This is a genomic window from Enterococcus sp. AZ191, from assembly GCF_051713845.1.
GTDB classification, from domain to species: domain Bacteria; phylum Bacillota; class Bacilli; order Lactobacillales; family Enterococcaceae; genus Enterococcus_B; species Enterococcus_B durans.
Map to the genome: position 1 here is coordinate 660001 of NZ_JBIOQS010000001.1, position 57671 is coordinate 717671.

General features: G+C 37.2%; 52 protein-coding genes, 1 other RNA gene and 1 other annotated feature (1 of these 54 running past the window's edge). Of the genes, 38 read left to right on the plus strand and 15 right to left on the minus strand.

All coding sequences use genetic code 11. The features are described 5' to 3' along the window. The 4 genes from IGI47_RS03200 to IGI47_RS03215 form a co-directional block, all read left to right on the plus strand. A protein-coding gene (locus tag IGI47_RS03200) for a metallophosphoesterase (RefSeq protein ID WP_311930216.1) crosses the window boundary here: on the plus strand, positions 1 to 267 show its 3' portion. The gene continues 954 nt to the left of window position 1, outside the view; only the last 267 of its 1221 coding nucleotides appear in the window; its start codon lies beyond the left edge, outside the window; it ends in the stop codon at positions 265 to 267. After that, positions 264 to 2978, plus strand: a complete 2715-nt coding sequence (locus IGI47_RS03205) for an ATP-binding protein (RefSeq protein WP_438783307.1) — start codon at positions 264 to 266, stop codon at positions 2976 to 2978. The genes IGI47_RS03200 and IGI47_RS03205 overlap by 4 nt, the downstream gene beginning before the upstream one ends. Beyond that, on the plus strand, positions 2962 to 3906 hold the full coding sequence (locus IGI47_RS03210; RefSeq protein WP_438783308.1) for a 3'-5' exoribonuclease YhaM family protein: 945 nt from the start codon (positions 2962 to 2964) through the stop codon (positions 3904 to 3906). Before IGI47_RS03205 ends, IGI47_RS03210 begins: the two co-directional genes overlap by 17 nt. A 179-nt stretch (positions 3907 to 4085) precedes the next feature. After that, entirely contained in the window at positions 4086 to 4310 is a 225-nt protein-coding gene (locus IGI47_RS03215; protein ID WP_438783309.1) for a hypothetical protein, read from the plus strand. Between the two features lie 174 nt (positions 4311 to 4484). Here the strand turns inward: IGI47_RS03215 and IGI47_RS03220 are convergent, their stop codons facing one another. The 3 genes from IGI47_RS03220 to IGI47_RS03230 all read right to left on the minus strand — a co-directional run bounded on the left by IGI47_RS03220 (position 4485) and on the right by IGI47_RS03230 (position 6442). Then, a complete protein-coding gene (locus tag IGI47_RS03220) occupies positions 4485 to 5501 on the minus strand; it encodes a peptidylprolyl isomerase (protein ID WP_311930220.1) in 1017 nt (338 codons plus the stop codon). A 175-nt stretch (positions 5502 to 5676) separates the two neighbouring features. Continuing rightward, positions 5677 to 6015 carry a YtxH domain-containing protein gene (locus IGI47_RS03225; protein ID WP_311930221.1) on the minus strand — a complete coding sequence of 113 codons (339 nt, stop codon included), beginning with the start codon at positions 6013 to 6015 and terminating at the stop codon, positions 5677 to 5679. Beyond that, a complete protein-coding gene (locus IGI47_RS03230; RefSeq protein WP_311930222.1) occupies positions 6008 to 6442 on the minus strand; it encodes an HIT family protein in 435 nt (144 codons plus the stop codon). The genes IGI47_RS03225 and IGI47_RS03230 overlap by 8 nt, the downstream gene beginning before the upstream one ends. 136 nt (positions 6443 to 6578) lie before the next feature. Here IGI47_RS03230 and IGI47_RS03235 point away from each other — a divergent pair, with 136 nt between their 5' ends. The 4 genes from IGI47_RS03235 to trmB all read left to right on the plus strand — a co-directional run bounded on the left by IGI47_RS03235 (position 6579) and on the right by trmB (position 10441). After that, on the plus strand, positions 6579 to 7316 hold the full coding sequence (locus IGI47_RS03235; RefSeq protein WP_311930223.1) for an ABC transporter ATP-binding protein: 738 nt from the start codon (positions 6579 to 6581) through the stop codon (positions 7314 to 7316). After that, on the plus strand, positions 7309 to 8517 hold the full coding sequence (locus IGI47_RS03240; RefSeq protein WP_438783310.1) for an ABC transporter permease: 1209 nt from the start codon (positions 7309 to 7311) through the stop codon (positions 8515 to 8517). Before IGI47_RS03235 ends, IGI47_RS03240 begins: the two co-directional genes overlap by 8 nt. Before the next feature lie 353 nt (positions 8518 to 8870). Continuing rightward, the gene (locus IGI47_RS03245; protein ID WP_311930225.1) at positions 8871 to 9653 is read left to right on the plus strand and encodes a phosphotransferase family protein; all 783 of its coding nucleotides are present in this window, start codon (positions 8871 to 8873) and stop codon (positions 9651 to 9653) included. A gap of 137 nt (positions 9654 to 9790) precedes the next feature. Next, positions 9791 to 10441, plus strand: a complete 651-nt coding sequence (gene trmB / locus IGI47_RS03250; protein WP_438783311.1) for a tRNA (guanosine(46)-N7)-methyltransferase TrmB — start codon at positions 9791 to 9793, stop codon at positions 10439 to 10441. Between the two features lie 399 nt (positions 10442 to 10840). On the opposite strand, the gene ade is transcribed toward trmB, so the two are convergent. Then, a complete protein-coding gene (ade, locus tag IGI47_RS03255; protein ID WP_438783313.1) occupies positions 10841 to 12580 on the minus strand; it encodes an adenine deaminase in 1740 nt (579 codons plus the stop codon). 130 nt (positions 12581 to 12710) lie between these two features. Between ade and comGA the strand changes: the two genes are divergently transcribed. From comGA to IGI47_RS03300, 9 genes are all read left to right on the plus strand, one after another. After that, positions 12711 to 13640, plus strand: coding sequence for a competence type IV pilus ATPase ComGA (gene comGA, locus IGI47_RS03260; RefSeq protein ID WP_438783314.1), 930 nt, complete (start codon positions 12711 to 12713; stop codon positions 13638 to 13640). Beyond that, positions 13597 to 14646, plus strand: a complete 1050-nt coding sequence (gene comGB / locus IGI47_RS03265) for a competence type IV pilus assembly protein ComGB (protein ID WP_438783315.1) — start codon at positions 13597 to 13599, stop codon at positions 14644 to 14646. Before comGA ends, comGB begins: the two co-directional genes overlap by 44 nt. Further along, positions 14643 to 14939, plus strand: coding sequence for a competence type IV pilus major pilin ComGC (comGC, locus tag IGI47_RS03270; RefSeq protein WP_438783316.1), 297 nt, complete (start codon positions 14643 to 14645; stop codon positions 14937 to 14939). The genes comGB and comGC overlap by 4 nt, the downstream gene beginning before the upstream one ends. Next, positions 14914 to 15375 carry a competence type IV pilus minor pilin ComGD gene (gene comGD / locus IGI47_RS03275; protein WP_438783317.1) on the plus strand — a complete coding sequence of 154 codons (462 nt, stop codon included), beginning with the start codon at positions 14914 to 14916 and terminating at the stop codon, positions 15373 to 15375. The genes comGC and comGD overlap by 26 nt, the downstream gene beginning before the upstream one ends. Before the next feature lie 28 nt (positions 15376 to 15403). Continuing rightward, positions 15404 to 15670: a hypothetical protein gene (locus tag IGI47_RS03280; protein WP_192918935.1), complete on the plus strand. Its 267-nt coding sequence runs from the start codon at positions 15404 to 15406 to the stop codon at positions 15668 to 15670. Then, positions 15651 to 16088 (plus strand): competence type IV pilus minor pilin ComGF, encoded by a 438-nt coding sequence (comGF, locus tag IGI47_RS03285; RefSeq protein ID WP_311930229.1) that lies wholly within the window; start codon positions 15651 to 15653, stop codon positions 16086 to 16088. Before IGI47_RS03280 ends, comGF begins: the two co-directional genes overlap by 20 nt. Then, on the plus strand, positions 16048 to 16410 hold the full coding sequence (gene comGG / locus IGI47_RS03290) for a competence type IV pilus minor pilin ComGG (protein ID WP_438783318.1): 363 nt from the start codon (positions 16048 to 16050) through the stop codon (positions 16408 to 16410). The genes comGF and comGG overlap by 41 nt, the downstream gene beginning before the upstream one ends. Positions 16411 to 16575: 165 nt before the next feature. Continuing rightward, positions 16576 to 17583: a class I SAM-dependent methyltransferase gene (locus IGI47_RS03295; protein WP_438783320.1), complete on the plus strand. Its 1008-nt coding sequence runs from the start codon at positions 16576 to 16578 to the stop codon at positions 17581 to 17583. Positions 17584 to 17607: 24 nt separating this feature from the next. Then, a complete protein-coding gene (locus IGI47_RS03300) occupies positions 17608 to 18792 on the plus strand; it encodes an acetate/propionate family kinase (protein ID WP_438783321.1) in 1185 nt (394 codons plus the stop codon). A 349-nt stretch (positions 18793 to 19141) separates the two neighbouring features. On the opposite strand, the gene IGI47_RS03305 is transcribed toward IGI47_RS03300, so the two are convergent. The 4 genes from IGI47_RS03305 to IGI47_RS03320 all read right to left on the minus strand — a co-directional run bounded on the left by IGI47_RS03305 (position 19142) and on the right by IGI47_RS03320 (position 21629). Next, entirely contained in the window at positions 19142 to 19615 is a 474-nt protein-coding gene (locus IGI47_RS03305; protein ID WP_311930233.1) for a universal stress protein, read from the minus strand. A 68-nt stretch (positions 19616 to 19683) separates the two neighbouring features. Further along, positions 19684 to 19971 carry a hypothetical protein gene (locus tag IGI47_RS03310; RefSeq protein ID WP_438783322.1) on the minus strand — a complete coding sequence of 96 codons (288 nt, stop codon included), beginning with the start codon at positions 19969 to 19971 and terminating at the stop codon, positions 19684 to 19686. 107 nt (positions 19972 to 20078) lie between these two features. Continuing rightward, positions 20079 to 20273, minus strand: a non-coding RNA gene (gene ssrS, locus IGI47_RS03315) — 6S RNA. Positions 20274 to 20339: 66 nt separating this feature from the next. Beyond that, on the minus strand, positions 20340 to 21629 hold the full coding sequence (locus tag IGI47_RS03320) for a replication-associated recombination protein A (protein ID WP_438783323.1): 1290 nt from the start codon (positions 21627 to 21629) through the stop codon (positions 20340 to 20342). A 318-nt stretch (positions 21630 to 21947) separates the two neighbouring features. On the opposite strand from IGI47_RS03320, the gene IGI47_RS03325 reads away from it, so the two are divergent. The 7 genes from IGI47_RS03325 (at position 21948) to dtd (ending at position 28315) form a co-directional block, all read left to right on the plus strand. Further along, on the plus strand, positions 21948 to 22457 hold the full coding sequence (locus IGI47_RS03325) for a DinB family protein (RefSeq protein ID WP_438783324.1): 510 nt from the start codon (positions 21948 to 21950) through the stop codon (positions 22455 to 22457). A 181-nt stretch (positions 22458 to 22638) separates the two neighbouring features. After that, the gene (locus IGI47_RS03330; protein WP_438783325.1) at positions 22639 to 23274 is read left to right on the plus strand and encodes a DNA-3-methyladenine glycosylase; all 636 of its coding nucleotides are present in this window, start codon (positions 22639 to 22641) and stop codon (positions 23272 to 23274) included. A gap of 1 nt (position 23275) precedes the next feature. Next, complete coding sequence (locus IGI47_RS03335; protein WP_438783326.1) at positions 23276 to 23764, plus strand: DUF3013 family protein; 489 nt, start codon at positions 23276 to 23278, stop codon at positions 23762 to 23764. A 12-nt stretch (positions 23765 to 23776) separates the two neighbouring features. Next, positions 23777 to 24724: a 50S ribosomal protein L11 methyltransferase gene (gene prmA, locus IGI47_RS03340; protein ID WP_438783327.1), complete on the plus strand. Its 948-nt coding sequence runs from the start codon at positions 23777 to 23779 to the stop codon at positions 24722 to 24724. Next, positions 24725 to 25477, plus strand: coding sequence for a 16S rRNA (uracil(1498)-N(3))-methyltransferase (locus tag IGI47_RS03345; protein ID WP_438783328.1), 753 nt, complete (start codon positions 24725 to 24727; stop codon positions 25475 to 25477). 166 nt (positions 25478 to 25643) lie between these two features. Next, positions 25644 to 27857, plus strand: coding sequence for a RelA/SpoT family protein (locus tag IGI47_RS03350; RefSeq protein ID WP_311930241.1), 2214 nt, complete (start codon positions 25644 to 25646; stop codon positions 27855 to 27857). Positions 27858 to 27868: 11 nt separating this feature from the next. Beyond that, positions 27869 to 28315: a D-aminoacyl-tRNA deacylase gene (gene dtd / locus IGI47_RS03355; RefSeq protein WP_438783329.1), complete on the plus strand. Its 447-nt coding sequence runs from the start codon at positions 27869 to 27871 to the stop codon at positions 28313 to 28315. A 420-nt stretch (positions 28316 to 28735) separates the two neighbouring features. Here the strand turns inward: dtd and IGI47_RS03360 are convergent, their stop codons facing one another. Continuing rightward, entirely contained in the window at positions 28736 to 29686 is a 951-nt protein-coding gene (locus IGI47_RS03360; RefSeq protein ID WP_438783330.1) for an aldo/keto reductase, read from the minus strand. 192 nt (positions 29687 to 29878) lie between these two features. Further along, positions 29879 to 30087 (plus strand) — a binding site (T-box leader). Between the two features lie 56 nt (positions 30088 to 30143). Here IGI47_RS03360 and hisS point away from each other — a divergent pair. From hisS to IGI47_RS03380, 4 genes are all read left to right on the plus strand, one after another. Next, a complete protein-coding gene (gene hisS, locus IGI47_RS03365) occupies positions 30144 to 31436 on the plus strand; it encodes a histidine--tRNA ligase (RefSeq protein WP_311930244.1) in 1293 nt (430 codons plus the stop codon). A 14-nt stretch (positions 31437 to 31450) separates the two neighbouring features. Further along, the gene (gene aspS / locus IGI47_RS03370; protein ID WP_137238940.1) at positions 31451 to 33217 is read left to right on the plus strand and encodes an aspartate--tRNA ligase; all 1767 of its coding nucleotides are present in this window, start codon (positions 31451 to 31453) and stop codon (positions 33215 to 33217) included. 399 nt (positions 33218 to 33616) lie between these two features. Beyond that, entirely contained in the window at positions 33617 to 34492 is an 876-nt protein-coding gene (locus IGI47_RS03375) for a YitT family protein (protein ID WP_005877306.1), read from the plus strand. 247 nt (positions 34493 to 34739) lie between these two features. Continuing rightward, entirely contained in the window at positions 34740 to 36674 is a 1935-nt protein-coding gene (locus IGI47_RS03380) for an acyltransferase family protein (protein ID WP_438783331.1), read from the plus strand. A gap of 293 nt (positions 36675 to 36967) precedes the next feature. Here the strand turns inward: IGI47_RS03380 and IGI47_RS03385 are convergent, their stop codons facing one another. Together IGI47_RS03385 and IGI47_RS03390 are read right to left on the minus strand one after the other, a co-directional pair. Further along, positions 36968 to 37255 (minus strand): GIY-YIG nuclease family protein, encoded by a 288-nt coding sequence (locus IGI47_RS03385; RefSeq protein ID WP_311930247.1) that lies wholly within the window; start codon positions 37253 to 37255, stop codon positions 36968 to 36970. Further along, on the minus strand, positions 37245 to 37979 hold the full coding sequence (locus tag IGI47_RS03390) for a tRNA1(Val) (adenine(37)-N6)-methyltransferase (RefSeq protein WP_311930248.1): 735 nt from the start codon (positions 37977 to 37979) through the stop codon (positions 37245 to 37247). Before IGI47_RS03390 ends, IGI47_RS03385 begins: the two co-directional genes overlap by 11 nt. A gap of 128 nt (positions 37980 to 38107) precedes the next feature. On the opposite strand from IGI47_RS03390, the gene IGI47_RS03395 reads away from it, so the two are divergent. From IGI47_RS03395 to IGI47_RS03410, 4 genes are all read left to right on the plus strand, one after another. Next, entirely contained in the window at positions 38108 to 38734 is a 627-nt protein-coding gene (locus tag IGI47_RS03395; protein WP_438783332.1) for a lysophospholipid acyltransferase family protein, read from the plus strand. Positions 38735 to 39146: 412 nt separating this feature from the next. Then, positions 39147 to 40268: an exonuclease SbcCD subunit D gene (locus tag IGI47_RS03400; protein ID WP_311930249.1), complete on the plus strand. Its 1122-nt coding sequence runs from the start codon at positions 39147 to 39149 to the stop codon at positions 40266 to 40268. 6 nt (positions 40269 to 40274) lie between these two features. Beyond that, positions 40275 to 43406, plus strand: coding sequence for an AAA family ATPase (locus IGI47_RS03405; protein ID WP_438783333.1), 3132 nt, complete (start codon positions 40275 to 40277; stop codon positions 43404 to 43406). A gap of 17 nt (positions 43407 to 43423) precedes the next feature. Beyond that, positions 43424 to 46618 (plus strand): DEAD/DEAH box helicase, encoded by a 3195-nt coding sequence (locus IGI47_RS03410; protein WP_311930251.1) that lies wholly within the window; start codon positions 43424 to 43426, stop codon positions 46616 to 46618. Positions 46619 to 46796: 178 nt separating this feature from the next. Here IGI47_RS03410 and IGI47_RS03415 read toward each other — a convergent pair whose 3' ends face one another. Further along, positions 46797 to 47504: an HAD family hydrolase gene (locus IGI47_RS03415; RefSeq protein ID WP_438783334.1), complete on the minus strand. Its 708-nt coding sequence runs from the start codon at positions 47502 to 47504 to the stop codon at positions 46797 to 46799. A 764-nt stretch (positions 47505 to 48268) separates the two neighbouring features. On the opposite strand from IGI47_RS03415, the gene spxA reads away from it, so the two are divergent. The 6 genes from spxA to IGI47_RS03445 all read left to right on the plus strand — a co-directional run bounded on the left by spxA (position 48269) and on the right by IGI47_RS03445 (position 53838). Beyond that, on the plus strand, positions 48269 to 48667 hold the full coding sequence (gene spxA / locus IGI47_RS03420) for a transcriptional regulator SpxA (protein ID WP_005877288.1): 399 nt from the start codon (positions 48269 to 48271) through the stop codon (positions 48665 to 48667). A gap of 263 nt (positions 48668 to 48930) precedes the next feature. After that, positions 48931 to 49581, plus strand: coding sequence for an adaptor protein MecA (locus IGI47_RS03425; protein WP_438783335.1), 651 nt, complete (start codon positions 48931 to 48933; stop codon positions 49579 to 49581). A gap of 246 nt (positions 49582 to 49827) precedes the next feature. After that, entirely contained in the window at positions 49828 to 50841 is a 1014-nt protein-coding gene (locus tag IGI47_RS03430; RefSeq protein ID WP_438783336.1) for a competence protein CoiA, read from the plus strand. A 95-nt stretch (positions 50842 to 50936) separates the two neighbouring features. Further along, positions 50937 to 52748 (plus strand): oligoendopeptidase F, encoded by a 1812-nt coding sequence (gene pepF / locus IGI47_RS03435; protein WP_311930254.1) that lies wholly within the window; start codon positions 50937 to 50939, stop codon positions 52746 to 52748. Between the two features lie 459 nt (positions 52749 to 53207). Beyond that, a complete protein-coding gene (locus tag IGI47_RS03440; RefSeq protein ID WP_081134918.1) occupies positions 53208 to 53402 on the plus strand; it encodes a hypothetical protein in 195 nt (64 codons plus the stop codon). Further along, positions 53371 to 53838, plus strand: a complete 468-nt coding sequence (locus IGI47_RS03445) for a DUF4809 family protein (protein WP_438783337.1) — start codon at positions 53371 to 53373, stop codon at positions 53836 to 53838. The genes IGI47_RS03440 and IGI47_RS03445 overlap by 32 nt, the downstream gene beginning before the upstream one ends. A gap of 108 nt (positions 53839 to 53946) precedes the next feature. On the opposite strand, the gene IGI47_RS03450 is transcribed toward IGI47_RS03445, so the two are convergent. From IGI47_RS03450 to IGI47_RS03460, 3 genes are read right to left on the minus strand one after another with little or no spacing between them, the layout of a single operon-like run. After that, positions 53947 to 55134: a galactokinase gene (locus IGI47_RS03450; protein WP_311930256.1), complete on the minus strand. Its 1188-nt coding sequence runs from the start codon at positions 55132 to 55134 to the stop codon at positions 53947 to 53949. Between the two features lie 2 nt (positions 55135 to 55136). After that, on the minus strand, positions 55137 to 56171 hold the full coding sequence (locus IGI47_RS03455; protein WP_438783338.1) for an aldose epimerase family protein: 1035 nt from the start codon (positions 56169 to 56171) through the stop codon (positions 55137 to 55139). A gap of 15 nt (positions 56172 to 56186) precedes the next feature. Further along, positions 56187 to 57632, minus strand: coding sequence for a glycoside-pentoside-hexuronide (GPH):cation symporter (locus IGI47_RS03460; RefSeq protein ID WP_311930258.1), 1446 nt, complete (start codon positions 57630 to 57632; stop codon positions 56187 to 56189). Between the last annotated feature and the right edge of the window lie 39 nt (positions 57633 to 57671).

Here is a 57671-nt window from a genome sequence, read left to right on the forward strand (position 1 = left end):
CTGATAAATATCTATGTATGGCGTATTACTATTGTGAATGAAGAATTGCCGAATCGAGTTTCTTTATCGGTGTCAGAAGATTTATTGGAACAACTATTTGAGACATATCATTCACCTGAGATTTTTCAACAAATCTTAAATGAAATGTACAGTCATTCAGAAGCTCTTCGATTAATCCATGATATACCAAACTATCAGGAGCAAACATTAAATAGAGCAAAAGAATTACTCGATCGAGATTTTGTGTTCGAGGAGGATAAAGAATGAGAATCTTAAGAATAGAAATTGCTGCTTTTGGCAAGTGGCGACAAAAAAGCTTTGACTTTACTTCTGGGAATCAGTTGATTTATGGGGAGAATGAGGCTGGTAAATCAACAATCTATCAATTTATTCAAGCTATTTTATTTGGCTTTCCTTCAAAGGGAAAGAAGAAAAAGGATTACACTCCTAAAGATGGCTCCGCTTATGGAGGAAAGCTTTGGCTTGAACATCCTGTTTATGGAGAGATCATGGTTGAGCGCTACAAGCAACAAAACCGAGGCAAAGCTAAGGTACGTTTTAATGAGCAGGTAGGCAGTGATGAATTATTACAAAAACTGATCACGCCTTTAACAAAGGAACTCTTTCAACAGGTTTTTACTTTCCAACAAGAACAGTTGACCGAGCTGGAATACCTGAGAGAAAAGGAATTACATGATGCTTTGATTTCTTTAGGTATTACTGGTAGCTCGCAAGTTTTCCAAAAAAGACAGGATTATTTTCAAGAAGCCCAGCAGCTATTTAAAAAGAAGGGGCAAAAATTGCTCATTAATCAGAAATTGAATGAATGGAAGTTGTTACAAGAAAAAGTTCAACAAAAACAAAATCAAGAAGCTTATTTCAGTCAGTTAGTGCAACAAGAACAAAATTATAGTCAAGAACAAACAGTATTACAAGAAAAACTTCAAAAAATAAATGAAAAAATCAGTCAGATCAAACAGCAAGAACTTAATTATCCTTTATATGAAGAATGGCAAACTTTAAAAAGCAAGTCATTATCAGAAGTTCCAGAAGAAAAATTATTGATAGACCTCGAGGATTTTTCTAAACGGTATCAACAGATGACGGAGCGCCTAGATGAATTAGAAACGACTCTCGAAAAACATAGTGGCATGGATCAGCAATCTGCTCGCTATTATTTTTATTTAGAAAATGAAGAAACATTAAAAGAAATACTAAAGCAGCAAAATCAAGTGGAACAATCTCTCAAAGAGTGGGAAAGACTTCAAATAGAAGAAAGAGAGACAGAATCTGAACTGAAAATTTTAGAGCAACGTTGGCATTGGTTGAGGCAGCAAGGACCAAAAGAATTCTTGTATACTGAAGAATGGCAGCAACTGTTAACGGAGCACCGATCATTAAGTGAAAAAATGAATCAATTGTCTATCCGCTCTGAGATCGTAGAAGAACAGCAACTAGCACTTGAAACGGAAATAAATAAAATAGAAGAAGAGCATCCAGAATTGATAAATAGCCAACCGGTAAGTAGTCAGTCGAAGATGAACCTACAGTTAATTGTCATTTCGGCGATATTTATAATGATTGCGTTTTTTATTCCCATGCCTTGGAAGCTCATACCGTTCTTATTTGTAGTAGGGAACGTGGCTTATTATTTGTACAAACAAAGAGAAACAGGACAAAAGAGCAATCTAGCTGAAGTTAAAGGAATGTGGCAAGAAAAACTGGGGCAATTAGACAGTGTACTTGCTCAAATAGAAGAACTTAACCAGAAGAATAAAAAATACTTCACTGAACAGCAAGTATTCGAAAAAAAAATAGGAGAGTTTTCTTCTAGGAATCACTTGGCACAGATGAATACATTTGAAGTGATGAGAACTTATGGGCAGGAAGTATCCGATTACCGAAGGTTACTGGAGCTATTTGAACAAAAACAGGTACGTGTAAAGGAAATCAAACAAAAGCTATTGCTAGTCGAAAGTAAATTGGAGATCGTGAAGGAATGGCTACCAATACATGATCGGCAGTTGACTGAAAAAATGGGATTACTTGCTCAGTTTGTCGAAGCGATGGAACAGTTGAAATTTGCGAGAAGTTATCAACAAAATACATTATTGAAGCAAGAAATCAATCAGCTAAAAAAGAAACAGAAAATATTGTTGGCTGAGTATAACGGACAATTACAAAAAGCTGGACTTATGTATCCATCAGAAGTACCTGTGTATCTGCAAAAGGCAAAACAAACAAAAACTCATCTTAAGCGATTGACTGAATTAACGGAAATGCTAACGTCGCTTTTTCCAAAGAGCAAGACAAGAGAACAATTGAGCCAAGAATTGCATACGTATCAGCAAGAACAGTACCGCTACCAATTAGAGGAAAAAGAAATCATCGAAAAACGCCAACGCTTGAAAATACAGGTAGAGGAACTTCAAAGAGATGGGACGTTAGACGAGTTATACCAAGAAGCTAGTTTAATAAAATCACAATTGGAACAGTTATTCGAAGAGTGGGGCGGCTTAGCGATTGCAGCGACATTTTTAGGTGATCTTTCAACCGAAATGAGTGAACGGCAACTCCCTCAACTATTAAAAATTGCAGGTGATTATTTAGGGATATTGACTAAAGACCATTATTACGAAATTTTATTACAAAATGACACATTGACATTAACAGATGGTAGTACGGAGTATCCAATTTATGAGCTATCAACGGGCACGAAAGATCAGCTGATCATGGCTATGCGATTTGCTTATCTATCATTAGAAGCTAAGCGTTCTATTTGTCCGATCATCATAGATGATGGTTGGTTGCATTACGATCATCAGCGGAAGTACCAATTGGCAAAACTTTTAGCCGAATTTGGGGAAAAGTATCAGGTAATTTGTTTTTCTTCTGACCAAGAAATGGTAAGCTATTACCAAGAGCTAAAACAAGCTGTAAATATACTAGAAGGAGCAAATAATGAAAAAAATTCGTGAATTAGTTATTGATGAACAGTTTGAACTGTTTGTTCTAATAAAAAATGCTGATGTTAGAATCGCAAAAAACGGGAAAAAATTTATCGCATTTACTTTTCAAGATACATCGGGAACAATTGACGGAAAATATTGGGATGCCTCTGAAGATGAAATAAAGAAATTTACTGCTGGGACAGTGGTGTTCCTTAATGGTAAAAGAGAAGTTTATCAAGGAAACCCTCAGGTGAAAATTTTACACATACGTTTAACGAAAATCGATGAACCAAGTGAACCAAGTCTTTATATGGAACGAGCACCAATGAAAAAAGAAGCAATGGAAGAAGAAATCAATCAATTATTGTTTGAAATCACAAATGCTCACTGGAATCGAATTGTTCGTCATTTACTCAACAAGTACCAAAAACAATTTTTTGAGTTTCCGGCAGCTAAACGAAACCACCATGCATTCGCTAGTGGGCTAGCTTATCATACACTGACCATGCTTCACTTAGGCAAATCCATTGCAGATGAGTATCCGGAATTGAATCGGGCACTATTATATGCAGGAATCATTTTGCATGATCTTGGAAAAGTTATTGAACTATCAGGGCCAATGAGTACAGAATATACGTTGGCTGGTAACCTTGTAGGCCATTTGGTATTAGTGGACGAGGAAATTACAAAGGCCTGTGTGGCATTGAAAATCAATGAGGCGGATGAAGATATTTTAGTTTTGCGACATATGGTGTTGGCTCATCATGGGTTATTAGAATATGGATCGCCAGTAAGGCCTCGGATAATGGAGGCAGAAGTTCTACATCAAATTGATAACATCGATGCTTCAATGCAAATGATGCTGACTTCTATACGACAAACAGAGCCAGGTAAATACACAGATCGTATTTTTGGGATGGACAATCGTAGTTTTTATGTACCTAAAGATATATAAATAGAAAGTACGTAGTCAACTTTGCAGGAATAAAGAGGCCACCAAGAGTTAGATTTTTGATTTAACTCTTGGTGGTCCTTTTAGCATGATATGTACTTTTATTTCGTCTTAAACATTTTTTTATTGTAAAACAAATATGTGTATGATTATACTTATTTAGAGAATCATTCAGTTGGGGCGTGGGACGATTGGAACAAGTTATTCAAAGTTTTGATGATCGGAAAAAGCTATTGTTGATTTGGTTACTAGGATTATTGTTTGCCCTTTGTCTGCTATACATGGCGTATAAAATCAGAAATCATTCAAAAATCGGACTGATTGCATTGACAACGATAGGGATATTTCTAGGAATCGTAATGACTTTTTCACTCATTATTACTGTAATGTTAGGAATCAATTGGTAAAAAGAGGTCGAGACAAAAATCGTTTAGGTTTGAGAAATTGGAGAAAAAAACGAACAATACGTTTTTTGTATTGTTCGTTTTTTTGAAATTTCCAAAAAGCTTGACTTTTGAACGCCGTTTACTCGAGAGTTTGTAGCAAACCTGATGTTTAGATTTGTTCCACATTCCCTTTGTTTATTTGCTTGATGATTCTGTAGTGCTTTCTTCAGTATCTGAAGCTTTTGTTGATTCAGTTTCTTTTGTTTCAGAAGATTTAGTTGATTCTTTTTCTGAATCGGAAGTGCTCTTGCTACCTGACTCTGTAGTAAATGCACTTAGGACATTTTTGAAGGAATCATCTTTCACTTTAACATTCGCTGCTTTTAATTCTTCTGAAATGACTTTTGTTTGGAAATCTTGGTCATTCAGTTTTGTATCAGTAGCGATTTGTTTTACTTCATCTTTGTACTTGTCCATATCATTGCCTTTATTTTGGTTTTTCACCATTTTTACTACATAGTAATCAGTTGAGTAAGTACTTGCATTTGTAGCAGTGATGACATCAGATACTTCGCCATCTTTCAGTTTAAATGCAGCTTCTTGTACTTCTGTAGGAACAGTCTTGCTTTGAGAATCAAACTTGACTTTTCCACCGTCTTCTTTTGTTGTTGTGTCAGTTGATTTTTCTTTTGCTAATTTTGTAAAATCATCACCATTGTCAGCTGATTTTTTCACATCTTTCGCATCATCTTCACTACCTAATTTAATGATTTGAGCTTCTACTTCTGGATGGAAAGATTTCCATGCAGTTTTCAAATCTTCGTCAGTCAGCTTGATGTGATCCTTGATTCCAGCTTGTAAGACTAGATTATTTTTGATTGTTTGTTTGTAGCTGTCTTTTGTATAGCCAGCTGCTTCCAATTGAGATTCGAATGTATCGCCGTAGCTTTTTGCTTGTTTGTCATACTCGGCATTGACTTTTTTATCAGATACTTTATCTTCATATTTGTTATTGAAAACCTTATAAATGATCATATTTTGAACTAACTGTTGATTGGCAGAAGAAGTTTTTGCCTCATCATAAAAATCTGAAACAGTGATGGTTCCACCTTTCATTGTTGCAATATCTTTATCTGTACTACCTGAACAAGCTGCTAGTGCCAACACAGCCAACGCACTAGTTGCTGCTAAAATTATTTTATTTTTTTTCATTCAATTCTGCTCTCCTGTAATTTATTATTATTTTTACATATACAACTATACCACATAAAATTCTCAATAAAACCGTTCTTACGATAGTTTCAAATAAAATTCAAATTTTCATCACATTCACCATTTAAATTTTAAAAAATGATAAAATATGTCCCTTGATTATTAAAAAAATGTATTATTGTAAGTCGTTCGGAAGTTCTTGAGACAATTTTTCTACCTGTTCTTGGATTTGAGCAATCCTTGGTTCTGCTTGGAATTTAAAATTTTCAATATCCTTTTTCATAGCATTTTGGAAAGCAGGAATAACAGAATTTGCGGTTTCTTTTGTTTCTACTAAGGCATGCTTAAAATGATTAAGACTGTTATTTAATTCGTTCGTCAAAGCAGTTGCTTCGTCGACTTCAGTGATTAGTTTTTTTCTGGTCTCATTTCCACTTCTCGGTGCGAATAGTAGACCCGATGTTGCACCAACTGCTGCGCCAAAGACAAGACCTTTGAGAAAATTTTTAATCATGGGTATTCACCTGCTCTTGGATGGCATTTTGGATACTAGCCAAGGTCTCAGCTGTATAATCTTTTTGATGATTGCCAAAATGAATAGAGAAGTCATCCTTTTTGCTATATCTAGGTACCAAGTGGATATGTGAATGAAAGACAGACTGATAAGCAAGTTCTCGATTATTGTTTAAGATATTTAGACCTTCCATTTCTGGGAAAGCTTTTTCGATTGCGCGGGCAATTTTAGGGATTCGTGAAAAAACATTTGCTGCTAATTCTTCATCATAGTCAAAAATATCTGAAACATGTTTCTTGGGAACAATAAGAGTATGACCTTTTGTTGTTTGAGAAATGTCTAAAAAGGCATATACTTTTTCATCTTCATAGACTTTATAGCTAGGAATTTCTTGATTGATAATTTTGCAAAAGATACAGTTTTCCATTTGAAACATCCTTTCCATTAAAAATAATTCTTTAGTTTAACTTTACCATAAGTTCAAAGGAATGTATGAAAAAAAATAAATTGACTCAATTTTCTTCGTGGTATAATAAAAGCAGTATACTTACGGAGGAAAATTTATGAGTTTAATATTAGAAAATGTCACGGGGGGCTACGGTCATCTACCCGTTTTAAAAGATATCAGTTTCAGGGTGAATCCAGGTGAGATGGTGGGAATGATCGGGTTGAATGGTGCTGGGAAAAGTACAACGATCAAACACATTATCGGGCTTTTGGAGCAAAAAAAAGGAACGATCTCAATCAACGATCTTACTTTGAAGAAAAATACGGAAGCTTATCGAAAACAAATCGGTTATATTCCCGAAACACCTTCTCTCTATGAAGAACTCACTTTAAGAGAGCATATTGAAATTACTGCGATGGCATATGGTATTCCACTTGAAACTGCGATGAGAAGAGCGAAAAAATTATTGCGTACCTTCCGCTTAGAGAATCGCTTAGAATGGTTTCCAGCTAACTTTTCAAAAGGAATGAAGCAAAAGGTAATGATTTTATGTGCTTTTTTAATTGAGCCTTCCTTATATATCATTGATGAACCTTTTTTAGGGTTAGACCCTTTGGCAATCAATGCGTTACTGGAATTGATGGTGGAAATGAAAAATGAAGGATCGGGCATCTTGATGTCCACACACATTTTAGCAACAGCAGAAAAATATTGTGATCGCTTTGTAGTGTTACATAATGGAGAGATACGTGCGGATGGAACGTTGAACGATCTGCAAGAGAAATTTAAACTACCTGGTTCTTCGTTAGATGAAATCTATCTTTCTTTAACAAAGGAGCAGCAAGATGAATAATTTTTTTCAATTACGATTAGCGAAGCATCAAAAGAAAATGATGAAATATATGCGGTATGTCCTAAATGATCACTTTGTACTGATCTGTTTATTTCTAATCGGTGGGGTAGGTTTCTATTATTCTAATTGGCTAAAAACGCTAACTACCCCTTTTCAATTAGGCGGAGTGATCCTTTCTGTATTTTGGCTTCTTTGCCTATATTTTGGAAAGTTTGCTTCTTTTACTCGTGCGGCTGATATTGTTTTTCTATTACCTAAAGAAGAAGAAATGCGTGGCTATTTACAGCAAGCCTTTTGCTATTCATGTATTTTTCCGTTCATCTTTTTAGGCTTGATTTGTGGTTTTTCTATGCCTTTACTCGTTGTTTCTACGGGGCGACCTTTTACAGTCTTCTTTTTTTATTTGATCATGCTTTGGTGTATGAAAAGTAGTCAGTTACAAATTAAAAGAGCAGAAGTGTTTCGGATCGACAACCGCCAGTTACTTGTGTGGAAAGGTGCATGGGCTGTGTCTAGCTTACTCATGCTCTTTTTCTCTTTGTACTGGATTTGGATAGGATTTGTAGGTGCAATCGCTCAAGCTGTTATCTATGGCTGGTTCTTATGGAAAAAAATGGATCGCCGTTTGGATTGGGAAAAAATGGTGCAGATCGAAGAACATCGTTTACATCAAATTTATCAATTCATCAATCTTTTTACGGATGTTCCAGAAATCACTTCCAAAGTTAAAAGAAGAAAGTACTTCGATTCTTTGTTAGAAAGAATCAGTAAAACACCAGCGAACACATATTATTACCTTTATATGAGAAGATTTGTTAGAGGAACTGATTTTAGTGGGCTTGTTTTTCGATTGACATTGATCGGTGGTATTCTGATAGCCAGTATGTCTGACATTTATTTTATCAGTGGTATCGGAGCATTATTCATTTACCTGATTGGATTTCAGCTTCTTCCTTTATACAATCAATTTCGCTATATGACACTCATTAAACTATACCCAATCCAAGAAGAGCAGAAGAAACGAGCGATTCAAAAATTATTATTAGGTGTACTTCTTGCAGTAGCAATTCTTTTTGGGGTGCTGGCTGCCATCGTCCTAAGTGGAGTGGAAAAGTTGATCCCTCTGATCATTTATCTAATGGCTGCGGGACTGTTTGTTGGGCTATATGCTCCCGCTAGACTCAAAAAAATGGATGACTGAAGAGATACAAGAATAAAAAACGGAAAAAAAGAGGATGAAAGAGAGCGTGGACAAAAGTAATAAATACTTTTGTCTCGTTCTTTAAAAAAGAATAAACGGTGGGAGCAGAAGCAATTCCTGCTTAAATAAGCCGAACTTCACAAAAATTTGAAAAGTAATTTTCGTGAAGTTCTTCTTATTTCTCAGAGTTAAACACTTCTGTCCCAACCTCTTTTCGTTCTCTTTTTTTGATAAAAGATGGTTTTTTGAAGCTAAATGATGGAAAAAGAACGTATATGTGCTTGACGTTCGCGGCTTAGGCGACTAGAATAATAAGTACTGCAAAACATAGAGTTAAGAGGACGGGAGAATGCATGATGGAGTTTCAGTTAGACCAAGAATGGCGTTTACGCCCCATCAAAGGTGATACGGGAAAAACATACATAGGCATGCGTGATGAAGACAGGGTCTTTATTAAACGAAACACGACTCCAATGCTTGCTGCACTATCCCGAGAAGGAATCACGCCAAAGCTAGTATGGACAAAACGTACTGGGAATGGGGATACTTTAACAGCACAAGAATGGTTAGAAGGACGTTTATTGACACCCAATGAAATCGGGCAAAGAAATGACGTCATTGATGTATTGTATCATTTACATCACTCAACATCATTGAAGACAATGCTGACACGTATTGGCGGTAAAGTAATGACTCCAGAAAAAATGTTGAAGCACTATGAATTAGATTTACCTGAGATGCTTAAAAACAATCAATTCTTACAAATTGTTCATCAGTTTTTACGTCAACAGCTTCCACATACGGATAAAGAAGATTTTGCAGTGGTTCATGGAGATGTGAATCATCGTAACTGGTTAGTATGTAAAAATTATTTATATCTAGTTGACTGGGATTCAATCATGTTTGCGGATCCTGCGGTCGATCTCGCCACGATTTTAGGGAATTATGTACCGTTGTCTAATTGGAATCAGTGGCTTATCAGTTATGGTATCAGACCGACAGATGAAATACTTGAGAAATTGCATTGGTATGCTGCAATGAATCTGCTTCAAGAGATCACTAGATATTGTAAACGTGATGATCATCGGAGAATGAACGAAGAAATTCTACAGCTGAAGCGGGTATTCAGCGGTTGATAAAAGTCGTAAATACCGATGCATCACCAGAAAAAAACAAAAATAAAACATGTGTATTTTTAATTTGAGATCAGAAGAGTTTAACTTCACTTTATCTGATCTTTATTTTTTTAACTAAGAAAGGAATGGAAAGTTTCATGCGCGTACGAAATCGCCCAGGAGCTGCAGAAATGTTAGCAGCACACCCAGATCTTGTCATCAGTGAGCCTACCAAATGGAAAGGGAAATGGCACGAACTATTTGGAAATGATCAACCAATCCATATCGAGATTGGTATGGGAAAAGGACAATTCATCACAGGAATGGCAAAAGCACACCCAGAAATCAATTATATCGGGGTGGAGATGCAAGTGAGCGTTGTGTCGATCGCTTTAGACAAGCTTCTTGAAGAACCATTACCTAATTTGAAACTATTGCATGTCGATGGCTCAGCACTGACAGAGTATTTTTCAGATAGTGAAGTAGACCAAATCTACTTGAATTTCTCTGATCCATGGCCTAAAAAAAGACATGAAAAGCGTCGCTTGACCTACAAAACTTTTTTAGCTGTGGATGAACAGATTTTACGTCCTGAAGGGGAGATCCACTTTAAAACAGACAATCAAGGGTTATTTGAATATTCACTAGCAAGTTTTTCTCAATATGGAATGGTCATCAAGCAAGTATGGCTTGATCTGCACCAAAGTGATTTTGAAGGAAACATCATGACTGAATATGAAGAAAAATTTTCTTCAAGAGGACAAAGGATTTATCGAGTTGAATCACAATTTATAGATAAAACAAAATAAGTTGAAGTATCGTTTATCATGATTTAGCGGTACGGAAAAATATAAAGAGGTCAAGACAAAAGTCGTTTAGGTTTGAGAAATTGGAAAGAAAAGAGGTTGGGACAGAAGTGTTTAACTCCGAGAAATAAGAAGAACTTCACGAAAATTGCTTTTCAAATTTTGTGAAGTTCGGCTTATTTAAGCAGGAATTGCTTCTGCTCCCACCGTTTATTCGTTTTTAAAGAATGGGACAAAAGTGTTTCTTACTTTTGTTCCACGTTCTTTTTTTTTTTGAAATTTCCGAAAAAACTGATTTTTGGACGCCGTTTATTCGAGAATCTGTAGCAAACCTGATTTTTAGATTTGTCCTACATTCTTTGTATTTTCAATTTTTATTTATTAAGTACCTAGAAAAGTAGATTATCCTTTTTCGATCGAAGGTTCGATCAAATTGAATTTAGAAAAGGAGAACAACCCTTTATCAGTGATTTTTAACTCAGGAATGACAGACAAAGTTAAAAAAGAAAGAGTCAAAAAGGGATCGAAGGCTTGACTTGCTCCTAGTTTATAGGCTTCTTTGGTTAGAGAAACCAACTGCGTGTTCACCTCTAAAAAAGGATCTTGGGACATTAGGCCACCAATTGGTAATGGGAGGCAAGCTAATTCTTTTTCAGCTTTGACAGCAATCATTCCTCCACCTTTTTTGATCAACTGGTTTGCCGCATAGAGCATATCCTCATCGTTCGTTCCTACAACAACGACATTGTGGGAGTCATGAGCGACTGTCGTTGCAAGCGCACCGTCTTTCAATTGGAATCCTTTGACGATACCGACACCGATATTTCCTGTTTGATGGTGGCGTTCAATAACTGCGATCTTTAACCAATCATTTTCGATCGAAGGTTCAAAGAATCCGTCTTTTACAGAAACCATTTCTATCAAATCATTCGTCAATAAGCTGTTGGGAATGATTTCAATCACATGTGCTTGCTCTGAGTGTATCGGTAGAGCAAAAGAGGTATTAGATAAGGGTTTTACATTCATTGCGGGTAAGTTATCTGTAAATGGATTTAATTGTGTGGGAAATCTATCTTGGATTATCTCGCTTTGTTTCACTACTAAATTTCCTTGGGTGAAGACATCAACGATCGGTAAAGTAGTTAAATCATCGGTTAAGAAGAAATCAGCTTGATATCCAGGAGCAATCGCCCCTAAATGGTCAAGTCCAAAGCATTCTGCTGCATTTAAAGTAGCCATCTGGATAGCCTGTAGTGGGTCCATTCCCAATTGGATCACCTGCCGAATAATATGATCGATTAATCCTTCAGAAACGAGATCGTCAATCAATTTATCGTCAGTGACAAATAAGCAGCGACGTGAATTTTCGGGAGTGATTGCTGGATATAATGCGTGAAGATCTTTTGCAACGGTTCCTTCACGAATCATCAAATACATGCCTAATGCCAGACGTTCTCTGGCTTCTTCAGCAGTTGTTGCCTCATGGTCTGTACGGATACCAGCTGTCAAGTAAACATTTAGATCGTCTCCGTGGATACCAGCAGCATGACCATCGATTTTTTTATTTTTATTCTTCATTAATCGTAATTTATCGATAATTGTTGCCTCGTTCGTTGCGACTGCTTGATAATTCATGACTTCTGCAAGACCGAGGACTTCCGGCCGTTCCAGGAATGGGATAAATGAAGCAGCATCGAGAGTCGCCCCATTTGTTTCAAATGGTGTGACTGGGACGCAAGAAGGCAACATGACAAATATATTCATCGGAATACTTCTAGCATCATCGATCATAAAATCAAGACCTGTACTTCCAGCAACATTTCCAATTTCATGAGGATCAGTAACCACGGAAGTAACCCCGTGGATCAGTGAAACTTTCGCGAATTCTTTTGGTGATAATAAGGAACTTTCAATGTGTACATGGCCGTCGATTAGACCTGGTACCAGATATTTATTTTTCGCATCATAAATTTGTTTTCCCTCGTAGTCTCCTACTCCAACAATCACCCCATCACAGATAGCAACATCAGCCTCCATGACTTCTTTTGTAAAAACATTGATAATTTTTGCGTTTTTGATGACTAGATCTGCGAGTTGTTTTTTTCCAGCAATTAAAATATGTTTTTCGAGTAATGAATCCACTTTAGACCCTCCAAAATAAATTTTTACTAGTATAACATAAATTCGGATTTTGCCAATGATTTTTAAAAGAATAATTCAGAATACAAATAAAAGTTGGAAAAAGACGTATGTTTTTTATGGAGGGAAGCGAATGGACATAAAAGTTTTTTCGAATGAACTAATCAAAGAAAGTTTTGAAAAGAATGTACAAGATATCTATATTTTACCAAGTGGATCAGGGTTTACTATTTATTATCGATATAGTAAAAAGCGAACATTTCAACAAGAAGTATCTTTTGAATTAGGACAACAATTGATTTCTCGATTTAAGTATTTAGGAGAAATGGATATTGGTGAAAAGCGAAAATCACAACTAGGTTCGTTGACTTATCCGTTGGAAGAAAGACAAATTAGATTACGTTTGTCTTCGGTGGGTGATTATTTACAAAGAGAAAGCTTGGTTATTCGTTTATTGTACGATTTGTCAGCAAAGCATTTTCGTTGTTTTTGCCCACGTGATTTCAAAATGATCGATACTTATACGAAAGAAAGAGGTCTCTATTTATTCAGTGGTCCTGTTGGTTCAGGAAAAACATCCTTGATGTATTATTTAGCACGTGAAACGACCCTCCAAGTAATTACAATTGAGGACCCAGTAGAAATCGAAGAACCATTATTTCTGCAATTACAAGTTAATAATAAAATCGACCAAACGTATGAACAACTCCTGAAACTTTCATTGCGGCACCGGCCGGACTTATTGATCATAGGGGAGATAAGGGATAAACAAACAGCGGATACTGCGGTGAGAGCAGCATTGACTGGACATCTTGTCTATGCTACTGTACACGCCCGTTGTCTAGAGGGAGTAGAAGCTAGGATGACTGAATTGATGGGAAAAAACCAAGATTTATTTGAATGTTTAGCAGGGGTGATCTACCAAGAAATTTTGTTGGATCAATTTCAATCGGCAGCAGTTTTGTGGGCCTATGATTTCTCATATAGTGGATTTGTAAAGAAGGGGTGGGAAGAAAGTCGTGAAGAGGCAAAAAAAGCGTGTTGGCAGACCACAACGTTTTAAAAAAATGCCTATCAAAGAACAAGCAAAATATATTCAATTGATGGGAGAATTACTCTTGAATGGATTCAGTATCCAAGAGGCAATAACGATCCTCTTAAAAATCCAAGCAATAACCAAGATCCATTTACAAAATGCACAGCGGTTGCTACAGGAAGGACATCCATTTTATGATGTATTGCAACAAATGGGATTCAGCTCTGAAAAATTAGTGCAAGTCGAGTTAGCAGAGACGCATGGGAATTTAATTGAAACATTGAAAGGAATAGCTGAACAATTTCGATTGGTTGAAGAATTTCGTAAAGAATTGAAAAAAATGATCAGTTATCCCTGTCTATTATTGTTTTTTTTGCTGGGAATACTTGCTGCTTTACAGCAAATGGTTTTGCCACAACTCCTTGCTACGGATATGGTCGCAGCTTCTCATTGGGGGATAGTATTTCTAAAAACTTTCCATTGGTATTTGCTTGGAGTATTTTTGGTCGGGGGACTTCTACTGATTTTTATTCAGGTTCGATTGACTAAAATGGATGTTATACAAAAATATACTTGGTTTAGTCAACTAGTATTTTTCGGGCGAATGTTCTCACTCTATCAATCTTCTTATATTGCTCTTGAATTAGGAAAATTATTCTATGAAGGATTAGAATTACGTCAAATCATTTATTGCTTGAAGGAAACAAGACAAGGAAGTTTGATCCAATTACTGGCTTTTCGACTAACTAAAGGACTTGAATCAGGGATTCCTTTGGCTGAACAATTTCAAAGTTATACATTCTTTACCGAAGATTTTAGTCAAATTATTTTACAAGGTGAAGCAAAGGGACAACTTGGAAAGGAGTTATTATTTTATAGCTCATTGACCAGACGGCATTTTTTTCAAAAGATCAATCGAATACTCCATTGGATACAACCACTGTTTTTTTTCGGGATCGCTGGTTTGATCCTACTGATTTATGCTGCAATTCTACTGCCTGTATATGGAAACATCGAGGAGGTTTTATTATGAGCATGACCAAGAAAAAAAGACTTTTTTTTAATCGGGAACTTGCCAGTTTCACACTGATAGAAATGCTTATTGTATTACTGGTGATCAGTGCTTTAGTTTTGTTATTTATTCCTAATATTTCGCGGTATCGGGATCATGTAAATAAAGAAGGAAGGGCGGCTGTGCTTCAATTGATCGATGCACAAAAGGAGCTATACTCGTTACAAAATAACGGAAAGGTCCCTACGATAGCTGAGTTATTGAAAGAAGGGTACATCAAACAAGAACATGCAGATGCTTATAATAAAAAGTAAGCATGACCCGCCTGGGCATACATTACTAGAAACTCTACTTGTTCTATTCATTATATCAACTCTGTTTATCTTTCCATTCATTTCTATTTCATCGTGGCAAACACGATTAGCTGCCTATCAGTTCTTTGATCAATTTGAAAGAAGAATTTATGCCACACAAAAAGCAGCAATCGTTAACCAGGAAAACACAACGATCGCCTATGATAACAAACAAGCTCAGATTATTTTTACAGTTCCACAACAAATGAGCAGGTGGTCAATGTTGAAGATACCCAAAGAAATTGAAGTGAGAAGGGCCCCAACACTTATATTTGCTGCAAAAACTGGAAACGAAAGTTCCTTAAATGCGTATCAGTTTTACTGGAAGAAAGAAAAACAGTTGATCAGCTATCAATTCCAAATAGGAAGTGGTCATTATCTTAAAAAAGTCGAATAAAAGTGGTTTTGTATTATTAGAAACGCTGATGGCGTTAACAGTCACAGTTGCCTGTATCTATTTGGTAAGTTCAAGTAATCGATTTTTATTACAGTTAGACAAGCAAAACAATCGAAGAGTTTTGCTAGTACGTAGATTATATGAAGATGTCAAAACATTTCGGAAACATCAACAGTTACCTAGTAGGACAATCGTTGAGCCGAAAAGTAAAACAGTGATTGAGTCAAACCAAAATGGGATACAACAAGTGAAAATCACGCAGGAGGAGGATACCATTGAGATCCTCCAAAAATAAACCTACCTTTACACTGATCGAATGTCTGGTTTCATTAGTTGTTTTAAGCAGTATCTTCCTATCGCTGATTTTGTTGATCAATCAAGCAAATCAAGTAAATAAGTATTTACAAAGAAAAGACCAAAAAGAATGGTTGATTTTTTTAGTGCAGTTTGAAGAAGAAATAAAACATGGTGAAAATATCCTAGTCAAAGAGGATCGTGTCTATTATGAAATCTCCGATAAAGCTTATTATATCGAGCAATACAAAAATATGATACGCAAACGAGGTCGAAATGGAGGCCATCAACCCATGCTGACAGCTGTTAATACATGGATCGTAAAAGAAAATGAGACAACAGTGACTTTTTTAATATCTTTTGAAAATGGGGAGGAGTATGAAGGCGTTTGGACAAAAAGTAAAAATGGAACGGCATAATCAATCGCATAGCTTGATAACCACACTTTTGATTTTCTTAGTGTGTAGTTCCTTGATGTTAGTTATTTTAGAAAATTATCGGCTCACTATCGATATCAATCAGCGAACTGAGAAATATTATATAGCCAAAATAATGAAACAATTAGCATTATCAAGAATCACCAATGAAAAAGTAAAGGGAAAATATCAATATTCTACTGGTATCGTTTTTTACACTCAACAAAATAACGAAGTAGAGTTCCACATTGAAGTTCTACCATATACTTTCAAATTTACGGAAAAGTTAAATAATGGTACAGATTGTGATACAGTTTGTGACTAAATGTATGAAAACGCCCTCTTTTCTGTTACAGCGCTGTTTTTCTGATATATGTGTTTATTATTTCACAAATAAAAAAGTGTGAAAACGATTGAAATTTTGTCGATTCTTCGTTAAAATTAAACAGGTAAAATAATTGTTATAATATATCTAGAAATGAGGTGCACCATGTTACCAGAAAAAATGGAACAGGGTTTTGAACAAAACCTAAAAGCGATTCAGCTTTTACAAAATGCATTGGGAACTTCCTTTTTAGAAGCCTATGTCGAAAATGCTGAGAACTTAATCGATAACTATCAAGTACGTGTGGTGGATGGGGTGCCGACTGAAGAGATCACAAAACAGATTTCAGCGATCTATGAAGAGTTCAGTCAATTATCTTTTGAGCCAGAAGAATGGCGTCGTCTGTCTCAACTACTGTTACTAAAGGGGGCACAGACTGAACATCTGCAAGCAAACCACCAGTTAACTCCAGATAGTATTGGTTTTTTATTCGTCTTCTTAATTGAGCAACTGTTCACAAAAAAGACAGAGCCAGTCAGAGTTTTAGACATTGCGGCAGGAATGGGTAACTTGTTATTAACAGTTCTTTTAAATCTAACGAACGCAGGATATCAAACGGAAGGGGTTGGTGTAGAGATCGATGATACATTGCTAGCAGTTGCTGCTTCAACGAGCGATTTGATCCAAGCAAATGTACAATATTTCCACCAAGATGGATTACAAGATTTACTGGTTGATCCAGTTGACGTTGCAATCAGTGATTTACCGATCGGTTATTATCCGAATGATCAAAAAGCAAAAGAATTTTTAACAAGCGCCAAGGTAGGCCACAGCTATGCACATCATCTGTTATTAGAACAAGCGATGAAATATGTCAAACCAGATGGATTTGGTCTATTTTTGATGCCAAGTAACTTTTTAGAAACAGAACAAAGTGAAAATGTGAAGAAATGGTTTAAAGAGGAAGGTTATCTACAGGGGATGATTCAATTACCAGACGAATTGTTCCGAAACAAGCAATCACAAAAAAGTATTTTGATTTTACAAAGAAAAGGGCCAAATGCAAAACAAGCACAAGAAGTGTTGCTTGTAAAACTTGATTCACTAAAGAAACCAGAGAAGGTGACCGAATTTTTTAAAGAATTTGAAACATGGAAATCGTCTTCTCTGTAATCATTCAACTAGAAGGAGAGTAATATGTCTAAAACAATTGCAATCAATGCTGGAAGTTCAAGTTTGAAATGGCAGTTATATCAAATGCCAGAAGAGACCGTAGTCGCTAAAGGAATTGTGGAAAGAATTGGATTACAAGATTCTATTTTTACTATTAAGTATGGCGAAGATCAAAAATTCGAACAAATCATGGATATTGAAGACCATGAAATAGCAGTAAAAATGCTATTAGATCATTTGATTGAACTGCATATTCTAAGCTCGTATGATGAAATCACTGGTGTAGGACATCGTGTCGTACATGGTGGTGAAACTTATGGAGATTCTGTGATCGTTGATGAAGATGTCATGAAACGAATCGAAGTATTAGCAGAATTTGCACCTTTGCATAACCCAGCAAATCTAATGGGGATCAAAGCGTTCAAAAAAATATTACCAGACATTCTTAGCGTAGCTGTTTTTGATACATCATTTCATGCAACAATGCCAAAACACAATTATTTATATAGTTTACCTGTTTCTTATTACGAAGATTACAAAGTTAGAAAATATGGTTTCCATGGAACGAGCCATCGATATGTCTCTGAACGAGCAGCTAAATTACTCGATAAACCGATTGAAGAGTTGAAATTGATTACTTGTCACCTTGGAAATGGTGTGTCGATCACAGCCGTTGATGGTGGAAAATCAGTAGATACTTCGATGGGCTTTACGCCACTTGCAGGAGTAACGATGGGCACACGTTCTGGAGACATTGATCCAGCTGTTTTACCATATTTGATGGATAAATTAGAGATCGGTATCGACGAAATGGTTGATATCTTGAATAAAAAATCCGGTCTTTTAGGTTTAACGGGCTTATCAAGTGACATGCGTGATCTTGAGAAAAACTATGAAAAAGAACATATACACTTGGCCTATGACGTTTTCGTTGACCGTATACGTAAATACATTGGTGGGTATGTTACAACCATGAATGGTGTAGATGCAATTGTTTTTACTGCTGGAATCGGTGAAAACGACGGACATGTTCGTAGTGAAATCATTAAAGGAATGACATGGTTTGGCTGTGAAATCGATCCTGAATTGAATAAACTTCGTGGAGAAGATTTAGATATCTCGACAAAAGACTCAAAAGTAAAAGTATTAGTGATTCCAACAGATGAAGAACTAATGATCGCTCGTGATGTTGAGCGCTTGCGTAAATAAGCTTGATCTTAAAATCGAAAACTCATGAAGTATACCTTTGAGGAATGAACAAATGAAGTTGTGATAGAAGTTACTTCTAGAACGCTAATTATTTAAAAAGGGATATGACAACTCTTGTCATATCCCTTTTGACGCTCATTTATTCTATAAAAAGATATAAGCGCAAAGATAAAAACGTCGCTAATACAACGCAGTATCACAGTTTGTTTGCTTATTTCGCTAAAATTCTATTTTAGTGGAGGAGATTTTATGTAAGTTGTTGTGTTCAGATGTGCTCATCAATGAGTGAACTTAAAATACAAAAAACTGTTTGATGGGAGAATAATTCTCTCACCAAACAGTTTTATGCTTATTTATCCTTTTTCTTGGGTAATTGGTTCTCTAAATCAGTACGTACAACAAGGACATCGCAAGCAGCATTACGAATAACATATTCTGAAACAGAACCTATAAATAGTCGTTCAACAGCGTTTAATCCTGTCGCACCTAACATGATAAGGTCTACTTGGTTATCCTCAGGAATTTCTTTTGCAATAATTTGTTTAGGAGACCCGTACTCGATGATTGTAGTCACCTTACTCAACCCAGCTTTTTTAGCATTGGTTTCATAATCAGCAAGAGTTTGTTTAGCCATTTCAGTTGCTTGCTCAGCCAACATCCCATCAAATGAAGAGACTGTTTGGAAAGAACGAGTATCGATGACGTGTGCTAATAATAGCTCCCCGTTGTTTCTTATAGCGACGTTAACAGCCTTTTGAAAAGCTAATTCTGCTTCCTCAGAGCCATCTACGGCGACCATGATTTTTTTGTATTGTTGTAACATATGCGTTCACTCCTTCAGATAAAACATCTTTACATACCTATTGTAAAACAATTCTGAAAAAAAGAGAATTATTTACTGTTTGGTTTAGCCATTTTTTTCGCAAAATTGATACTGAACACGGAAGCTACGAGAATGACGAGGATCAAATAGGATAGAGCAATAAACCGTTGATTGAAAAAAGCTACGACTATACCTAAGATTCCTAAAAAGGCATAGATGGCGCCAAAAAATTGCAAGAAAACTTGATTTTTTTCTGTTTTTTCGATTAATATAAAAAAGATAGGCTGTTTTTTTAATAAATAATAGCTGACAAATAATAATAGTAGTGTGGCAATGCCCATTAACAGTTGGATCATATGAATTCCTCCAAAATTCTAACTATCGATCAAGGTTAGATAGTTTTCAAAGATGAAAAAGGGAGCTGTACCAAAAATGGCATAGCCCCCTAGATCTTAAAAAAATGGTAATCTCCGTTAATGCCGGTGTTCGTCCTGTAGTATTGATCCCGCGAATTCAAGCAGGTGGGTCCCATGGTCGTAGCATCGAACTACCAAATGATAAGGCGTGTTACCAGCTGTGACACAAGACAGGTCCCAAGATATCAATAAAAATGTTCGGTCAACACACAAAGAGGACAATTCGAACATCACAGATTTCCCACTCCTATAGTAGCACAGGAAAATAAAAAGAGCAATGAGAGCGCTCAGAAAAATAGAATACACACTTAGTCATGTTTAGGTAGTTCTTTTTTCCAGTCTTTGATACGATAATATTGTTGTCCTAGTGCCTGTTCATACTTTCCAGTATCTTTTGGATGATAATATTGCGCATGCTTCAGTTTATCAGGTAGGTATTGTTGATTCGCCCAGGCATTTTCAAAGTTATGCGGATATTGATAGCCCACTCCTCGATTCAATGCTTTAGCGCCTTGATAATGACTATCACGTAAATGATCAGGGACTTCGCCAGCATTTCCGGCGCGGATATCAGAGATTGCTTCATCTAACGCAGTATAAGCAGAATTGGATTTAGGTGACAAACATAGATCGACAACAACATCTGCTAGTGGAATGCGTGCTTCCGGAAGTCCCAGACGTTCCGCAGCTAAAACAGCATTGACCGTTCGAGCAGCTGCTGCAGGATTCCCCAAACCGATATCTTCATAACCAATGACCATCAGACGCCGACAAATACTTGCTAGATCTCCTGCTTCGACTAAGCGGGCAAGATAGTGAAGGGCGGCATCTACATCACTTCCGCGTATAGATTTTTGGAATGCAGAAATCACATCATAATGGGCATCACCGTTCTTGTCATGGGTCAATGCTTTTTTCTGCACACATTCTTCAATGACAGGAAGAGTTAGATGGATCATCCCTGATTGATCCGGTTTAGTTGAACGTGCGGCAAGCTCTAATCCGTTCAACGCACTTCGAAGATCTCCGTTCGTGGCGCGTGATAAATGAAGCAATGCTTGACCGTCCAACTCTATGCTAAGCTGACCAAGCCCACGATCTTTATCATGCAGAGCTGTATGGATCGCTTTTTCAATATCTTGTTCATCTAGAGGTTTGACTTCAAAAATCTGGGTTCGACTACGGATAGCGGGATTGATAGTGATATATGGGTTTTCGGTTGTGGCACCGATCATTATGATCCGCCCATTTTCTAAATGAGGAAGTAAAAAATCTTGTTTTGTTTTATCTAGACGGTGGACTTCATCAAGTAAAAGGATGACTGTACCGCTCATTTTTGCTTCCTCAGCAACGATCTGCAAATCTTTTTTTGAATCTGTGGCCGCATTCAGCATTCGAAAAGCAAATTTCGTTGAGCCAGCAATCGCACTAGCAATACTAGTTTTTCCGGTTCCAGGCGGGCCATATAAAATCATGGAAGACAACATTTTTGCATCAACCATTCGGCGAATGATTTTGCCTTCACCGACTAAATGCGTTTGCCCAACAACTTCGTCAATCGTTCGAGGACGCATGCGATAGGCTAAGGGTTGTTGCATAAAAAACTCCTCCTTTTGATTTTCGTACGTTAATTATAGCATAGTAGAAAAGATACTGTGAATTAGGTAAGTTCGGATACTAAAGAGAGGATGAGGTCGAGACAAAAGTCAGTTTTTTCGAAATTTCCGAAAAAACTGACTTTTGGCCGCCGTTTACTCGAAGTTAAAGTCTGTGGCAAAACTGATTTTTAGTTTTGTCCCACTCTCATAATTGTTGGAAGGTGTGAGTGATTACATAGAAAAACAGAATCCGTTCTCTTTTATTTTCTTTGGTGTAAAATAGAATAAACAAATAAAAAATGGATCAGGAGGGAAACAATGGGGAATACACGATTTGAAATCAAACTATTGGAAAGAGCGCGTGAACGTTTTGAAGAAACATTGGATCAAATGGATTTAACCGAAGCAAATACGATGCCTAAGCCATTGATCAAATCCGTTACATGGCTGATCTGGCATACAGCTCGAGAAATCGATTATCAGATTTCAGAGCTGAACGGAAGCGAACCACTATGGATAAGCGCTGGTTGGAATAAAAAATTTTCATTGGATTTACCTGACGATACGCAAGATTGGCAGCATACTCCTGAAGAAGCTAAAAAAGTGGTCGTAAAAGAAAAACAATTGCTTATTGATTACTTAAATGACAGTATCCACTTGGCGAATGATTATTTAGAGAATGTAGATGAAGCAAGCTTTAGCGAAGTGATCGATACGAATTGGACACCTCCAGTAACAAGAGGAGATCGAATCATTTCCATCATTGATGATGCAGTGATGCATTCAGGACAAGCAGTGTATACCAGAAGATTGGTGATTGGCAAATAGTAGAGGTTTCTTTGAATAAAGGTAGATCAACGAATAAGGAGAGCGCATATTTTTATGCATCTCCTTATCTTGTTTTCCCAGATATTCTCAGTAGAAGAAAGATAGTTGATTTTACTATCCTACGCCTCTGTTTTCATAGCTTATCCGATTAAATTTGTGTATGATAAGGGAGGTGAATAGAATGATGGATAATCGGAATTTAGATGAACTTTTAGGGAGTAAGTCAACACCTGAAGTGGCAAGAGATTTACTAGGTATGTATTTAGAATATTCTACATCTAAAGGAATTGTTGGCGGATATATCGTAGATACGGAAGCTTATCTTGGACCAGATGATGAGGCTGCACACAGTTTTGGTATGCGAAGGACACCACGAGTAGCGGCAATGTATGAAAAGCCAGGAACGATTTATCTTTACACGATGCATACGCATCGCATTTTAAATATTATTACGCAACCTGAAGGAATTCCTCAAGGGGTCATGATCCGAGCAATCGAGCCTGTGACAGGTATCGAACAGATGAGTGCTAATAGAGGTGGAAAAATAGGTCCGGACATCAGTAACGGACCGGGAAAACTAGTTGCCGCATTAGGAATACCGCAAGAACTTTATGGAAAATCGATTATAGATAGTCCATTACATTTGGTTTATGAAAAAAAAAGAGAACCGAAAAAAATTAGTGCGTTGCCTAGGATTGGAATACCTAACAAGGGAGAATGGACAGCAATGCTATTACGATTTGTTGTTTCCGGGAATCCGTACATTTCGTTACAAAAAAAGAACCAGATCGATGAAAACTGGGGTTGGAGGAAGTAAAATGAAAAAAGAAAACTTACTTGATTATTTAGATCAGGTGATTGAAAAAACGATTACTGATTATGATGTAGCACTCGATTGGGATACGAAAAATCATACGATTGAGATTATTGTACGTCTATTTGCTGAGAATAAAGCACACTTTGAGATTGATGATGCAGAAGGTGTCGTATCAGAAGAAGATGTCATTGAATTTGAAGATGGTATCTTATTATTCGATCCACAAAAATCTAATTTTGATGAAGCAGACTATTTGGCAGTCATTCCTTATGAAGGGAAAAAAGGCTTGAAAAAATCTGTGGTTGATGCCTTGATCGAGTACTTAGATGAAGTATTAGCTGAAGGACAAAGCGATTTATTGGATTTTCTAGATACAGATGATAAAACTGCTGTTTTTGAATTGACATTCGATAACCAAAAATTAGCTGAACTAGTCGAAGAAAAACAACAAAATCAGTCGGATGTATATTTACCGTATCCAAGTTACTAAGGAGTGGATTTCATGAAATGGAATGAAGTAAAAGTAGAAACAGCGAGTGAAGCAGTAGAAGCAGTTGCGAACATACTAATGGAAGCAGGAGCTAGCGGTGTAGCAATTGAGGATGCACTGGACATTGAAAATTTTCAGTCAGATCAATATGGAGAAATCTTAAATAAAGAAGATTTTACTTATTTAAAGGAAGGAGCCATTGTGATGGCTTATTTTCCTGAGACGATTTTTTTACCAGAAATTGTGCCCTTTATTAAGGAACGTGTAACAAAATTACCAGAATATGGGTTGGCGATAGGTAAAAATAGCGTGACAGCTAGTGAGGTGGAAGAAAGTAATTGGGCGACTGCTTGGAAAAAATATTACCATCCCGTACGCATTACCAGAATGTTGACAATTGTTCCTAGTTGGGAAAACTATCAAACAAATGATCCATTAGAAAAAATCATCACACTAGATCCAGGTATGGCATTTGGTACAGGTACACATCCGACCACTTCTTTAACTTTGCAAGCGTTAGAGACTGTATTGCGAGGTGGGGAAACTGTCTTGGATGTGGGAACAGGTTCTGGGGTGTTAAGTATTGCTTCAAAATATTTAGGTGCAAAAGATGTCTATGCTTATGATTTAGATGGAGTAGCTGTACGCTCAGCAAAAGAAAATATGGATATGAATGAAGTGGCAAAAGATGTCCACGTAGCGGCGAATGATTTATTAAAAGGAATCGAGATCGAAAGTGATGTCATCGTGGCTAATATCTTGGCAGATATTATTTTGCTGATGATCCCTGATGCTTGGCGTTTGTTGAAACAAACAGGCTCACTTATCGTTTCAGGTATTATTGAAGATAAAAAGCAAATGGTGATTGATGCAATGGAAACACAAGGATTTGTTATCGAACAGATCTTCCAGCAAAAAGATTGGTATGCCATTATTTTAAAAAAGCCTGAGGTGGAATAAATGCAACGATATTTTTTAGAAGAAGCCTATCAACCATCTGAAAAATTTGAACTTTCGGCAGAAGCTTTTCACCATATCGTACATGTGATGCGTATGAAACCGAAAGACCGAGTCTACTTGGCTTTCAGCGACCAACAAGTGATCATTGCGGAAATCACAGAAATCACTGAGGAAAAAGTTTACTTGACTGAAATCGAAAAAGAAGAAATGGAAAAAGAATTGCCAAGTATGATCACGATTGCTAGTGGCTATCCTAAAGGTGACAAATTAGAGTGGATCGTTCAAAAAGGTACGGAGTTAGGGGCGCATGCATTTATTGGTTTTCCAGCAAAGACCTCGGTGGTTAAATGGGATGCGAAAAAAAGAAAAAAGCGGCAAGAACGTTTAATCAAGATAGCTCAAGAGGCGGCAGAACAATCACACCGCCAAATTGCACCACAAGTGGAGTTACTAGATACAGAGAAAGAATTGTTCACGCAGCTTTCTGACTATGATGTGATTTTGGTCGCATATGAAGAATCTGCAAAACAAGGCGAACTGGCGAATCTGGCGAAAGTACTCAACTCTGTGGCCGCTGACAGTCGAATTTTGGCGATTTTTGGTCCAGAGGGCGGATTGATGGCAGAAGAAATCAATCAATTTGTTGATGCAGGTGCTATTATTTGTGGTTTAGGACCACGGATTTTGCGTACAGAAACAGCACCACTTTATTTATTAAGTGCAGCAAGTTATCATTGGGAATTAAACAAGTGAAAAAAACGTGAAAAAATGTATGATAAGATCAGGAAAAATTGAAAATAACCCCAACAATCTGTATAATAAAAGCAATTATTTATTGTAAACAGGCACTATTTTTGTTTGAGAATGAAAGAAACAGTCCATAAGAACTGTTTTATAACCTTTGAAAGGGGGATTTCCTATGCCAAAAGAAGAAATTTTAACAGGCCCTGGTGTAATCAAACTGGTTAGTCAGTATATGGGACCCGAACATGTTGCATTTGTCCAAAAAGCATGTGATTATGCTACTGCTGCTCATGATGGACAATTTAGAAAATCTGGAGAGCCTTATATCATCCACCCAATCCAAGTTGCAGGGATCTTAGCCGATTTAAAAATGGACCCCCACACGGTCGCTACTGGTTTCTTACATGACGTGGTAGAGGATACAGAGGTTACACTAGATGATTTGAAAGAGGAATTTGGCCCAGACGTTGCGATGCTTGTTGATGGCGTAACGAAGCTAGGTAAGATCAAATACAAGTCACATGAAGAACAATTAGCAGAAAACCACCGCAAGATGCTGTTAGCTATGGCACAAGATCTACGTGTAATTATGGTGAAATTAGCCGATCGACTACATAATATGCGTACGTTGAAACATCTTCGGGAAGACAAGCAACGACGTATTGCTCAGGAAACGTTGGAAATCTATGCACCATTAGCTCATCGTTTAGGGATCAGTCGTATCAAATGGGAATTAGAAGATACAGCATTGCGGTATTTGAATCCTAAACAATATTATCGGATCGTGCACTTGATGCAAACAAAGCGTGAAGAACGAGAAAAATATGTGAATGGGACAGTAGAAGACATCCGTTTAGCTACAGAAGAACTAGGAATCTTCGCAGAAATCTATGGGCGACCAAAACACATTTATTCAATCTATCGGAAAATGAAAGATCAAAAGAAACAATTCAATGAAATCTATGACCTATTAGCTATTCGTGTTATCGTTGATTCAATCAAGGATTGTTATGCTGTTTTAGGGGCGATCCACACAAAATGGAAACCAATGCCTGGCCGCTTCAAAGACTACATTGCGATGCCTAAAGCCAATATGTATCAGTCATTGCATACGACTGTTATTGGACCAGCAGGAAATCCGGTGGAAATCCAAATTCGTACCCAAGAAATGCATGAAATCGCAGAATTCGGGGTAGCTGCTCACTGGGCATACAAAGAAGGAAAGAATGAAAAAGTAGAGCCAGACGGCATGACAAAACAATTAAGCTGGTTCCATGAAATCATTGAACTTCAAGATGAAAGCTATGATGCCTCTGAGTTTATGGAAGGCGTTAAAGGAGATATCTTCAGTGATAAAGTATACGTATTTACTCCTAAGGGGGATGTAACAGAACTTCCTAAGGGATCAGGTCCGTTAGACTTTGCGTATAGTATCCATACGGATGTTGGGAATAAAACGACAGGTGCCAAAATCAATGGAAAAATGGTGCAATTGGATTACAAGCTCAAAAATGGAGATATTATAGAGATTTTGACCTCGCCTAATTCATTTGGACCAAGTCGAGATTGGTTGAAACTAGTTGCTACGAGTAAAGCTAGAAATAAAATCAAGCGTTTCTTCAAAGGGCAAGACCGAGAAGAAAATATTACTAAAGGTCATGAAGCAGTAATAAAATGTATCGCTGATTTGGGCTTCACCCCTAAAGAGATCTTGTCTAAAGCTAAATTGCAAGATACGCTGGAACGTTTGAATTATCAAACGGAAGACGATATGTATGCAGCTATTGGATATGGTGAAGTTAGTCCGTTGACTATGGCGAATCGCTTGACAGAAAAAGAACGAAAAGAACAAAAAATAGAACAACAAAAACAAGAAGCAGAAGAAATCATGAACCAGCCGAAAAAAGAGCCGGAAAAAATGAAAGTTCGTCATGAGGGTGGCGTGGTCATCCAAGGTGTCGAGAATCTGCTGATACGTATCAGTCGTTGCTGTAATCCAATTCCTGGTGATGATATCGTTGGGTATATCACAAAAGGTAGAGGGATTTCTATTCATCGAAGAGATTGTCCAAATGTCCAAGCAGATAAGCCAAATGTAGCGGAACGCTTGATTGAAGTGGAATGGGAAGATACTTCAAATACTAAAAAAGAATATGATGCGGATCTGGAAATCTATGGCTATAATCGTTCAGGTATGTTAAATGATGTCTTGCAGACAGTGAACACCATGACTAAAAATTTGAATAGCGTAGAAGCTAGAACAAATAAAGATAAGATGGCGACCATTCATTTAACTGTAGGCATCCAAAATCTTTCCCACTTGAAGAGTATTGTGGATAAAATCAAAGCCGTGCCAGATGTCTACAGCGTACGTCGAACAAATGGCTAGGAGGTACAAGTATGAAAGCAGTGATCCAACGTGCAAGTAAAGCTTCTGTTTCCATTGAGCAACAGGAAGTTGGTGAAATCGAACGTGGATTAGTCGTTTTATTAGGTGTCCATGAGGGAGATACGCAAGCGGATGTTGACTATTTAGTAAAAAAAGTTGCACAACTGCGTATCTTTGAAGATGAACAAGGAAAAATGAATCGAAGTATCGAAGATATTCAAGGAGAGCTACTGAGTATCTCACAATTTACGCTCTTTGCAGATACGAAGAAGGGAAACCGTCCAAGTTTTATTGCAGCAGCACGACCAGAAACGGCAATTCCTCTCTACGAAGCGTTCAATGAAGGAATCAAGCAAAGAGGCATTCCTGTAGCAACAGGAAAATTTGGCGCAGATATGGCTGTTTCACTGGTGAATGACGGACCAGTGACGATCATTATTGATTCGCAAAACAAATAGTGCAGAAGAGAGAGTGGAACAAAAGTAAGAAACATTTTTGTCTCATGCTTTAAAAACGAATAAACGGTGGAGCAGAAGCAACTCCTTCTTATTTAAGAAGGAGTTAAATACTTCTGTCCCAACCTCTTCTATATTCGATAAGTCGGTAAACTTGAAAAATCAGTCAGTGATTTTCAAGAGTATCGACTTGTTTTTTTACATCGATCAGGGCAGCTTATCTTTGTCACTTTGCTTTTTTAATACTAGAACTAGAGTAGAACTTGGAGGAAATCACGGAATACTTCTGAGCCAATCGTTTCTGCAGACATTGTTAAAAAACAATAAAAACAGCCGAATAGCTACTTTAGCGAGATAAATAGAGAAGGTTCCATTTATTCTTAACTAGCAACTATCAGCTGTTTTTTAGTGGATTAGGTTTGATTATTTAAACTGTTGAAATAGCTGGTCGATTGTTTGATAATCTTCATTCGATAAATGGAGATCCAACGCTCGAGCATTATCCGCAACTTGTTCCGGTCTTTTTGCGCCTGGTATGACAACAGAGATCCGTGGATTCTTCATATACCAAGCTAACACAAGTTGTGCGATTGTTGCTTGATGATTTTCAGCCAACGGATGAAGTTGATCCACAGCTTGAATGATCTTTTCAAAACGTTTTCCCTGAAAATCAGGTCTATTTTTTCTTGGGTCATGAGCACCAAATTCTTGGGGACTATTTAGATGATACTTGCCAGTCAACAATCCAGAAGCAAGTGGGAAGTAAGGTACGAAGCTGATGTTGTTTTCTTTAAGATAAGGAAACAATTCTTTTTCTGCTTCTCGATAGATCAAACTGAATTTATCTTCCACAACATCTACATAGCCATCTAAATTGGCTTCTTTCAACTGTTCTAGTGAGAAGTTAGAAACACCTATTGCGCGAATCTTACCAGCTTCTTTTAGTTGGTGTAATGCTGCAATTGCTTCATTTTTAGGTGTGTGCTCATCTGGAAAATGGATATAGAAAATATCGATGTAATCTGTTTGCAAACGGCGTAGCGCATCTTCGACCGACTGCGTCAAAAATTCTGGGGAGTTATCAAAAACACCTTTCTTATTTGGTACATGTGCTGTTTTTGTTGCAATCACAATACGCGAGCGATCATATTCTTCTTCTCGTAAGACTTCACCAATCAACTCTTCTGAACGGCCATTACCATAGGCAAATGCTGTATCGATCAAGTTGATCCCATTATTTAAAGCAGTGCGAACAACTTGTTTTCCAGTTTCATCTTCTAAGCCAGTAAAGAGATTGTGACCACCTACAGCGTTTGCCCCTAATCCAAGTTGTTCTGCGTAAACTTGTGAGTGTCCGATTCTTATTTCTGCCATTGTACAGGCCTCCTTTTCGTCTAGTCTAAAACAAAATTGGAAAAAGCTGAACTAAAAGGTCTTTCTGAAAGGAAAATGAAAAAGTGTCATGGAATATAGTTGTTTGGCATAAATTTCTTTGGTGTTTCTGGCCTATTCTTCTGATTTTACTTGACTTTAAAACTTGTTTTTAGTAGGTTATAGTTAATATTGAAAATATCTATGAAAGAGCGAGTAGGTTTCTGAGACTTTACAAGAGAGGATCATCTAGGCTGAGAATGATCTAAAGGGGCGATTCTGAAAGACACTCTGGAGATGAATGTGTGAAAAGCCGTTCCGTGTACGAGCGTTAATCGTAAGAGGAAAGAGCAATCTTTCAAAATTAGGTGGTACCGTGTATGAATTAGTCATTCGCCCTTGTTCAAGATGAACGAGGGCGGATTTTTTTTTTACATAGAAAATAAAAGGAGAGAAAAAAATGAGTTTCCAAAGACCAAAAGGAACAAATGATATTTTACCTGGTGAGTCAGAAAAATGGCAATTTGTAGAAGAAACTGCCCGCATGTTATTTAGAGATTATCAATATAATGAAATCCGCACGCCTATCTTTGAACATTATGAAGTGATTTCTCGAAGTGTCGGTGATACGACGGATATTGTGTCAAAAGAAATGTATGATTTCTATGATAAGGGTGAAAGACATGTGACCCTTCGACCAGAAGGAACAGCTCCAATCGTGCGGTCTTTTGTTGAACACAAGTTATTTGGACCAGAGTACGCAAAACCATATAAAACTTTTTACATGGGACCAATGTTTCGTTATGAACGTCCGCAAAAAGGGAGACTGCGTCAATTCCATCAAATTGGCGTAGAAGCGTTTGGTTCTGAAAACCCAGCGACTGATGTTGAAAGCATGGTGATGGCACTTGATTTCTTTAAACAATTAGGAATCAATCAAATCCGTTTAGTCATTAATTCTTTAGGAGACAAAGAAACACGTCAAGCATATCGTCAAGCCTTGATCGACTATCTTGTTCCCTTTGAAGAGCAATTAAGTGAAGATTCAAAACGAAGACTACACGAAAATCCTTTGCGTGTACTAGATAGCAAGGACAAACGCGATCAACGATTTGTAGCAGAAGCACCTTCTATTTTGGACTTTCTAAGCGAGTCAGCCCAAAAACACTTCGATACAGTGGTGACAATGCTAGACGCATTGGATATTCCTTATGAAATCGATCATAATATGGTACGTGGCTTAGATTATTACACGCATACGATTTTTGAAATCATGAGTGATGCACCAAAAATGGGCGCTCAAGCAACGATTTGCGCAGGAGGTCGTTATGACAATCTTGTCGAAGAGTTAGGTGGTCCAGAAACACCTGGATTTGGGTTTGCGATGGGTATCGAACGCTTGCTGTTGACAATGGAAGCAGAAGAAGTAGTGATACCTGCATTTAATGAATTAGATGCCTATGTTGTAGCGTTAGGTGAGGAAACAAACATCGAAGCATTGAAGCTCGTACAAGTAATTCGGAATTTTGGCTTTTCTGCGGATCGTGACTTCATGAATCGTAAAGCAAAAGCCCAATTCAAAACGGCAGATAAAGCAAATGCAAAATTGGTTTTAGTCATTGGAGCAGATGAATTGGAAAATCAGACAGTGACTGTCAAAGCCATGGCAAATAGAAAAGAAAAAAGCTTCCCATTAACAGAAGTTTATGAACATTTTGATGAAGTCTATGATGAAATGACTTTATTCGAGTAGGAGGAAATGAAAAAATGACACAAAGAACAACATATTGTGGTTTGGTATCTGAAAAAGAATTAGATCAAACTGTCACATTAAAAGGATGGGTCCAAAAACGCCGGGATCTTGGAGGCGTGATTTTTATTGATCTACGTGACCGTGAAGGAATCGTCCAAATCGTCTTTAACCCGGAAGTAAACAAAGAAGCATGGAAAATCGCTGACAAATGTCGTAGTGAATATGTCATTGAGATCACTGGTGTTGTGAAAAAACGTGAAGAACTAGCAATCAATCCAAAAATGGTAACAGGTGAATTTGAAGTATTTGCTAGCGAGATCGTTATTTTGAATAAAGCAAAAACACCACCATTTTTAATCGAAGATGATCAAACAGTCGGTGACGAAATCCGTATGAAATACCGTTATTTGGATTTGCGTCGTCCAAAAATGACAAAAAATATCAAGATGCGCAATGAAACAACGAAAGCAATCCGTCACTATTTAGATGATAACGACTTCTTAGATATCGAAACACCATATCTAGGTAAATCAACACCAGAAGGAGCGCGTGACTATCTAGTTCCTTCTCGTGTCCATGCAGGTCATTTCTATGCGCTGCCACAATCTCCACAATTATTTAAACAATTACTGATGAATGCTGGTTTTGACCGGTATTACCAAATTGTTCGTTGTTTCCGTGATGAAGACTTACGTGGTGATCGCCAACCTGAGTTTACCCAAGTCGATATCGAAACAACTTTCTTAACAACTGAAGAAATCCAAACGTATACGGAAGGATTGATTGCCAAAGTAATGAAAGATGTTCGGGGCATTGATGTTACTTTACCATTTCCTCGTATGACGTATGATGAAGCAATGGACCGTTATGGGAGTGATAAACCAGATACGCGTTTTGACATGGAATTGATCGATTTGAGCAATATCGTGAAAGATGTTGATTTTAAAGTATTCCAAATGGCACTTGAAAAAGGTGGTGTGGTGAAAGTTCTGAATGCGAAGAATGCTGCAAGTAAGTATTCCCGTAAAGATTTAGATAATCTTGGTCAGTATGCTAGTCAATTCGGTGCAAAAGGCTTGGCATGGCTAAAAGTGGAAGAAGATGGATTGAAAGGACCAATTGCTAAATTCATGGGGGATGCAACGGAAGCAATCGTTGCAGCAACAAACGCTGAAGTCGGCGATATCCTCTTGTTTGGTGCGGATAAGAAAGAGATCGTTGCAGCAACTCTAGGTGCGATCCGTTCTCGTTTAGGGAAAGAATTAGGCTTGATTGATGAATCAAAATTCAATTTCTTATGGATCACAGAATGGCCTCAATTTGAATATTCAGAAGAAGAAGGACGGTATGTCTCTGCGCACCATCCATTTACAATGCCTAAAGCAGAAGACGTAGAATTATTAAGTACTGATCCAGGAAAAGTATATGCAGAAGCGTATGATATCGTTTTGAATGGCTACGAATTAGGCGGTGGTTCTATCCGTATCCACACACGAGAACTACAAGAAAAAGTATTAAAAACATTAGGATTTTCTCAAGAACAAATGGAAGAACAGTTTGGCTTCCTATTGACAGCTTTAGATTACGGATTCCCTCCACATGGCGGTATCGCTCTAGGACTAGATCGTTTCGTCATGCTACTTGCTGGTGAAGAAAATATCCGTGAAGTAATCGCATTCCCTAAAAACGGAAAAGCTGCAGATGTAATGAGTGACGCACCAAGCACCGTTTCCGATGCACAATTGTTCGATTTGAATATTGACGTAACAAGTGTAGAATAAATGTAATTAAAACGAGAAGCATGTGTGTCGCGGGAGAGAAAACTCTTAGAAACAAGCTAGAAGTTTTTCAACAATGAAAAGTCGTTGAACAAAATTCTTTCTTGCTTATTATTGGAGCTGAGTTGTTTTTTCATAACTTCTTTTAGAGGGTGAGACAAGATTGTTTGTCCACTCTCTTTTTTGAGTAAACGATATGGAGAAACATAAGCGATAAGAAGAAATTTACTTGAGAGAAGTCGAGACTTTCAAAGATTTGAACCGTGATTTTCGTTAATTCTTGCTTATTTTTTTCGGGAGTATATTCCTTTGGTCCTAGCCACTTTTTTGTGTCGATGTTTCCTTGATTTAATTCTAAAACCCTTTATAATTAAGCCATAACATATAAAGTGAGGCTTTTTCATGAAAAAAACTTTCGAAAATTGGACGTACCATGATTATACGACCAAACTTTCGGCATCTATCGTGTATGCATTGATTGCATCTGTAGCACTAAACTTCTTTTATCAACCTGGGCATATCTATTCAAGTGGTATTACGGGATTAGCTCAAATACTGACGACTTTATCGAAATCATTGATTGGTTTTGAAGTACCAGTATCAACAACTCTTTATCTCTTGAATGTTCCATTATTCATCTTGGCTTGGTTAAAAATCGGAAAGAAGTTTACTATTTTTACCTTTATCACTGTAACTTTGACTTCGCTTTTTATTCATATTTTACCGCAAACAGTTCTTTCAACTGATCCAATCATTTGTGCATTATTTGGTGGAGCTGTTATGGGATTGGGTATCGGCCTAGTTTTAAGGAATGGGATATCTTCTGGCGGATTGGATATCGTAAGTATCACAATTCGTAAGAAAACTGGTAAATCTATTGGCTCCATTTCGATTTATTTCAATGCGATGATCGTGTTTGTGGCAGGACTTCTTTTTGGATGGCAGTACATGTTCTATAGTACGCTTTCTATTTTTGTCAGTGGAAAAGTCACGGATGTTGTCTACACGAAACAAAAGAAAATGCAAGTGATGATCGTAACAAAACATCCAGAAAAAGTGGTCAATGAAATCCAAAAATGCATGCGTCGCGGAATCACGATCATCAATGAAGCAGAAGGTGCATATAAACATGACAAACAAACTGTATTGATGACTATTGTGACACGATATGAATTACCACTATTGAGAGAAGCAATGAAAGCCTCTGATCCGCATGCGTTCGTTAGTATCGCGGAAAACGTCCAGATCCTTGGGCGATTTTATGAAGATGGTATTTAGAGTGAACAACGAATAAAACGCTGTAGACAGTCGTAAGGCTGTTTACGGCATTTTCTATGAAAGAAGTTCTTCTTGATTGCTATCGTTATTTTTGAAATTTTGTTAAAATTATTAAAAATATGTTCTTTTTTTTTAAGTTTATGGGATGATAGGAAAAATAGTAAAATGGCTGGAATTTATTTTGCTATTTTCACTTAATACACGTATATTATGAATGAAAAAAGTTTATGAAAAGTTGGAATATTGAATGGAAAAAAAGAAAAGGTTAAAAAAAAGTCGCTATATTACTGGCTTTGATGGTATTCGCTCTTTAGCCGTTGTAGGGGTCATTTTATACCATTTATTACCAACCAGTATGAAAGGCGGCTACTTGGGTGTTCCAATATTTTTTGTTGTCTCAGGTTACCTGATTACTGATTTGTTGCGACAAGAATGGGAACAAAATGGAAAAATCAACATTTGGCAATTTTATGTCCGGCGAATGAAACGGCTCTACCCCGGCTTAGCATTTCTATTGATTACTGCATCCGCGTACATCACCTTATTTCAACGAGGGTTATTGAACAATCTGCGAGGGGTCGTTGTAAGTAGTTTGCTTTATGTCAATAACTGGTGGCAAATCAACAATGGACTATCTTATTTTGATCGATTCGCCAATGAATCCCCGTTTACACACATTTGGTCGTTGGCAGTAGAAGCACAGAACTATCTGATCTGGCCGGTAATTTTTGTTCTATTGATGGTTTTTGTTCGTAAAAGAAAATGGATTTTCTATACGGTTTTAGGGACATCTGTTTTATCAGCGATCTTGATGATGATCTTGTACACTCCAGGTGGTGATCCTACACGTGTGTATTATGGGACCGATACACGTCTATTCTCTATTTGGATGGGAAGCGCTCTGGCGTTTGTCTGGCCAAGTACGCGCTTAAAGAAAAATATTCCAAAGCAAGCAAAACATATTTTGAATCTAGCGGGATTGATTTCGTTACTTGCATTGATCCTTTTCTTTTTCTTCTTAGATGATCATTATAGTTTCGTCTATTATGGTGGGATGTTCTTAGTAAGCATCTTTTGTGTCATCTTAGTTGCTGTAACGGCTCATCCCGGTGCAAGCTTAGATCGTTGGCTGACAAATCCAGTATTTACATGGATCGGAAAAAGAAGCTACGGAATCTATTTATATCAATTTCCAGTGATGATTTTTTATGAAGCAAAAGTGTCAGATATTGCTGATCATGTCTTGGTCCACACGGTAATCGAAATCTCCTTGATTTTGATCATCAGTGAATTGTCATATCGCTATATTGAACGACCATTAGCTCGATTTGATTACAGTAGAACACTTCAAGTAGTCAAAGGTTGGTTCAAAACACCGATCATCAGCAAACAAAAACCATGGCTTATCCCTGCAACTTTGGTAGTTATCGTTGCCTTAGTTGGTTTTGTGACTGCGCCAAAAGACTCAGTGACAGCAGACCAGAAACAGTTACAAGCAAAAATTGCTGAGAGTAAAAAATTGGCAGAAGAAAGTCAAAAAGATTCTGAAAAGAATGACGGGACAGTGGATCAAGCAATTCTTGATAAGTACGAGCTAACTGTAGAGCAAGGGAAGAAAGCACAAAAATTGCAACTGACTGCTTTCGGAGACTCTGTTATGCTAGATGCAGCAACAGATTTGAAAGAGGTATATCCACATGTCGTTGTGGATGGAGATGTTGGTCGCCAACTCTATACGAGTGAACCATACATTGAAGAACTTAAAAAACAAAATCTGTTAAAAGATACTGTATTGATCGGACTTGGTACAAATGGAGCATTTACGGAAGCTCAATTCGATACCATCATGAGCGCTCTAGGTGACCGCAAAGTTTACTGGGTAAACGTTCGCGTACCTACGAAACGTTGGCAAAATGATGTGAATGCGATGCTAGCGGATATGGCGAAGAAGTATGACAACCTCACTTTGATTGATTGGTATGACTATAGTAATGGCCATAGTGACTGGTTCTACGATGATCAGGTCCACCCAAACCCAGAAGGAATGAAACACTATATCCATCTAGTCAGTGAGGCGTTGCTAGGCAAAAGCAAAACAGACACGAAAACAACGAAAGATACAACGGACGGAAAGAGTGATACAGATGTTTCTACCAGTGGAAACAATATAAATGAACAATAGTAAGAAGAAAATGGAATAAGAAGAATTTCACTCCGAGAATTAAGAAGGTATTCACGAAAATTGCTTTTCAGATTTTTGTGGATGCCCACTTAATATTCGAAGGAGTGGCTTCTGATTCCACCGTTCGTTTTTAGAGTATAGACAAAAGTAGGGAATGCTTTTGTCTATACTCTTTTTTTATTTGAATACGAGCTTAAATCACCTGATTAGATACATTGAATTGGCGTATCGAAAAAATTATCTTGAGATCAATAGGGTCAGGATTCTCACAAAGTCAGAAAAGAGCATCTGATTTACTTGCTTTCTTCTGGTAGGGGACAAGAAGAGTGAGAAGTTAAGTAGCGCTCTTTTTGTAGTCGAGTTAATTTTTTGAAAGCTGCCTCAGCTTTTGTTGCTTCACTGCGAGAAGCGAATACTTCGGCATGGATCATTTTGACAGGACGACGTTTTTGCAATCGTGTGTATTTCGCTCCAACACCACGATTGTGTTCTCCTAGTCTTCTAGTCAAATCAGTCGTGTAGCCCCCGTAAAGTGTGTGATCCTTGCAATACAAAACATAAAAATAGTGTTCATTGGCCATAAAGCATCGCACGTATTTCAGCAGTGTATTCACCACTTGAATCATAGGTAGTCAAAGGGGGAGCTACTTTGAATCCATCTAATTTTCCTTCTTTGATTCCTTCAACTAATAAAATATTTGCTTCTTTCCCAGCTTTAGGATAGACGAACTGGATTTTTTTTGGGGCGATTCGCTGTTTCTCCATTACTTTTAGGATTTCCAAAAAGCGATCTGGTCGATGGACCATCGCAAATCTGCCATTTGTTTTTAAAAGCTTACTAGAGATCGAAATGACTTCTTCCAAGGTGGTATAGATTTCATGACGTGCTATTGCCAGATGTTCATTAGGATTTTTTTTATTCGTGGGTAATCCCTTGAAATAAGGTGGATTGCAGACAACCAGATCACATGAATTGTGACGTACAACAGAAAGGCTGTCTTTTAAATCAATTGTATGGATAGTCATTTGCTTTTCGAGTTGATTTAAAGCGATACTTCGCCTTGCCATATCTGCCAGTCGTGGTTGGAGTTCGATTGCATCGATGTGGGCGTTAGTCCGCTTACTTAAAAACAGCCCCACAGCTCCATTTCCAGCGCAGAGGTCAACGATTTGGCCTTTTTTTGGTACCCGTGCAAAATTAGCGAGTAAAACGGCATCTAAAGAAAAAGAGAAAACTTCTGAGCTTTGGATGATTTTGATATCCTCTGCATATAATTGGTCGATTCGTTCGTATTCGTGAAGCATAGATTCCCTCCAAAATGAAAAAACTAATTGTTTGTATTATACTATTTTTATAAAAAAGAACAAAGGTAGCTTGTAAAGTCAAATGAATTTAGGCATACTATGACCATAAGCACAGAAAGGAAGAGGCTATGTTTTATCGATTTATGAGAGGGATTGTCCGTGTGATTTTAGCTTTGGTCAACGGAAATGCTCGATATGAAAATAAAGAAGTATTGCCACAAGATGAGAATTACATACTAGTTGCTCCGCACCGTACGTGGTGGGATCCCTTGTATCTTGCTGTGGCGGCCGCGCCAAAAGAGTTTAGCTTTATGGCAAAAGAAGAGCTATTCAAAAATCCAGTATTACGTTTTATTTTGACCCATTCCAACGCATTTCCAGTAAAAAGAGATAACCCAGGTCCAAGTGTAATCAAAACACCAGTCAAGATTCTGAAATCAACGAATCTAGGGTTGATCATGTTTCCGAGTGGAACAAGGCATGCAACGGAGCTTAAAGGCGGTATGGCGTTGATCTCTAGAATGTCAAAAGCAAAAATCGTTCCAGCGGTCTATCAAGGTCCGCTTACTTTAGGAGATTTATTCAAACGAAAACGTGTGACCGTCCGCTTTGGCGAACCGATCGATTTATCAGATATCAAAAAAATAGATAAAGAAGGAATGGCGGAAATCGAACGTCGAACACAAGCTGCATTTGATCGTTTAGATAAAGAAGTCAATCCTGATTTCAAGTATGAGATCCAAAAGAAAGATTGATTTAACAAGTGTAGAAATGATTCATCCAAAAAGGTCGAGGCAAAAGTCGTTTAGGTTGGAGAAATTGGAAAGAAAAACGAGCGATACGTTTTTTGTATTGCTTGTTTTTTTTTGAAATTTTCGAAAAACCTGACTTTTGGATGCCGTTTATTTGAGAGAGGCTGGGACAGAAGTGTTTAACTCCGAGAAATAAGAAGAAATGAACGAAAATTGCTTTTCAAATTTTTGTGAATTTCGGCTTATTTAAGAAGGAGTTGCTTCTACTCTCACCGTTTATTCGAGAGTCTGTAGCAAAACAGATTTTTTAGATTTGTCCCATATTCTTTTTTACGTCTTTCACAAAATATCACAGGTGTCATGTAGTTAATGGAAGTGTTATAATAGTCAGAAGGACATTTTTTGAGGTGATAGGATGCGTTTTTTACATACAGCCGATTGGCATATAGGGAAAAAATTACAAGGCTATGATTTGATTGAAGATCAAAAATATGTACTGGCACAAATTTTAGAAATTGCAAAAGAAGAAAAAGTGGATGCAATCGTTATTGCAGGTGATTTGTATGATCGAAGCGTGCCTGCTGTTGATGCTATCGAAGTTTTCAATGAGTTGATGGTCGAGTGGAACTTGCACGAAAAATTCCCGATTTTTGCGATCTCAGGAAACCATGATAGTAATATCCGCTTATCTGCGGGAACACCTTGGTTTAGCCACTCCAATTATTTTTTACAAACGCGATTTGAAGAATCATTCCAACCAGTCGAATTTAAAAACAGTCAATTTTTTTTATTACCTTATTTTGAACCGATAGCGGCAAGGATCTATTTTGAAGATGACACGATCAAGACGATTCAACAAGCCATTGAAAAAGTAGTGGACCGAATGCAAGAAGCATTTGATCCGAATAAAAAACATATACTGATTAGTCATTTTTGTGTCATGGGAAGTACAAAATCGGATTCGGAAACAAAGATTGAAGTTGGTGGGCTAGATGCGGTGCCTGGAGAACTACTTGAACCCTTCGATTATGTGGGATTAGGACATTTGCACAATAAGTCAGCGTTGCATCAAAAAAACGCTCGTTATAGCGGTTCTCCGCTAAAATTTTCTCTTTCAGAAATCAATCAGCAAAAGGGCGTATGGATCGTTGATCTGGAGGAAGAATTATCTTTAACTTTTCGTGAGTTGACACCTCTATTTGAAATCGAAGAAATCACTGCAACCTTCAAAGAATTGTTAGATCCAACATTTTATCAGAAAATCAATCGAGAAAATTATGTACAGATTTATTTGGAAGACCGAACGATCATTCCGAATATGATGAACCAACTGCGAAAAATCTATCCGAGGATCCTAGGGGTAGAAAGATCAAATGGTCGCGAAGTTCAAGTAAAGAGAAATTCGAAAAAAGTGGTGACCAAAGATCCGCAAAAATTAGTGCAGGGATTCTTCAAAGAGATGACAAATGAAGAATTGACAGAAAAACAAAACCAGTGGCTGACAGAAACATTACAAGAACTTACGGAAACGGAATGATCAATAATGAAACCTAAAAAATTAACATTAAAAAATTTTGGTCCATTTATTGATGAGACCATTGATTTTTCTAAACTTACGGATGCACCACTTTTCTTGATCACAGGTAAAACAGGTGCAGGAAAGACAACGATTTTTGATGGTATGACCTACGCACTATTTGGCGAAACTTCGGGTAAGATTCGTTCAGCGAAAGAAATGCGTTCCCTTTTTGCAACACCGGAAGAGGAAACGAGTGTCATATTTTCTTTTGAACATCAGCAGATGAGTTACGAAATAGAACGAAAACCAGAACAGGTGCTTGCGAAACGTAAAGGCAATGGCAATCGGAAGCAAGCTGCTAAAGTGTCATTAACGATTTTTGATGAGAAAGGCAAAGAAGTCAAACAGTACACGAAGCGCAGCGAAGCCGATCAATTGATCAAAGAATTGTTGAATCTGGATGCGAAGCAGTTCTCGCAAATCGTGTTATTACCGCAAGGCGAATTTCGTAATTTTTTGATTTCTTCAAGTAGTGAAAAAGAAGGGATTCTCCGTAATTTATTTGGTTCACAATTCTTTCAGCAATTTAATGAACAATTGAAAGAAAAGGCAAAGTTACAACAGCAAAAGTTGGATCATCTGGAACAAGAACTAACGTTGCTTCGAAAACGTTTTGTGAGGATGAATGAAGAGCTAACTGAAAACGTGAGTTATGAAGAAACGATTGCTCTTTGGCAGCATGAACAGACAGCACTTGAAGAAATCATCTTGGCTGAAAAAGCCAAACTTTTGAAATTACAAGAGCAACAAAAACAAATAGAAAATGATTATTACAGCTCAGAATCTTTGAATAAAAGCCACAAAGAAAAAACAAGATTGATCCAACGAAAAAAAGAATTAGACGAAAAAGAGACAGTAATCGCTGAAAATAGGCAATGGATCAAACAATATGAATTTGCCCAAAAATTACAGGATACTATAGCAAGAAGTCAGGAATACGTAAGTGATCAGATTGAAATGGCAACAAAAGAAAGAACTTATTTTGAACAACTTACGCATAAAGAACAGCTCTACAAAAAATGGTTAGAACAAGAAGAAAAACGAATGGCTCTCCAAAAAGAAATCGACGGGTTATCTAAAGATTTTCAGGAGAAAAAAATATTATTGCCAATCACTGATCAATGGCAACAAAAGCAAGTGGACCTAAAAGAGTTACAAGAGGAAGAGCAAGCGCTACAAGAAAAAAAGAGGGTCATCAGACAAGAAGAAGCGCAGATCCTATTGGAACAACAAAAAATCCAAGAACAACTGGCAGAACAAGAGGAGCTACAAGAAAATCGACTTCATTATGAAAAACTCCGCCAAGAATATGAAAAACATCAAGAGATGATCGAACAATGGAACGAAAAGAAAGAACAGATTGAAAGTTATCGAGTACAGTTAAATGAGATCAAAAGTCAATTTGAAGCAAACCAAGAGTATCTAAGTCAACAGACAGAACTGTTAGACCGCTTGAAAAGCCAGTGGGCGAGCCAACAAATTGCACGACTACAGCTATTATTACTTCCAGGACAACCTTGTCCAGTATGTGGGGCGACAGAACATCCTAATCAACAGGATCAGCATGAGCAGCCAGAAAAAGAAGAAATCGTGGCACTTGAACAAAAATTAGCGCAAACAGAATCAGCGATCGATCAAATCCATCAAGAAATTGGTCGAAACGAAGCAGATCGAACGAAATTTTCTGAGCAACTAACAAATCTTACTGAATGGTGTTCAGCCAAGAGAGAAGAAATCGCTAAAAACGAAGAAATATTGAAAACGAAAATCAAAAAAATTTTCAGATTTGCGAAGGTGAGCGATCTTGTTATATCCTTAAAGGAAATCAACCGTGATTTAACGGCTCAGATAAGTGTCATTGCACAGGCAAAGAAAGCCCAACAAGAAATACTGGAGAAATTACTAGAAGTCACGGATAGGTTAAAAGAAATCGGACAATACATTGATCAAAATAAAGAAAAAATCCAACAAATACAAGGTGAATCAGCCAGTTTGGCCAAGCAGTTGGAAAAGATCGATACCCATACATTATCGGCGGACGTCAAATACTTAGAAGAACAAATCGCTTCAAAAACGCAGCGGCTATCTAAAGAAATGGAACAAGGTCTTAGTTATTCACAAGAAATCAACTTATTGAAAACACAGCTTGATACGATCCATGAACAGCAGAAAAAAAATGATCAAAAACTTGAAAGCATCACAGAGAAAATTTCAGAGAAAATGAAGGAACAGGACTACTTCAAAGAAACTGAGGAGATTCTTTCTTTTGTGCAACAAGAAGAAGTATACAATGAAGCAGTTCAAGCCACCGATGCCTATGAAGAAGAACGCTTGATTGTAGAGGACCGACTTGCACAACTAGCAACGATTTCTCTGGAAGAAGAGCTTCAGGATTTAAATGATTTGAAGGAACAGTTAGAAAGAATAAAAGAAGAAGTAACGAACCAGCAAGAAAGTTGCTATCGTTGGCAAGAACAAAAGAATCAGAATCAACAGATTATTGAGGAGTTTTCTTCGATTTATCAAACCAGTCAGAAACAGTTAGATGAACTGATCGAACTGCAACAACTTGCACAAACGATCAATGGTGAGAACCCTCGAAAGACTAGCTTAGAGAGATATGTGCTACAAGTCTACTTACAAGAAGTACTTCAAGTGGCCAACTCACAGTTGCAACGTCTAACAAAAAATCGGTATCAATTTGAGTTAGCCGAAGAAGTAGGTAGTTATCGTGGTAAAACGGGTCTTGAAATCAATATTTACGATGATGAAGCGGGAATGTCTCGAGGTGCGCATACTCTCTCAGGTGGGGAAAGTTTTATTGCAGCTCTGTCATTAGCATTAGCGTTAGCCGAAGTGATCCAAGCACAAACAGGTGGAGTAACCATTGAGGCCTTATTTATTGATGAAGGTTTTGGTTCTTTAGATGAAGAAGCACTTGAAATGGCTATCGAGGCATTGGAAACGATTGAAAGTGAAGGACGAATGATTGGTATCATCAGTCATGTAAGGGAATTAAAGGAAAGAGTTGTACAACAAATAAGAATCAGTACAGAAGGTAGTGGCCAAAGTAAGGTACGCTATCATCTTGGATAATAGGGGGATGAACAACGATGAAATGGAGTATACCGGAAAAAGTCATTGCAAGAGGACGTCAGTACCTGCAAGAAGGACGGGTGTTATCGGTAGTCCCTGACCAAGAAGAAAAAGTATGGCATGCAGAAGTTTTAGGTAGCGAACTATACATGGTGGATTTGGATGGCACAGCAAAAGAAGTTGATTTTTGTCAATGTCCTTACTGGGAAGAGCATAAGTATTGTAAGCATACTGTGGCAGTGGAGTTGTACTTGCGATCCAAGAACCTTTCACGAATCATTCAAACAGATCAGGCAATGATCGAACCAGTGAAAAGAAGTAGTGAGGGAGAGATCTTATCAAAAGGATTTTCGCGGCTTAAAATCAAAAATACTGCTCAAAGAATACAACCCTTGATTGTTGAATATCAGGTAGAGGCAATCGAAACAAATCATTATCACCCAGAATTAGCTATCTTAGCGCTCTATTTACGTGTTGGTTATTTAGATAATCCAAAGAAAACATATATCGTCAAAAATATTTTTGATTTTCTTCAATCCTTTACTGAAAATGAGAACTATACCGTTAATAAGCAGTATCAATTTCAGTTAGATCATCGTGCGTTCCAGAGTGAGGATCAGGAGATTTTATCCCAATTAGCAGGCTGTGCGCAAACGCAACTTCTTTTAGGCTCAAGTGGGATGCAAGTGAAAGGCAAACTTGATAAACGTTTTCTACTATTGCCGATTGAACAAGCAAAATCGTTGCTGTCACAGATGAATCAAACGACACGCTTGCAAGTGCAAATCAATGAGTTGAAGTTTCAAGGCATCCAATTTTCTGAGAATGAGAAACCATTGGTATTCACAGTAACAAAGCAAAATGAGTCTTATCGATTAGTTGCACAAAATGATTTTGATTTATTTTTGACACATTACCAGTGGGGAATGATCCAAGGAACTTTTTATTCATTAAATAAGCAGCAGCAAGCTATCTATTTAACTTGGAAACAACTTATGCGAAGATTTACAGAACCAGAAGTATTATTTGAGAAAAAAGAGCTTTCTTCTTTGTTTAAAGAGATCATTCCGTTACTTTCCGAGGTTGGTGAGGTAGAGGTAGCTGATGAAGTGAAAGCAGAAGTGACGGATATTCCTGTTGAATTTGTTTTTTACTTCCGTAAATCAAAAGGAAAGATACAAACACGTGTTGATTTCGTTTATGATAAAGTGATTTTTTCATCCGATGCAAAACATGAAGTGAGTGCTGGGGATTCTTCAGAAGTATTGAGGGATAAAGCACAAGAACAACGAGTTCTGGATTTATTCAAAATGTATCGTTACCGAAAAAATGAAACTGGTTATGAGCGTGCTTTGCCATCAGGCGAAGAATTGTATGCTTTTTTCCGTACAGAATTGGCAGTTTTCCGTCAATTTGGTGAAGTCCGGCTTGGTAAAAAGCTTCGTGAATTGTACTTAGATGCGCAGCGACATCAACCGAAAGTAGAGGTAGAAGAAACAAGCTCGTGGTTAGATATACGATTTGACGTGACGGGGATCAATGAACATGAGATTGACCAAGTTTTACAAAGTTTATTACGTAATGATGCTTTTTATACCCTCGAAAATGGTCAAGTATTATCATTCGATTCAGAAGAATTTCAACAAACCAGTCAAGTATTACAACAATTTAGAGAGTCGATCCGCTCAGATTCAGGGACGATACATCTACCGAAAAATCAAGGATTGATCATCCAAGATAAATTGTCAGGTAGTAATGCAACCTTTAGTGATTCATTCCAAAAAATGATCCAGGATCTGATCCAACCGGAACAATACCAGGTAGAATTACCTGAAACATTGCATGCTGAGCTCAGAGATTACCAAAAACAAGGGTTTAAATGGTTAAAGATGTTAGGAAACTATCAATTTGGCGGAATATTAGCAGATGAAATGGGACTTGGGAAAACGTTGCAGACGATTGCGTACTTACTTTCTGAAAAAGAAGAAAAAGGAAATCTATCCGCCTTGATCGTTGCACCAGCAAGTTTGATCTACAACTGGCAAGCAGAAGTGAAAAAATTTGCGCCTTCTTTAAGTATCCAAGTGATCAACGGCAACAAAAAAGAACGTGAAGAGCTATTATCACTTGAAGCAGATATAAGAGTGACATCCTATGCAAGTTTGAGGCAAGATCTAGCAGATTATCAAGAAAAAACAATCAACTATCTGATATTAGATGAAGCACAAATGGTTAAAAATAGTAGTACAAAGACCGCTCAAGCTCTACGAGAACTAAGTATTCCACAACGATTTGCGTTGAGTGGGACACCAATCGAAAATAACCTAGAAGAATTATGGTCACTTTTTGCGACAATCATGCCAGGATTTTTCCCGAACAAAACACGATTTAGGGAATTGACTCCGGAAGAAATTGCGAAGATGATCCGGCCATTTGTATTGCGCCGCGATAAACAAACGGTACTCAAAGACTTACCTGAAAAAACGGAGATGAACCTTTACTCAGCATTGACTGAAGAACAAAAAACGGTATATCTAGCCTATCTGCGTCAAATGAGAGAAGAAATCACCTCAATGGATTCTGAAACATTCAAAAAGAATCGAATCGGTATTTTAGCAGGACTGACTCGATTACGACAGATATGCTGTGATCCGCGTTTATTCATTGATGATTATCAAGGTGGTTCTGGCAAATTAGAGCAAGTAAAAGATTTACTTGTAGCAGCAAAAGAAAATAATCGTCGTGTCCTATTGTTTTCACAATTCACAGGAATGTTGACAATTTTGCAAGAGGAATTAGCTGAATTGGGTCTTTCCACATTCTATTTGAGAGGAAGTACTAAGCCACAAGATCGTTTAACGATGGTTGATGCGTTTAATGAAGGAGAAAGAGATGTTTTCTTGATTTCGTTAAAAGCAGGAGGGACTGGATTGAACCTGACTGGCGCAGATACCGTGATTCTTTACGATTTATGGTGGAATCCAGCAATTGAGGAACAAGCAGCTGGTAGAGCCCATCGGATCGGCCAAAAGAATGTCGTTGAAGTGTGGCGAATGATCGCAGAAGGAACGATCGAGGAACGAATGGATTCTCTGCAACAAGAGAAACGAGAATTATTCCAAAAAGTCATCCAAGGGAATGAGGAACAACTGACTAAATTAACAGAAGAAGATATTCGTATGATCCTCAGTGTTGGAGTATTGGAAGAATAGGAAGTATCATAAACTGTTAGATTTAGAAGACAAGTTACTAAAATGAATGAAGCCAAACAATCTAAAATAGCTTTCCCGAAGTGCAATCAAACGATAGAGTGACTATCTTTTGGCTTGCAAATGCTATTTTAAAGATTATTTGGCTTATTTTTTGCGTTATGAAGTTAGGGTAACGACATCAGCTAAAAATAGCTTGCATTGTTTCTAACAATTGATCAAAAGAGGTGATTTCGATGTCGTAAGTTGGTGATTCATCAATTCTTCGTTCGCGATGGTTGAACCAAAGAGCTTGCCAGTCTGCTTTTTTTGCGCCTAGCACATCGTTATCGTAGTTATCGCCAACATATAGTGTTTCACATGCTGTCATATTGAATTGCTTTTCAGCGAGTTGAAAAATTTCTTTTTCAGGTTTTTGATAACCTGTTGCTTGAGAAACGATCATGTTTTCAGCAGGAATCCATTTTTTTAATTGAAGCTGATTCAATTTTTTTGTTTGATGATCAGTAGGGCCGTTTGTGATGATTCCAAGAGGAACATCTTTTGTTTTCAAAAAATCCAATGTTTTCTTTACTTCTTTATGAAGACAAATATTATCTAACTCTTCTTCATAAACTTGTTGGAAATAAAGGCCATCTTTTTTAGTGATATGGGGATAGTCCAAATCTTTGAGTGATTGACTGATCCGGTGTGCTCGCATGTATTCCAATGTCCAATTACCTGCCATTACTTTAGGAAAATTTTCGTCACTATGATGGCGGAAACGGATATATAATGGATGCATATCTTCATCCGAAACAAGCGGAACGACTCTTTTTACCGCATTTCTAAATGGTTGTTGCTGATCGTACATCGTATCATCAACATCAAACACAACTGATTTAATCAAATTTTACACGCCTTTCGGTTTTCATCATTTTTTTCACAAATCCTCGACTATTGTAACAGAAAAATAAGCTTTAAAAGCTTGTTAAATAAAGGTTTTTATTACTATATTTCAAATTAGTTGACAGGATAAGGTTTTAAAATTTTAGTTTTTTTCACTGAAAATAGAAAAATGATTCATAGTTTGATGAACAAACTAATCATTATTGACTAAAGCCGATCAAGAATTTTAATTCAAGAAAGGGTATATTTACAGTTACACTTGTTTTTCTAATACAGAAAAAATAAATTAATTAAAAAATAAAATAACGATAATATGCAAAAATAAGTAAATTTTATTCTGTATGATACATCCAGCAATAAAAAAAAATCAGTTGTATTATTGAGAAAATAAGCGTTATATTAATTCTAATCTGTACTTGCAAATCAAGATTATTTTGGATAAAAATAAATAAAAAACATAATTCTCTTAATGAAAACGTTACCTGATAGTAGTTCATATAAAATAATGATACAGATTTAATAGCTGTTTTACTGTTTTTGTTCATTTGAATTAGATTTGAAAACTCTCATTTTTTAATGGTTAACCAAGGTCTAAACGCTGGTTTTACGGAATATAAATCTTAGATAACTTTCATTTTTTGGAAAAAATTTATGAAAAAAGGTAGCTATTTAAAAGTTGATTATGTATAATAGGAACAGATGGAAGATTATAATGATCTTCTGTTACAAAAAAGTGGTAATAGCCACAAAAAGGAGTGGTGCACGTTGTTAACACTATATACTTCCCCAAGTTGTACTTCCTGCAGAAAGGCTCGTGCGTGGTTGCAAGAACATCAGATTCCGTTTGTTGAACGTAATATCTTCTCTGAACCTCTAAACAGTTCAGAATTAAAAGCAATCTTACAAATGACAGAAGATGGCACAGAAGAAATTATTTCAACACGATCTAAAGTTTTCCAAAAACTAAACATGGATCTTGATGAACTACCGTTGCAAGAATTATTGGAACTTGTACAAAATAACCCTGGATTGTTGCGCCGTCCAATCATGATCGATGACAAACGTCTGCAAGTTGGTTTTAATGAAGATGAAATCCGTCGTTTCTTACCACGAGATGTACGTCAGTTAGAATTGCGTCAAGCACAATTGATGGCTGGTTTATAGAAGAAAATCTTAACTTAGAAAAACTTTCAAATAGTTTTTCTAAGTTTTTTTTATATCCTTATGATCAACAGATGGAATACTAGAAAAGTAATCATTTTTTTGTGTGGTGGCATGAGAGAAAAGAAGAAGGATTTGCCAAGAGTGTCAAGTAAATGGAAAAAATTTAGTTTGTTTTTAAGCGATAATTATTTTTCTTTACATTTAAGCTTATTTCGATACAATGAAGATATATTGACTGTTGTGGCAAAGTGAGGTGTAGCAAAATGGAAATGGAACATATTAATGAAAACACAATACGAGTAATGATTGGGCATGAAGACTTAGAAGAGCGAGGAGTCTCATTTTTGGACCTACTTGGAAACCATAGAGAAATTGAAAACTTTTTCTATAGTATTCTGGAAGAAGTGGATATTGAAGATGAGTTTCGCAGCAGTGAGGCTGTTACTTTTCAGGTGTTGCCAAAAGGAGATGGCTTAGAACTTTTTATTAGCAAAAATCTTCCGAATGAAGAAATGCTCCAAAATGATGAAAATTCGTTGGATTCTGATGATGTGACTGAGTTTATTCAACAACAAATTCTGAATAATGAAGTAGAAGAATCGGACGAACGCATTTCCGATGAAATTGAACACCAAGCAATTTTTGCTTTTGACGACTTTGAACAAATGATTAAATTGGCGAATAATGTAGAACTAGAATCAGCGTGGACGGATATCTACCTATTAGATGATGTGTACTACTTAGTTGTTCATTTTTGGATGGAAAATTTATCCCAAATGGACGTTGAAAACCAAATTGCACGCGTTTTGGAGTACGCAGAAAAAAGCGATCGTACAAATGAAACACTGAATGAGTATGCCAAACTCATTATGGAAAGAAATGCATTAGAACGAACACGATTTTATTTTGCTTGATCAAAATAAAATTTCTCCATCTGTTTAGAATAGATAAAAAGAGGCTGGGACAGAAGTGTTTAGCTCCGAGAAATAAGCCGAAATTCACGAAAATTGCTTTTCAAATTTTTGTGAATTTCGGCTTATTTAAGAAGGAGTTGTTTCTGCTCCCGCCGTTTATTCGTTTTTAAAGACTGAGACAAAAGTGTTTCTTACTTTTGTCCCACGCTCGTTTTTTTGCGTATGTTTTTTTTGGAGGTGAGAATAATGCTTTATGCCATCGATAAGAAGGGAAAACAGTTTCCTGCTCAAAAAGTGACGAAAGAGCATTTGCTTTTTTGTCCGGTGTGTCAAGGGCGGGTGATTTTAAAAAATGGGAAACAAAAAAGTGCGCACTTTGCGCATAAAAGCCGTAAAGTATGTACTGGTTTTAGTGAAGGCGAAACGGAAGAACACCTAAACCTAAAACAAGTCGTGTTCGATTGGCTTCAGCGACATTCACCAAATTCATCGATTCATCTAGAGGGATACTTACCGAAAATTCGTCAAAGACCGGACGTTCTTTATGAAACATTAGCAATAGAAATTCAGTGTTCCACATTACCATACAGAAGATTTGAAGAACGAACAAACACATATCGAAAAAATGGCTATGGAGTGTGGTGGATCATAGGAAATAACTTTTTAAAAAATAAAAAATTGACGATGATCGAAAAACGCTTTTGTGCATTCAATGAAAGTTGTGGGCTTCATCTATGGCAATTGGACTGGAAAAAGAGACAATTGATTCTGCGTTATCATATGAAAGAAACAATCAATGGTAAAATCACCTATGAAAAAAAATCGTGGTTGTTTTTCAGTGGTGTGTTGCCAAAGCTTTTTAATGAAATCGTTGGCGAGATAAAACCTGAAATATTATCTAAAAGAGTAACCTATAAAAGATGGCTGCAGCAGCAACTACTTTCGCGACATCCTAAATATATCAAGTTACAAGGTATCTGTTACACCTATCAAAGGCACTTGCTGTATTTACCAGATTGGATGTATCGGGATAGTTACTTTTTCTTCTATTTTAAAGAGTTAGTATTTCTTTATCGAATCTTGTATGAGGAGGTTTCTATTAGCGAGGCACATAAAAGCAGTCATGGACGATACCTAAGATGGTTACAAAAACTTTTTACGTATAAAAAAAGCTGGCAATTCCCGCTTGTTAGGGAATCAATCATTTATTCTTCATTTTATGAAGAATGTCGCCTATATTCTATGTGTAAACCGAATTAAGTTGTGCTAAAATGGACTTCAATAGCTAGTGCTATGAAGGTGAACATCTTGATTGTAAAAAAGATGGGATAGGAATAAAAAAAGGAGTGTATTCAATGAGTGAAACGACCAAATTACCAAAAAGAGAAGAATTACCTGAAGAACTAACATGGGACTTAACGAAAATCTTTGCAAACGATCAAGAATTCGATCAGGCTTATGAAAAATTAACTGAAGAATTAAAAGATTCTGATAAATATAAAGGGACTTTGGCAAATAGTGCCACAGAATTTTTGGATGCACTTGAATTTGTTTTAGATGTTTATCGAAAAATCGAACGTATCTATGTTTATTCTAGTATGAAAAATGATCAAGATACTGCAAATACAACTTCTCAAGCGTTGTACGCCCGAGCTGGCAGTTTATTAGCAAAAGTGAGTGAAGCTATTTCGTGGTACGAACCAGAAGTACTTCAACTTTCAGATGACCAAATCTGGCAGTACTTTGAACAAGAACCAAAACTAGAAATTTATCGCCATTATATCCAACAAATGGTAGATAATAGAGCGCATGTCCTATCCGCTGAACAAGAATCTTTACTTGCAGGAGCAGGTGAAATATTTGGTGCTTCTAGTGATATCTTTGCGGTATTGAACAATGCTGATCTAGAGTTTCCTACGATCACAGATGAAAATGGAAAAGCAATCCAACTATCTCACGGTGTTTACGGTCAATTGTTAGAAAGTACGGATCGTAATGTTCGTGAGGCGGCATTCAAAGGATTTTATAGTGTATATGAACAATTTAAAAATACATTTGCATCTACGTTGAGTGCGCATATCAAAGGACATAATTATAAAGCAAAAATCCGTCATTACAAGTCAGCTCGTGAAGCTTCTTTAAGTAACAACCATGTTCCAGAAAGCGTGTATGATACATTAATTGTAGTTGTCAATAAAAATTTGCCATTATTACACCGGTATATGTCTGTTCGTAAACGTCTTTTAGGTGTAGACAAACTACATATGTACGATCTATATACACCAGTTCTAGGTGAAGCACCAATCAAGTTTACCTATGAAGAGGCAAAAGCGAAAGCATTGGAAGCATTAAAACCAATGGGTGAGGAATATCTGGCAGTCGTTGAAAAAGCCTTTTCTGAACGCTGGATCGATGTAGTGGAAAACAAAGGCAAACGTAGTGGCGCGTATTCTTCAGGAAGCTATGATACAAATCCATACATTCTATTGAATTGGCATGATGCCTTGGATCAATTATTCACATTGGTGCATGAAATGGGACATAGTGTCCACAGTTACTTCACTCGTTCAAACCAACCTTATGTGTATGGAGATTATCCGATTTTCTTAGCTGAAATTGCATCAACAACGAATGAAAATATTTTAACGGAGTACTTGTTGGAAACAGAAGAAGATCCTCGAGTACGGGCGTATGTTTTGAATCATTACCTTGATGGATTCAAAGGTACGATATTCCGTCAAACTCAATTTGCAGAATTTGAACATTTTATGCATGAAGAAGATGCAAAAGGTATTCCGTTGACAAGTGAATACTTGAGTGAAAATTATGGGAAACTGAATACTAAATATTATGGACCAGCTGTAGAAGAAGATCCAGAAATCAAGTATGAATGGTCACGTATCCCTCATTTCTATTACAATTACTATGTTTATCAATATTCGACTGGATTTTCAGCTGCCTCTGCTTTAGCGAAGAAAATCTGGACGAAAGAACCGCAAGCATTAGAAAACTACCTTACTTATCTGAAGTCTGGAAGTAGTGATTATCCCGTTGAAGTAATGAAAAAAGCGGGTGTCGATATGACGAAAGCAAATTATATCGAAGATGCAATGCTCATATTTGAAAAACGCTTGAATGAACTAGAAGAATTAGTAGAAAAATTATAAGCGGCTGTTTACTTTTCGTCAATCATTCTTTTTTGAATGAGAAGTAAGGAATGATATTGAACGAAAAGAGGTTGTGGCAGAAGAGGCTAACTCCGAGAAAGAAGAAGGATACATGCAAATTTCTTGCCGGATTGGCTATCTATTTATTTGAGAAAGAGTTGCTTCTGCCATTTATTTTTGTTTAGCACGTGAGATAAAAGCATTCCTTGCTTTTATCTCGCGTGTTTTCTCTTTTTTTATCATCTAATGAGACGGTATTTGCGGTACTCCTTATTTTTATTGAATGTATCGGTTCATAATCAAAAGAAATATCTCTATTTTATTTTTTTATACTTGCTTTTCTTTATTGACTAGTGGAAATTTTTTTCTTATGCTGAAAAAAATGAGGACTGGTACGATAAAAAGTAAAAAAAGCCCGCTAGCGGCTTTCGTATAAATAAATGGGAATGGAGGATCATTATGTCTTTTTGGGGCTTTGAACAAGAATCAGATGAAATCGTATTGTCGTATGTCGACTGTCAGGTTCGTTGTTTAAGAGACGCTGCAAGACGAGAAATGAAGAGAAGGAAGAACTACAAAGCAAAAAAATATCTAAATCATCATAAAAAAGGAGGAGTCCATAATGAAAGAAGTTCAATTAACCAAGAAAAGTGATCTGACAGAAGGTGGCTGTAATGCGTGTGGAATCATTGACTCTACGATTTATCAGCTTGACTTAGGTGGGAAAAAAGCAATGATAGCAGAATTGTCCGTAGGATCATTAGTTGATAGCTTGGCCTTGTTAGAGGGATTTGAAGGGGGAGATATTTACGAGATGCTTGGAGAGATACGGCAATTAAGACATGCAGAAAAATGCGTGGAGGTTCGGCAAGAAGATGGGTTAATTCATTTTCAAAAGGATCATGAAGTGTTGACTGTCAAAAATGTGGTTGAGACCCCAGAGTTGTATCAACAAGTCAACCAAATCCTAAAACAATTTTTTGACTTAGGACCGTATAAATTCACAGAAAAAAAACAAGAGTCTTGTGTGAATACGGAGTGGCAGAAGACGATTGAAGAACAGACAAACAATACGTATTTATTTCAATAAAACCAATCAAGTAGATCGAAACTCATTAAGAAAAGAAGTAGAACGAATCCAAGGGATAATCTAGGATCGTTCTACTTCTTTTTGGTATTGATTTGAATTCGACTGAAATCAAGCAGTGGCTACATCAGGATCGATTTTAGTCGTCCCATTACCGATATGAGCGACATAAAACTCTGGTGCATAACCAACAACTTTCAAGTAAGCATCGTAGACATTATTTTCAAATTCTGGAATATTTTCTTCTTTGACCAATGCGATGGCACATCCGCCGAATCCAGCACCAGTCATTCGAGCGCCTAAGACACCTTCTTGTTTTTGGGCAGCATCTACCAAAGTGTCTAATTCAATCCCAGTTACTTCGTAATCATGACGCAATGAGTAATGAGAGGCATTCAATAACTTGCCAAACGCAGCTAAGTTTCCTTTTTCTAATTCTGCTTTTGCTTCTAGTGTGCGCTGGTTTTCTGTTACTGCATGGCGTGCTCGGCGAATCAAAGTATCATCGTTGATCAAATCTGTATGAGCTTCAAAGGTTTCGCTGTCTAGGTCACCTAATGCATCAATCGTTAATTGTGTTTGTAGACGTTTAAGCGCCTCTTCACATTCACTTCGACGTTCATTGTATTTAGAATCTGCTAACTCACGACGTTTGTTTGTGTTCATGATAACCACTGCATAGCCATCTAATTTCACTGGAACCAACTCATATTTTAAGGTATTTGTATCGAGTAAAATTGCTTTGTCCACTTCTCCAAAGCCGATTGCGAATTGATCCATGATCCCTGAGTTGACACCGATAAATTCATTCTCTACTTTTTTTCCTGTTTGCACTAATGCAAGACGATCTATAGCTAGATCAAACAAATCTTCTAATACGACACCTACTAATAATTCTAAAGAAGCGCTACTTGATAAGCCAGCACCATTAGGGATCGTTCCTTCCACTAATAATTCGAAGCCATGATCGAATGTATACCCTGCTTCTTTTAACTTTAGAATCATTCCTTTGACATAGTTTGCCCAACCAGCTTGTTTATCATAATCTAACTCATTCAATGTAAAGCTGATTACGCCATCATCTTCAAAATTCGTTGAATACACTAAGACTTTATTGTCTTTTCGAGAAGCTGCGACACCTTGAGTGCCATAAGTGATCGAAGCTGGGAAGACATGCCCACCATTATAGTCAGTGTGTTCACCGATCAAGTTGATTCTTCCGGGTGAGAAGTATTGAGCTGTCTGTTTAGGCCCGAAGATTTCTGCAAATTTTGTATTTAAGCTACGTTTGATTTCCATTATTAAAAATCCTTTCTTGTTTCGATTTTAAATTCTGTTGTTGTTTCAAAGGGGGTATTTGGTGGAAGTTTGATATCTCCAAAATCCGAGAACTGTTCTGCCCCAGGAGCAATTTGCGTTTCAAACGTGATCCCACCATGATCACTCAGATTTTTTCCCCGCATTTCAGGTGTATTTTCTCCAAAGTTTGCTGTAAATACCACAATACTTGGTGAATCTGTTGCTACACTTACTTTGATTTTTTCATCTGGGCTGACAAGAAAAGCTACTACTTTGTCTAATCCTTGTTCCTTTAAGAAAAAGGGATGATCGATGCCATCGAAAAGCATTTTTTGATCAAAATCACTTTCAAAAACAGTCGCAAGCTGTTTCGGCTCTTGAAAATCAAATGGCGTATTGGCTACCGAAGATTTTTTTCCTAATGGGATACTATCTGCTCTCAAAGGGGCATACTCTTCACTGTCCAACCAAAGAACATGCTGATCGATTGGTTGGGTGATATCACCGCTTAAATTGAAGTAGACATGATTTGTCGGGTTGAATAGGGTCGTTTGATCACTTATACCGCGAGTGGTTACCCGCCAGATATCATCTTGAGTCAATGTATAGCGAACTTCTACTCTTAGATTACCTGGAAAACCATGTTCTCCGTCAGGACTTTCGGTAGTGAAGAGAACAGTATCTCCTTGTTCATCTTCAATCGTTTGATAAGACCATTTCTTGGTTTCAAAACCAGGAGAACCGCCATGCAAGGAATGGCCAGTAGCTGGATCGGTACTTAACTGATACGTGTATTCACCAAGTGTGAACTGTCCTTTCTCGATCCTACCAGCTGTTCGACCAATCGTTGCCCCGATGTAGGCATCTTTTTCTAGGTATTCTTCTGGTGCGTCGAATCCTAATACCAATTCTCGATCGAAAGCTTTCAAACTGACGATTCGAGCGCCTAAATCTGTAACAGCTAGTTGCAGACCCCGTTTATTGGTTAAAATAAATAAATGATATCCTTTTCCAAAATCTTCGATTGTAATTGACATGATATCTATCCTTTCTTAAGGTTGTGGGACGATAAAATCGTTTTCAACTGTTTCGGCAGATGAAAGCTTTGTTTCTAATTCTTTGACGATTTGTGCATGTTTTTTCTCGGACAAAGTGATTTTCCAAGCAAAAATGAGTGCGGCAAAAATCATTAAAGCTGCAGGAACATAAAAAGCGTAGGCCTTAAAAGTAGCTATTCCATGAGCAGTGATATCATTTGCAGTAGCCTCTCCTGTCATACCAGCTGCAATGGCTACGAAACCAACGATCCCATTTGATAAAGCGCCAGCTATCTTGTCTAATAATGGACGGATCGAAAGAGTTACTGCTTCATTACGAATTCCGTTTTTCCATTGACCATATTCGACAGAATCAGTGATCGTCATCAACGCTGATAAGAAAATTAATTGTTGAGGGAAGTAAAACAAGACAAGTCCCACAATGACTACAGGCAGACTATTGTTTGCGATCGAAAAGAAGAAGTAAGAAAGAACCATCATAGTAATTCCGCCAAGATAAACGTAACGACGAGAAATCAGACGAGTAAGAGCTGGGAATAAAGGTACAGCAACTAATCCTAATAAAGCTGCGACTAAGCCCACGATCCAGAATTGAGTTGGTTGACCCAATACATATTTGAAGTAATAGAATAAAACAGCTGTGGTTGCAACGTTAGCAATTGCATAAGCGATATAAGAAAGAGCGAGCCACATCAATTGATCATTTTGTGCGATAGCTTTGAAGACATCTTTGATGCTTGCTTTTTCATTTTGCTGACGAATCGCTGTGTCTACTTCTTTTGTACCTAAAGCAGTCAAAATGGCAGTTCCGCCAGATATCACAGCGGCAATCAACCCAAACCAAAACCATCCGGAAGCGCCTTCAGTGTGACGCGCAGTGACTAAATAAGTAAAGAAGGTAACGATTGGAACTACCACAAGTGTTGTACCGTTTGCACCTAGTGAAGAGCCAAAACGTGCAAAAGTCGCAAATTTTTCTCTTTCTTTTGTTTCAGTACTTAATGCAGGTATCATTGACCAAAAGGCAATATCCTTAAATGAATAGAAACTATCAAGCAAGACGAAAACGATTGTAAATAAGATGATGAAAAGAGTGGTATTATGAGTAGCTAATCCGAAGAAATTAGAAAAAAGAAAAACTAATAGTACGGAACTGACTATCCCACCGATGACCAGCCAAGGTTTGAACTTACCATATTTTGTACGAGTGTTGTCAATGATCCCACCAATCAACGGATCAAAGATGATTTCCACTAATCGAATACCAACGACTAAACTTGTGACTGTTGCAATCATCCGAGCAGTGGTGGCTTTATCTGCTCCTGCAAACATTTGGCTTGTAACAAAAACCATGAAATAAGTGCTTAATGTAACGTAAAAAGTATCATGACCGAATGCCCCTAAAGCGTATGAAACACGTTGTACCATTTTGTTATTCATAATTTCTAGTCCTTTCCTAAATAAATATACAATAGATTG

What these genes read in the sequence shown, in the direction of transcription:
- IGI47_RS03205 (WP_438783307.1), top strand. Translation starts at nt 264, where the DNA reads ATGAGAATCTTAAGAATAGAAATTGCTGCTTTTGGCAAGTGGCGACAA.
- IGI47_RS03210 (WP_438783308.1), top strand. Translation starts at nt 2,962, where the DNA reads ATGAAAAAAATTCGTGAATTAGTTATTGATGAACAGTTTGAACTGTTT.
- IGI47_RS03220 (WP_311930220.1), bottom strand. Translation starts at nt 5,501, where the DNA reads ATGAAAAAAAATAAAATAATTTTAGCAGCAACTAGTGCGTTGGCTGTG.
- IGI47_RS03225 (WP_311930221.1), bottom strand. Translation starts at nt 6,015, where the DNA reads ATGATTAAAAATTTTCTCAAAGGTCTTGTCTTTGGCGCAGCAGTTGGT.
- IGI47_RS03230 (WP_311930222.1), bottom strand. Translation starts at nt 6,442, where the DNA reads ATGGAAAACTGTATCTTTTGCAAAATTATCAATCAAGAAATTCCTAGC.
- IGI47_RS03235 (WP_311930223.1), top strand. Translation starts at nt 6,579, where the DNA reads ATGAGTTTAATATTAGAAAATGTCACGGGGGGCTACGGTCATCTACCC.
- IGI47_RS03240 (WP_438783310.1), top strand. Translation starts at nt 7,309, where the DNA reads ATGAATAATTTTTTTCAATTACGATTAGCGAAGCATCAAAAGAAAATG.
- IGI47_RS03245 (WP_311930225.1), top strand. Translation starts at nt 8,871, where the DNA reads ATGATGGAGTTTCAGTTAGACCAAGAATGGCGTTTACGCCCCATCAAA.
- trmB (WP_438783311.1), top strand. Translation starts at nt 9,791, where the DNA reads ATGCGCGTACGAAATCGCCCAGGAGCTGCAGAAATGTTAGCAGCACAC.
- comGA (WP_438783314.1), top strand. Translation starts at nt 12,711, where the DNA reads ATGGACATAAAAGTTTTTTCGAATGAACTAATCAAAGAAAGTTTTGAA.
- comGC (WP_438783316.1), top strand. Translation starts at nt 14,643, where the DNA reads ATGAGCATGACCAAGAAAAAAAGACTTTTTTTTAATCGGGAACTTGCC.
- comGD (WP_438783317.1), top strand. Translation starts at nt 14,914, where the DNA reads ATGCAGATGCTTATAATAAAAAGTAAGCATGACCCGCCTGGGCATACA.
- IGI47_RS03280 (WP_192918935.1), top strand. Translation starts at nt 15,404, where the DNA reads ATGGCGTTAACAGTCACAGTTGCCTGTATCTATTTGGTAAGTTCAAGT.
- comGG (WP_438783318.1), top strand. Translation starts at nt 16,048, where the DNA reads ATGAAGGCGTTTGGACAAAAAGTAAAAATGGAACGGCATAATCAATCG.
- IGI47_RS03295 (WP_438783320.1), top strand. Translation starts at nt 16,576, where the DNA reads ATGTTACCAGAAAAAATGGAACAGGGTTTTGAACAAAACCTAAAAGCG.
- IGI47_RS03300 (WP_438783321.1), top strand. Translation starts at nt 17,608, where the DNA reads ATGTCTAAAACAATTGCAATCAATGCTGGAAGTTCAAGTTTGAAATGG.
- IGI47_RS03305 (WP_311930233.1), bottom strand. Translation starts at nt 19,615, where the DNA reads ATGTTACAACAATACAAAAAAATCATGGTCGCCGTAGATGGCTCTGAG.
- IGI47_RS03310 (WP_438783322.1), bottom strand. Translation starts at nt 19,971, where the DNA reads ATGATCCAACTGTTAATGGGCATTGCCACACTACTATTATTATTTGTC.
- IGI47_RS03320 (WP_438783323.1), bottom strand. Translation starts at nt 21,629, where the DNA reads ATGCAACAACCCTTAGCCTATCGCATGCGTCCTCGAACGATTGACGAA.
- IGI47_RS03325 (WP_438783324.1), top strand. Translation starts at nt 21,948, where the DNA reads ATGGGGAATACACGATTTGAAATCAAACTATTGGAAAGAGCGCGTGAA.
- IGI47_RS03330 (WP_438783325.1), top strand. Translation starts at nt 22,639, where the DNA reads ATGATGGATAATCGGAATTTAGATGAACTTTTAGGGAGTAAGTCAACA.
- IGI47_RS03335 (WP_438783326.1), top strand. Translation starts at nt 23,276, where the DNA reads ATGAAAAAAGAAAACTTACTTGATTATTTAGATCAGGTGATTGAAAAA.
- prmA (WP_438783327.1), top strand. Translation starts at nt 23,777, where the DNA reads ATGAAATGGAATGAAGTAAAAGTAGAAACAGCGAGTGAAGCAGTAGAA.
- IGI47_RS03345 (WP_438783328.1), top strand. Translation starts at nt 24,725, where the DNA reads ATGCAACGATATTTTTTAGAAGAAGCCTATCAACCATCTGAAAAATTT.
- IGI47_RS03350 (WP_311930241.1), top strand. Translation starts at nt 25,644, where the DNA reads ATGCCAAAAGAAGAAATTTTAACAGGCCCTGGTGTAATCAAACTGGTT.
- dtd (WP_438783329.1), top strand. Translation starts at nt 27,869, where the DNA reads ATGAAAGCAGTGATCCAACGTGCAAGTAAAGCTTCTGTTTCCATTGAG.
- IGI47_RS03360 (WP_438783330.1), bottom strand. Translation starts at nt 29,686, where the DNA reads ATGGCAGAAATAAGAATCGGACACTCACAAGTTTACGCAGAACAACTT.
- hisS (WP_311930244.1), top strand. Translation starts at nt 30,144, where the DNA reads ATGAGTTTCCAAAGACCAAAAGGAACAAATGATATTTTACCTGGTGAG.
- aspS (WP_137238940.1), top strand. Translation starts at nt 31,451, where the DNA reads ATGACACAAAGAACAACATATTGTGGTTTGGTATCTGAAAAAGAATTA.
- IGI47_RS03375 (WP_005877306.1), top strand. Translation starts at nt 33,617, where the DNA reads ATGAAAAAAACTTTCGAAAATTGGACGTACCATGATTATACGACCAAA.
- IGI47_RS03380 (WP_438783331.1), top strand. Translation starts at nt 34,740, where the DNA reads ATGGAAAAAAAGAAAAGGTTAAAAAAAAGTCGCTATATTACTGGCTTT.
- IGI47_RS03385 (WP_311930247.1), bottom strand. Translation starts at nt 37,255, where the DNA reads ATGGCCAATGAACACTATTTTTATGTTTTGTATTGCAAGGATCACACA.
- IGI47_RS03390 (WP_311930248.1), bottom strand. Translation starts at nt 37,979, where the DNA reads ATGCTTCACGAATACGAACGAATCGACCAATTATATGCAGAGGATATC.
- IGI47_RS03395 (WP_438783332.1), top strand. Translation starts at nt 38,108, where the DNA reads ATGTTTTATCGATTTATGAGAGGGATTGTCCGTGTGATTTTAGCTTTG.
- IGI47_RS03400 (WP_311930249.1), top strand. Translation starts at nt 39,147, where the DNA reads ATGCGTTTTTTACATACAGCCGATTGGCATATAGGGAAAAAATTACAA.
- IGI47_RS03405 (WP_438783333.1), top strand. Translation starts at nt 40,275, where the DNA reads ATGAAACCTAAAAAATTAACATTAAAAAATTTTGGTCCATTTATTGAT.
- IGI47_RS03410 (WP_311930251.1), top strand. Translation starts at nt 43,424, where the DNA reads ATGAAATGGAGTATACCGGAAAAAGTCATTGCAAGAGGACGTCAGTAC.
- IGI47_RS03425 (WP_438783335.1), top strand. Translation starts at nt 48,931, where the DNA reads ATGGAAATGGAACATATTAATGAAAACACAATACGAGTAATGATTGGG.
- IGI47_RS03430 (WP_438783336.1), top strand. Translation starts at nt 49,828, where the DNA reads ATGCTTTATGCCATCGATAAGAAGGGAAAACAGTTTCCTGCTCAAAAA.
- pepF (WP_311930254.1), top strand. Translation starts at nt 50,937, where the DNA reads ATGAGTGAAACGACCAAATTACCAAAAAGAGAAGAATTACCTGAAGAA.
- IGI47_RS03440 (WP_081134918.1), top strand. Translation starts at nt 53,208, where the DNA reads ATGTCTTTTTGGGGCTTTGAACAAGAATCAGATGAAATCGTATTGTCG.
- IGI47_RS03445 (WP_438783337.1), top strand. Translation starts at nt 53,371, where the DNA reads ATGAAAGAAGTTCAATTAACCAAGAAAAGTGATCTGACAGAAGGTGGC.
- IGI47_RS03450 (WP_311930256.1), bottom strand. Translation starts at nt 55,134, where the DNA reads ATGGAAATCAAACGTAGCTTAAATACAAAATTTGCAGAAATCTTCGGG.
- IGI47_RS03455 (WP_438783338.1), bottom strand. Translation starts at nt 56,171, where the DNA reads ATGTCAATTACAATCGAAGATTTTGGAAAAGGATATCATTTATTTATT.
- IGI47_RS03460 (WP_311930258.1), bottom strand. Translation starts at nt 57,632, where the DNA reads ATGAATAACAAAATGGTACAACGTGTTTCATACGCTTTAGGGGCATTC.